The following is a 55824-nucleotide window of genomic DNA, read 5'->3' as shown; positions in this document are numbered from 1 at the left end:
TTCGACACGAACGCGGTGGGCATCGTGCGGGTCACGGAGGCCGCGCTGCCCCTGCTGCGCAGGTCCGCGAACCCCACAGTCGTCACCGTCTCCAGCAGCGCCGGATCGTTCTGGGCGGTGACCAACCCCGAGCGGCCGGAGTTCCATCTGCCGCTCGCGCTGTACGCGGCGTCGAAGGCGGCGGCCACCATGCTGACGGTGCAGTACGCCAAGTCGCAGCCGGGCATCAGGTTCAACGCCGTCGAGCCGGGCGCCACCGCCACCGACATGACCGCCGCCTTCGGCATCGGCCGGCCGGTCGAGGAGAGCGCCCGGGTCGTCGTGCGCCTGGCCACCCTCGACGGGACGGGCCCGACCGGCACCCTGCAGGACGAGGCGGGGCAGCTGCCCTGGTGAGAAGGGTCAGCCGGCGGCGGCGCGCACGGCGTCGGCGATCGGGGTGGGCCCGTTGACGAGTTCCAGGGTCGCGCCGGCGGTGCGTGGTTCGTCGAGCAGCGCGGTGAGGACGTGGGCGACGTCGGCGCGGGTGACCGCACCCGGTCCGGCGTGGCGGGTGAGGGTGACGAGCCCGGTGGGCGTGTCGTCGGTGAGCCGCCCGGGGCGCAGGACCGTCCAGTCCAGGTCGCGGGCGCGCAGGTCGTCCTCGGCGGCCCGTTTGGCCAGCAGGTACGCCGCCCACGTCTCGTCGGTGCCGGGGGACGGCGGGTCGTCCACGCCCATCGAGGAGACCAGCAGGTAGCGGCGGACACCGGCGCGGGTGGCGGCGTCGGCGAGCAGCGCGGCGGCGCCCCGGTCGACGGTGTCCTTGCGGGCGGCGCCGCTGCCGGGGCCGGCGCCGGCGGCGAAGATCACCGAGTCGGCGCCGTCGAGGTGCGCGGCGAGGTCGGTGACGTCGGCGTGTTCCAGGTCGCAGACGACAGGTGTGGCGCCGGCGGCGCGCAGCGCATCGGCCTGGGCGGGGTTGCGGATCAGGCCGACGGCGGTGTCGCCGCGCTCGGCGAGGTGGTGTTCCAGCAGCAGGGCGATCTTGCCGTGGCCTCCGGCGATGACGGTGCGCATGCGTCCCAACCTACCGGTGGTCGGGGTCGCCGGCTTGACCTTGACCTTTGGGTAACCCCCAGTCTGGGGCGTGCCGGTCGCCGTGACCGGCACGAGGAGGATGCCGACATGGGGTTGTTGACCATCGGAGCGTTCGCGCGGGCGGCGGGGCTGACCACCAAGGCGTTGCGCCTGTACGACCAGGTGGGGGTGCTGGCGCCGGCCGCGGTCGATCCGGAGTCCGGGTATCGGCTCTACGACCGGGAGCAGGTGCCGCTGGCCCGTCTGGTGGCGCGGTTGCGTCGCATCGGGATGCCGTTGGCGACGGTCCGCACCGTGTGCGCGCTGGAGCCCCCGGCGGCAGCGGAGGCGATCACCGCGTATTGGCGGCAGGTCACCGTCGACACCGCGGCCCGGGCGCGGGTCGCCGCCGTCCTCGTGGATCACCTGTCTCAAGGGGGTACCACCGTGTCTGGTTCGAATCACACCCTGGCCGTGAACTGCGCCGCCGGCTGCGACGTCGGGGCGGTACGCGACAGCAACGAGGACGCCGCGTACGCCGGTGAGCGGTTGCTCGCCGTCGCCGACGGTGTGCGGGGACCGGGTGGCGCGGCCGCCAGCGCCGCCGCCATCGACGTGTTGCGGGCGGTGGAGCTCAGCGACGTGCCGCCGGTCGACCTGTTGGCGATGCTGGCCGGTGCGGTGACCAACGCCGACGCCACCGTGCGCGCTCTGGCGACCGACGAGCAGCAGCCGGCCACCACGCTGACCGCGCTGCTGCGCAGCGGCTCGCAACTGGCGTTGGTGCACGTCGGTGACACCCGGGCGTACCTGCTGCGGGGCGGCGAGCTGTCCCTGCTCACCCAGGACCACACCTGGGTGCAGGCGCAGGTCGATCAGGGCCGTCTGGGCCGGGACGAGGCGGACGCGCATCCGCAGCGCGCGGTGCTGGTACGCGCTCTGGGCGTGGGCCCGCGCGTCGAGGCGGATCTCGCGCTTCGCACGGCCCTGCCCGGCGACCGGTACCTGCTGTGCTCCGACGGGTTGTCCGCTGTCGTCGACCGCGCCGCGCTGCGCGAGACGGTGGGCGCGGCGACGGACCCGGCGCGTACGGTGCGGGAGTTGATCGCTCTGGCGACGGCGGCGGGTGCGCCGGACAACGTCGCCTGCGTCGTCGCTGACGTCGTCGCGGTGTAGCAGGTGGTTGCCGCCGGGCGCGGTGAGGCAGCATGAAGGGGTGACGGAGAGCCTGGAGGCGTTGATCTCGCTGGTGGCCGGTGGGCGGGTGGTGGTGCTCAGCGGGGCGGGCCTGTCCACCGAGTCGGGTATCCCGGACTACCGGGGGCCCAGTGGGGTGGCCCGGCGGCACACCCCGATGACGTTCCAGGCGTTCACCCGTGATCCGGTGGCCCGGCGGCGGTACTGGGCGCGCAGCCACCTGGGGTGGCGGTTGATCGCGCGGGCGGCGCCGAACGCCGGGCACCGGGCGGTGGCGCGGCTGCAACAGGCCGGCCTGGTCGACGCGGTGATCACCCAGAACGTCGACGGTCTGCACGGGGCGGCCGGCAGCGCCCCGGTGGTGGAGCTGCACGGCCGCCTGGACGAGGTGACGTGCCTGGACTGCGGCAACCTGACCTCCCGGGAGGAGGTGGACCGGCGGCTGCGCGAGGCCAATCCGGACTTCGTGGCCCGCGTCGCCGCGGTCAACCCGGACGGTGATGTTGATCTCCCTGATGAGCAGGTGGCGGCGTTCCGGCCGGTGGACTGCGGGATCTGCGGCACCGGGATGCTCAAGCCCGACGTGGTGTTCTTCGGCGAGACGGTGCCGCCGCAGCGGGTGGCGCGGTGTTTCGCGCTGGTGGAGCAGGCCCGGGCGGTGCTGGTGCTCGGCTCGTCGTTGACGGTGATGTCGGGCCGGCGGTTCGTGATCAGGGCGGCGAAACACGACATTCCGGTGGCGATCGTCAACCAGGGGCCTACCCGGGGTGACGGGTACGCCACGGTGTGCGTCGACGCGCCGTTGGGGTCGCTACTGTCGGTGCTGGCCGAGCGGGTCACCGGCGGCGCGGCGCTGGCCAGCCCGGCCGGGGTGTGACCGCCGCCCGGGGGTAGGACATCTGCCGGAAACGGCGGCGCTGGTAGCGTTGACCATGCCGGTAGCACCCACGTGGGAGAGACCGCCCGACAGCACCCGGGGCGGCGCCGAAGGGGCAAATCCTCCCCGGAACCTCTCAGGCAAAAGGACCTCGTGGGCAGGCACTGTGGAGCGCCCCTGTGGGGTGTGACAGAGGGGGAGGCCGACACGTCGACCTCGCCCCGGGAGTGCCGCCAATGAGCGTTGAGCAGTTCGCCACCCGTCACATCGGTCCCGGACCGGACGACGAACGCCGCATGCTGGAGGTCGTCGGGCACGACTCGATCGACGAGCTGATGGACGCCGCGATCCCCGAGGTGATCCGCTGGCACGGCACCCTGGCCCTGCCGGAGGCGGCCACCGAGGCCGAGGCGATCGCCGAGCTGCGGGCCCTGGCGGCCCGTAACACCGTCGCCGTCTCCATGATCGGCCTGGGCTACCACGGCACGCACACCCCGGCGGTGATCCGCCGCAACGTGCTGGAGGACCCGGCCTGGTACACGGCGTACACGCCGTACCAGCCGGAGATCAGCCAGGGCCGCCTGGAGGCGCTGCTGAACTTCCAGACCATGGTCACCGACCTCACCGGCCTGGCCACCGCGAACGCCTCGATGCTCGACGAGGGCACCGCCGCGGCGGAGGCGATGACCCTCGCGCGGCGGGCGTCCAAGAGCAAGAGCCGGGTGTACGTCGTCGACGCCGACGCGTTGCCGCAGACCATCGCGGTCATCGCCAGTCGGGCCGAGCCGCTCGGCATCGACGTGCGGGTCGTCGATGTCGAGCGCGACGAGTTGCCGGCGGAGTTCTTCGGTCTGCACCTGCAGTACCCGGGCGCGTCCGGGGCGGTACGCGACCACGCGGGCCTGGTCGAGGCCGCCCACGCCGTCGGCGCCCTGGTGACCGTGGCGGCGGACCTGCTGGCGTTGACGCTGCTGCGCGCGCCGGGGGAGATCGGCGTGGACATCGCCGCCGGCACCACCCAGCGCTTCGGCGTACCCATGGGCTTCGGTGGGCCGCACGCCGGTTACCTGGCGGTGCGCGGCGGCCTGGAGCGGATGCTGCCCGGCCGTCTGGTCGGGGTGTCCCGCGACGCGGACGGCAACCCGGCCTACCGGTTGGCGTTGCAGACCCGTGAGCAGCACATCCGGCGGGAGAAGGCGACAAGCAACATCTGCACCGCGCAGGTGCTCCTCGCGGTGATGGCCGGCATGTACGCCGTCTACCACGGCCCGGACGGGCTGCGGGACATCGCGGCGCGTACCCATGCCATGGCGGCGCGGCTCGCGGCCGGGCTGCGCGCCGGTGGGGTGGACGTCGCGGACGTCGCGTTCTTCGACACCGTGACCGTGACCGTGCCGGGTCGGGCCGCCGAGGTGGTCGCGGCGGCCGCGCGGCGGGGCGTGAACCTGCGGCTGGTCGACGCGGACCGGGTGGGGATGTCCTGCGACGAGACGACCACCCTGGCGCACCTGCGCGAGGTGTGGGAGGCGTTCGGCGTGGACGCGTTCGACGGTGACGTCGACGCGGCCCTGCCGGTCGACCTGGCCCGGGCCTCGGACTTCCTCACCCACCCGGTGTTCCGCAGCCACCACTCCGAGACGGCGATGCTGCGGTACCTGCGGCGGCTGTCGGACTTCGACTACGCCCTGGACCGGGGCATGATCCCGCTCGGGTCGTGCACGATGAAGCTCAACGCGACCACGGAGATGGAGCCGGTCAGCTGGGCGGAGTTCGCGCACATCCACCCGTTCGCGCCGGAGGACCAGACCGTCGGGTACCGGGAGATGATCGGCCAGTTGGAGTCGTGGCTGGCCGAGGTGACCGGCTACGACGCGGTGAGCGTGCAGCCCAACGCGGGTTCGCAGGGTGAGCTGGCCGGGCTGCTGGCCATCCGCTCCTACCACGCGTCGCGGGGTGAGACGCACCGCGACGTGTGCCTGATCCCGTCGTCGGCGCACGGCACGAACGCGGCGTCGGCGGTGATGGCCGGCATGCGGGTCGTCGTTGTGGCCTGCGACGACGACGGCAACGTCGACCTCGTCGACCTCGACGCGAAGATCGACAAGCACCGGGACGCGCTCGCCGCGATCATGGTGACGTACCCGTCGACGCACGGCGTGTACGAGACGGGCATCGCGTCGCTGTGCGCGAAGGTCCACGACGCCGGCGGCCAGGTGTACGTCGACGGGGCCAACCTCAACGCCCTGGTCGGGTTCGCCAAGCCCGGCCGGTTCGGCGCGGACGTGTCGCACCTGAACCTGCACAAGACGTTCTGCATCCCGCACGGCGGCGGTGGCCCCGGTGTCGGGCCGGTGGCGGTGCGCGCGCACCTGGCGCCGTTCCTGCCCGGTGACCCGCTGGCCGCGCACGCCGACGCCACCCCGGCGATCTCGGCGGCGAAGTACGGGTCGGCGGGCATCCTGCCGATCCCGTGGGCGTACCTGCGGATGATGGGCGCCGAGGGCCTGACCCGGGCGACCGGTGTGGCGGTCCTCGCGGCGAACTACGTGGCGGCACGCCTGCGCGGGCACTACCCGGTGCTGTACGCCGGCAACAAGGGCCTGGTGGCGCACGAGTGCATCCTGGACCTGCGGCCGTTGACCAAGGCGACCGGCGTGAGCGTCGACGACGTGGCCAAGCGGCTCATCGACTACGGCTTCCACGCGCCGACGATGTCGTTCCCCGTCGCGGGGACGCTGATGGTGGAGCCGACCGAGAGCGAGGACCTGGCCGAGCTGGACCGGTTCTGCGACGCCATGATCGCCATCCGGGCGGAGATCGAGCAGGTGGGTTCCGGGCAGTGGCCGGCGGGGGACAACCCCCTGGCGAACGCGCCGCACACCGCGGCGATGGTCAGCGGTGACGAGTGGCCGCACCCGTACCCGCGGTCGGTGGGCGCGTACCCGGCCGGTGTGGACCGGGCGGGGAAGTACTGGCCTCCGGTGCGGCGCATCGACGGCGCGTACGGCGACCGGAACCTGGTCTGCTCGTGCCCGTCGCCCGAGGCGTTCGAGGACTGACAAGGGGCGGACGCGCCGGGGCGGGCGGAATCGGGCCGCCCCGGCAGCCGCTGCGACCTGGACGAGCCCTGTCGACGGCGGCTAGACGGTGACGCTCAGTGGTGGATCAAGCCACGAGGGCGTGGCGGGCGGGACCGCGGTGCGGGGCGATGCTGCTGCCGTCGGGGAGAAGCTCACCGGTGTCCTCGAAGACGATGACACCGTTGCAGAGAAGGCTCCAGCCCTGTTCAGGAAAGCAGGCGAGTACGCGGGCGGCTTCGCGGTCGGTCGCTGCGGCGGAGGGGCAGGTCGGTTGGTGCTGGCACATCGGGTTCTCCGGACTGTGGGGGCACTGTGTCATGGTTCACATGACCAGTGACGCACAGTACCAAGCGAAAGTGTCCAGCATCGAGCAGGTGTCGGGTTGGCGTACGGGAAATCCACTGAACGGATGAGGAAGGTCGGACCATACGGCGTGGAAACGCTCCCACAGGTGCTGGTCGATGTCCCCGCGGCACCGGCCGGTTGCCGCGACTCACTCGTCGAGTCGGCGCGCCTGCACTGGCACCGCGCCGACGGCGGTGACCCCGCCGCGCTCGCCGAGGAGTTCCTCGCCGCGCACGGCCTGGACCTGCACGACCTGGCCCGACCCGCGCCGCACGGCCCACGCGTCTGCGGCGCCGCCCTCTACCTCTCCGCCGCCGCCGGGGCGCACCTGACCGGCGCCCCCACCACGACTCCCGAACCCGCGCCGACCCTGCCCGACCTCGCCGTCGTCGTCTACCACCACGGACCCACCCGCCGCGCCCCGGCCGACGCGACCACACCCTGGTGGCTCGGCCCGTGGACCGAGAGCTGGACCCCCCGGCAGCACGCCGCCGCCGTCGACGCCGTACGCGCCGCCATCGGCCGTGGCGACGTCTACCAGACCAACCTCGTCGGGCACGCCGCCGCCCGCTACACCGGCGACCCGCTGCCCGCCCTGCGCCGCCTCGGCGCGCTGCCCGGCGCCCGCTACGGCGGCGTGCTCACCGGCGACGACTGGGCCATCGGCTGCGCCTCCCCGGAAACCCTCATCGAGGTCCGCGACGGCACCCTGACCACCCGACCCATCAAGGGCACCCGCCCCGCCACCGCCGCCGGCCGCACCGAACTGCTCGACAGCGCCAAGGAACGCGCCGAACACATCATGATCGTCGACCTGGAACGCAACGACCTGGCCCGCATCGCCCGCACCGGCACCGTCACCGTCGAGGACCTGTTCGCCGTACGCCGCTGGTGCGACCTGTGGCAGGCCGAATCGACGGTCCGCGCCACCGCCGCCGACGGCCTCGGCCTGGCCGACCTGCTGCGCGCCACCTGCCCCGGCGGCTCCGTGACCGGCGCCCCGAAACGCGCCGCGCTGCACCAGATCGCCGACCTCGAACCCGTCGGACGCGGCGCCAGCATGGGCGCCCTGGGCTGGATCGCCCCCGACCACGTCGACCTGGGCCTGACCATCCGCACCGCCGCCGCCGACGGCGAGAACCTGCACACCTGGGCCGGCGGCGGCATCACCTGGGACAGCGACGCGCACGCCGAGGTCGCCGAGGCCGCCGCCAAGACCGCCCCGATCCGCGCCACCCTGGCCGGACGCTGACCCCGACGCCCCCGGCGATACGCTGACCCCCATGACCATGCGGCCCATCCGGATCATCGGCGACCCCGTCCTGCGCACCGAATGCGAGCCGGTCACCACCTTCGACGCCGAGCTGCGCGCCCTGGTCACCGACCTGATGGACACCCTGCTCGGCGCGCCCGGCCGCGCCGGAGTCGCCGCACCACAGATCGGCGTCAGCGCCCAGGTGTTCGTCTACGACGCCGACGGGCACCGCGGCCACCTCATCAACCCCACCCTGGAGCTGTCCGACGAACTCCAGGACGACGAGGAGGGCTGCCTGTCCATCCCCGGGCTGTACTTCCCGACCGCCCGCGCCCTGCACGCCACCGCCCACGGCGTCGACCAGAACGGCGAACCGCTCACCATCAGCGGCAGCGGCTTCCTCGCCCGCGCCCTGCAACACGAAACCGACCACCTGCGCGGCACCCTCTACGTCGACACGCTGCGCGGCGACACCCGCCGCCGCGCCCTGCGCGAGATCCGCGCCGGCCGCTTCGACTCACCCAGCCGCCGCCGCTGACCCGCTACCGCGCCGTCAACGTCCACTCGTCGTAGTCGGCGACCCGGGTGAACCCCACCCGCTCGTACAGGCGCACCGCCGCCGCGTTGTCCGCCTTCACGTTCAACGCCACGTGCGTGACGCTCCCGCGCAGACGCGCGCACAACGCCGCCACCACCCCCGCGCCCAGCCCCCGACCCCGCCAGCGCGGGTGCGTCGTGACGTTGCCCAGAGCCGCCACCCGGTACGCCGGCGAGAACACGTGCACCCCGGCCACCGCGACCAGCTCACCGCCCTCGCGGACCCCCACGTACTGCCCGGTCTCCAGCATCCGCTCGTCGAACCAGTTACCGGGGTACGCGCGCGCGTACAACTCCCGTAGCCCCGGCAGATCCGCCGACCCGAGCGGCGCACCCGCCGGCGCCACCGCCGCCAGCCGGGCCGGATCGGTCAACGCCATCCGGTGGTGCCGGCCACCGGACTCCAACCCGAACGACCCACCCAGGACGCCGGACAGCCCGGGGGAGAGGTGCGCGTACAACCGGGCCGGCAGCACCGGCACCAGGTCGACCAGCAACGCCCCCAACGCCGCCGTGTCCGCCGGCGCCGCGAACGCCAGCAACGTCGGCGGATCCACCCCGTGGTACAGCAACGCGACCTGCTCACCCCGCCGAAACCACGACGTGTACGGCCAGAAGAAGTCATCCAGGTCACCCAGCTGGTAGGCGTGCAGCACCGGATCACGCCCCAGCAACCCCGCCAGGACCTCCCGGTCGTGCTCGGCACGCACCGCCATCAGCGGGCCACCCACTGGTCGTGGCCGAGCTTCGCCACCAACGCCACGACCACCACCAGCAGCACCACCCGCACGAACCCCGACCCGCGACGCAACGCCATCCGCGCCCCCAGCACCGCGCCGGCGATGTTGCACACCGCCATCCCCGCACCCAACAACCACCACACGTGCCCGGTCACCCCGAACACCACGAGCGCACCCAGATTCGTACCCGCGTTGACGACCTTCGCCATCGCCGAACCGTGCACGAAGTCCGCACCCACCAGCGCCGTGAACGCCAACACCAGGAACGTGCCCGTACCCGGACCGATCAGGCCGTCGTACAGGGCGATGCCCACCCCGGCCACCGCGATCACCACCGCCACCCGCACCGGAGTCCGCTTCGCCGGCACCCCCACCACCCCCAACCGGGGACGCGCCAGCACGAACACCGCCACCGCCACCAGGACCACAAGCACCACCGGCCGGTACGCCGACGCCGGCACCGCCCCGGCCAACGCCGCACCCACCCCCGCGCTGAACACCGCCAGACCCGCCGCCGGCCCCGCCACCCGCCAGTCGACCTTGGTCCTGCGGGCGTACGTCACCGCCGCCGTCGACGTCCCGAAGATCGCCGCCAACTTGTTCGTGCCCAACGCGGTGGCCACCGGCAAACCCGGCGCGGCCACCAGCAACGCCGGCAACAACAGCAGACCACCACCGCCGACCACGGCATCGACCCAACCCGCCATCGCGGCGGCGGCCAGCAGAGTACTCAGCGAAACGGCGTCCACGGGCGGCAATTCTCCCCACCCGAGCAGCCCGAACGGCCCGACAGTGGCCAGCCTCACCCCCTCAGCGACCCCGCGAACGCCGCAACCACACCCCCAACGCGCCGACCGCCACGAACACCAGCACGGAACACATCAACACCTTGACCACCCGGCAACCCTGCCACGGGGACGTAGGGTGCAGGGGTGCGCCTGGCCACCTTCAACCTGCTGCACGGACGATCCCTCACCGACGGGCTCGTCGACTCCGACCGAATCGCCGCCGCCATCGGCGCCCTCGACGCCGACGTGCTCGCCCTCCAGGAAGTCGACCGCGACCAGCACCGCAGCGGCAAACTCGACCTCACCACCATCGCCGCCGCCGCCCTCGACGCACCCCACCACCGCTTTGCCGCCGCAGTCGTCGGCACCCCCGGAGAACAGTTCCGCCCCCTGCGCCACGACGACGACGGCCACGGCGAACCCTGCTACGGCATCGGCCTGATCAGCCGCTACCCGGTCCGCAGCTGGCAGATCACCCGACTCAAACCGGCACCCGTACGCTCACCGGTCTACGTCCCCGGCCCCCGCGGCGGCCTGATCCTCCTGCACGACGAACCCCGCGTCGTCCTCGCCGCCGTCCTGGACACCCCCCACGGCCCCCTCACCGTCGCCGCGACCCACCTGTCGTTCGTCCCCGGCTGGAACGCCCGACAGCTACGCCAGACCATCCGCGCCCTCCGCGCGCTGCCCGCCCCCCGCGTCCTGCTCGGCGACCTCAACCTGCCCGCCGGCCCGGCCCGACTCATCTCCGGCTGGCACCCCCTGGGCCGCCGCCCCACCTACCCCGCCGGGCAACCCCGCGTCCAACTCGACCACGTCCTGGCCGACCGGCACGCCCTCACCCACTTGCCACCGGTGCGGGCCGTCACCGCGCCGCTGTCCACCATCTCCGACCACCGCCCCCTGCTGGTCGACCTCGGCTGACAGCCACCCCCACGCGCCAAGCCGCAAGATTCCCTCAAGATCATTGCATCGACGATCGCCGACGATCATGCTGGTCGACACGCGCCACGATCGACCCCGTCGGAGGCCACATGAGACGCCAGCGAACCACCCTGCTCGCCGTGTCCACACTCCTCACCATCACCCTCACCGCCGCACCAACCCCCGCCAGCGCCCAGAGCGCCCCGCAACCCCGCCAGGTCACCAACCTCACCGTCCACCAGGCCGACGGGTACGCCACCCTCGCCTGGACACCCGTCGACGACGCCACCGACTACCAGATCGAACGCACCGCAGTCGACACCGACGGCACCCCCACCGCCGCGCCGACCATCGTCGGCATCTGGCGACCCAACCGCCAGATCAACCAGCAGGCACCCACCTTCGCCGACTCCGGATTCAACCCCGGCGACACCTTCCAGTGGCGCGTCCGCGCCCGCACCGGCACCACCGAACAGCCCTACTCCGACCCCGTCACCGGCACCACCACCGCACCCTGGGGCAACCCCGACACCCCCGGCCAACAGCTGCGCACCCAGTGGGAGACCACCCACGCCGCGCAATACACCAGCGACACCGACGAGTACGCCTACACCGCCGCCATCGACGCCCTCAGCGACCGCGTCCGCGTCGTCGAACTCGGCCGCACCGTCCAGAACCGACCCATCAACATGCTGGTCATCGGCCACCCCACCCCGGCCACCACCCCCGAGGCAGTCGCCGCCACCGCACCCGTGGCCATCAACTGCAACGTGCACGGCAACGAACCCGGCGACCGCGAAGCCTGCCTCATCATGGCCCGCCAACTCGCCTTCAGCACCGACCCCCGCATCACCGACCTGCTCAGGCACACCACAGTCCTGATCGTCCCCACCATCAACGGAGACGGCCGCGCCAACAACACCCGCGGCAACTCCACCGGCCAGGACCTCAACCGCGACTACTCGCTCATCCGCCAACCCGAGACCGCCGCGTACATCACGATGGTCCGCGACTACCGACCCGTCGCCGGCTACGACGGCCACGAGTTCGGCAACTCCCGCGCCGGCGACCTACCCATGCTGCCCCCACGGCACCAGAACGTCGCCCAACCCATCTTCGACCAGTCCCAGGACATGATCGAAGGCCACATGTACGCCAAGGGCGCCGAAGCCGGCTGGTGGCCCTGCCCCTACGGCTGCGAAGGCGGCGGCAACGTCGGCCTCAGCGAGGAAACCATCCTGCGCAACACCCTCGGCCTCAAGAACGTCACCAACTCCCTGCTGGAACTACGCAGCTCCGGCGGCCAGACCCGACCCGACGAGGGCAACACCGCCAACAACCGGCGCCGCAAGACCTACTCCGCCCTCTGGACGTTCCAACAGTTCCTCGACTACCACCGCGCCGACCGCGCCGACATCCTCACCTCCCGCGCCGACGCCATCAAGATCCAGGCCGCCAACACCGGACGCCTCGTCTTCCGCGGCTCCCGCCCCATCCCCGCCCACCCCGCACCCCACCCCGGCGACAGCCCACCGCCCCTGGACGCAACCCCGGCCAACCTGATCCTCGACAACGCGCCCTGCGCCTACAAACTCACCGACGCCCAGTACAACGGCGCGCGCACCGACGGACCCGGCGGCGTCGGCACCACAGTCGCCCAGCGCATCGCCGCCCACGGCTGGAAGGTCATCACGACCACCGACGGCTACTACGTACCCCTCAACCAGCCCGAACGCGGCCTCATCCCGCTGCTGCTCGACCCGACCGGCGTGGAGAAGCTCACCGACGGCGAACGCGTCTACCCGACCCTCACCGGCCGACGCAACGGACCACTGACCGTCACCGGCTTCACCTGCGCCGCCAACGCCACCATCAACGGCCCGGTCACCGTCCGCGCCGGCGCGGCACTCGTCACGACCGGCACCACCATCAGCGGCCCGGTCACCGCCACCCGCGCCGCCGGCATCATGCTCGCCGACAGCACCGTCAACGGCCCCGTCCAGATCACCAACACCACCGACGCGGTCTCCATCATCGACGTCACCATCGCCGGCCCGGTCAGCCTGACCGGCAACACCACCGGCACCGACCTCCCCCTGCTGGCCGGCAGCACCATCCGCGGCCCCCTCACCTGCACCGGCAACAACCCCACCCCGACCAACCTCGGCGTCGCCAACACCGTGCACGGCCCCCGCACCACCCAGTGCGCGGCGCTCTGACCTCCTGACACCGCACCGGCGGCGCGGGCCACCCGCCCGCGCCGCCGGCCCACCCCCAACCCGTGGAGGCCGCCGTGCCGCAACCCGCCACCGCAGCGCGACACCCCCGACGACGGACCCTCACCCTCATCGCGTCGACACTGCTGCTCGCCGCCTGCACCGGCACCCCCCGCACGCCTGACGCGTCAGCCGCCACGCCCCAGGTCACCGGCCCCCTCTGCGCCGCCCTGCCCACCGGCACCGACCCCGGCAACCCGACCTTCCTCGCCAGCCAACCCGTCGAGGCGGCACTGCGCTGGATCCCCACCCTCACCACGTTCGAAGCCGCCCTGCGCACCAGCGGCGTCCTGGACGACCTGCCCGCCGGCACCGCCGTCACCGTCCTCGCACCCACCGACGACGCGTTCGCCGCCACGTTCTCCGAGGACAACTGGGACGACCTCATGACCCACCACACCGACCAGCTCCGCACCCTGCTCAAGGCACACCTCAGCACCGGAGCCCACCCCATCGACGACCTCAGCACCGCCGGGACGACCACCACCCTCGACGGCGCCACCATCACCGTCACCCGTACCGGAGCCACCACCCGCCTCGCCGACCGCGCCGACACCGTCTGCGCCGACTACCAGGCCACCAACGCCCGCATCCACCTCATCAACGCGGTCCTCGGCCCCCTACCCGCCACCGCCGACGGCACCGGCCACCGCGCACACTGACCCCCGCTCAGTCCCGGTCCGCCGCGACCAGAGCCGCCAACGCGCGGTTGGTCCGGTTGGCCCGCACCGCGTCGCGCTGCTGCCCGGCCGTCACCTCGATGTACGTCTGCGACGACGCCAACGACGCGTGCCCCAGCAACCGCATGATCTCGGCCGCGCTCGCCCCGTCCTCCGCCAACCGCGTGGCGAACGTGTGCCGCAACGCGTGCAACCGCGCCCCACGCGGCACCCGGTCACCGATGCCCGCCCGCCGATAACACGACTCCACCAGATACTGGAGCCCACCGCGTCGCAACGGCTCACCGTGCCGGTCCACCAGCAACGCCGAGTCCGGCCGCACCGACCGCGAACCGAAGCGGCGGGCCCGACTGTCCAGGTAGTCCACCAGCACGCGATCCAGGTCCGCCTCGATCGGCACCACCCGTGGCCGCCCACCCTTGCCGACCACCTCGATCCGCCGTTCACCCGACCGACCGGCCAGCGAGCTGACCCGCAACGCCAACAGCTCCGACAGGCGCAGTCCCGCGCACAGCGCCACCGCCAGCACCGCCACGTCCCGCTCCGGCCACGGGTCGCGCTGCCGGCCGTCGTCGCGGGCGACCGACGCCAGCAGCACCTCCGGGGTGTCCGCACCGCGCAGCGGTTTCGGCTGGGGGAGTAGCGCCCGGGGGCGTCCGACCGCCGGCATCGGATTGCCGGCCACCACCCCGTCCGCGACCAGGAACGTGAAGAAACTGTTCCAGGTGGACCACGCCCGGTGCACCGACGCGGGTGCCCGGGGCGCGGCGAACCGGGCGAAGGCCGCCCGCATCACGCGGGGGGAGAGGTCGGTGATCGACAGGGCGTCCAGGGGGAGGGGAGTGGTGGCATCCTCGGCGACCAGCGCCGCCACCGCGTACAGGTCCCGCCGGTAGGCCGCCAGGGTGTGGGGGGAGGGCTTGCGGGTGGCGCGGGCGGTCAGGAACTCCTCGATCAGCAGCCCGAGCGATTCGTCCTTTTTGTCATGCATAAGGGATATTATGCAGCATTTTCGCGTTCCCGGGAAGCGGGGGGAGAGGGGAGACCATGCTCGTGTCGCACTGATCGAGAGACACGTATCGTGCCGGGCATGAGACCGGTCGCCACCTGCCCGGACTGTGGCCGACGCGGCGACCCGACACGGTACGAGGATCCCGTCGAGCCCACCGACTGGGTGTGCCCGGTGGGGCACCGGTGGCGGACCGGCTGGGCACCGTACGCGTCGCCGGCCGCGGTGCCCGGACGCCAGGACACGGCTGAGACGTCGAACGGCGCGCCCCTGACGAGCGTCACCAGGGACGGGCGGCGCTGGCGGATCGGGACGGACGACGAGGTCACCTGGATCGCCGGCCGCACCACGCAGGGCCTCTCGGTCACTGCCGCCATCCCGCCGGTGTTCGAGGCGTACGCGACCTTCCACCCGCCGGACGGTGTGAGTGTCGGCGCCCACGAACGCGCCGTCGTCGACGAGCTGGCGGCGCGTACCCCGGGGCGGCACTGGTGGCTGGGCTACCTCGACACCGGGGCGCACGACATCGTCTTCCCGGACGCGGCGCGGGTGTCCCTGTACTGGGGGTGGTCCTACGTGCTGGTCGAGGCGGGACCCGAGCAGGCTCTCACCTGGCGTACCGGTCATCTGCGCGGCGACGGGGCGTTGCCGGATCTGTTCTTTCCGACGGATCGCTCCTGGTTGGTCTGCGCGCTGTGGGACGACACCTGGACCGACATCGGCGCCAGCGCGGACATGCTCGCGGTGCTGCGGCGCAATCCGTTGGTCGGTGCCCGCCTCGTCGGCCCGGACGAGGACGCGTGTCCGCCGGGGCTGACGCGCGACTGACCCCCCTTTCAGGGGACCCCAGAATACGTAACTTTACATAATGTACATTATCGAATCGGCTACGGAGGTGCGATCGACCCGTCGGGGACGGTCCTGTCACTTCTCAATCGGCCTGAGCCATTGTCAACAACTTGAGCCATCTCCTGAGTCTTCTCATTTACTTGAGCCGCGGCCGGCGCCCCTGTGCCGTCACCCGCCAGGTAATGGTTCCCTCCGAAGGGTAAGGTCGAGGCACTCATATGCGGTCGGTTCGTCGGAGGGCGTGGCTCCTCCTCCCCCGATACGAGGGCAAGAGCGCTGTCGAGTTGAGATCCCGAACAGTAACTGGGAGATCCGCCCGCACCCGTACCTGCTGGTCGTGGTCGAGCTCGCCGATCTGATGATGGCCCCCCACGCCGTGCATGGGGGTCACAGGACATCACTCCCTTCCCGAACTATGCGGCGAGGGCGAGCGCCGTTCGCTGGGTGACTCGCCATGCGAACAGCAGGCGGTCGCTCTTGCTGGAGTTGCATGACCCGCAGGCCCACGCGAGGTTGCCGATGCTGTGACGTCCGCCTAGCTTGAGCGGCACGATGTGGTCGATGCTTGTCGGCGCGGCGAGGCGGCAGTACGCGCAGAGGCCGCCTTGGCGCGCCAGGAGTCGCGCTAGGTCCCGCTCGGTAATGAGGTTTGCCTTCTCCCGGGCCAGGGCGCTGCGGCGGCGCATGTTGTGTCTGATGCCGTTCGGCCCGGCGGTCCAGCTCGCATCGGCGCACCCGGAGCTACAGAAGACTTTGTGCTTGCCGGCCGATCGGTTGACCGCCCCGCCGCACCACGGGCAAGCGGCTCCGTTCAGGCGCGGCGTCCACGGACGATGCCTGAACCCCAGCGGGTCGCCGTACTTCCGAAGGCGCTGGTAGTGGGAGCCGCAGTACCCGACCGCCAGGACAGGGTTGGGGCACTCGTCGATGAAGCACGTCTCGGCTCGTGGCTGCGGAGTCGGCCGAGCCAGCTCCCGCCAGTTCTTGCCCCACTTCCTGGCGAGCTGGTAGTGCCCATGGCAGAGTTGCTTGGCATAGTGCTCGCGCTCGCAGCCACCCTCGCCGCACGTCGGCTTCGGCTTCCGCGCCGTGCCCAGCGGGTCTCCGGTGCGCTTCCACTGCATGTAGTGCTTCCGGCACCAGCCGCGAGCGAGGAATCTGCCGTCACAGCCTTCGATCTCGCAGAACCTCACTCATGTCCTTCCGTGGAGGAGGTCATGATCATGCCAGCGGGTTCTGACAACCTCCACCGTCCGCGTCACTGGGCGATGCCCAGCGCCCGCTGGTAATCCGCGGTGGCTTTGGCGGAGGCGGACTCGGTCTCAGGCTCGTGGTGTTGCCGGTCCTCCAGGTCGGCGCCGTTGGCGCGGGCGTGGGTGGCGGTCTTGGCTGTTCCTCCGCTCGTCATAGTCCTACGCCCGTGAGGGCGTTGGAGGTTACTCGGTCGATGTCTTCCATATAGCCAGCCAGGGTGGGGGAACCGTCCTTCCACCCGCCGTGGCGGCCGATGCGGATCTGATCGTGGCCGGCCCGGCGGGTCTCCGTGGCGAAGCCTCGGCGCAGGGAGTGGCCGCTGAAGACCGACGCGGCGTCGATGTCGGCGGCGAGGGCGGTCCGCTGAACGATGATGGCCACGGCCTGGCCGCTGATGCGCCCATCTGCCGAGCCGCGGCCGTGCGGGGCGCGGCCGAGCTGGCCGTGCTTGTCGATCCGTCGGTAGAGGGCGCCGCTGGCGACGCCGCACTCTGCGAGGGCTGCTAGCCAGGCCCGGGTGGTCCGGACCGGGCAGGTCTGCTCGTTGGTGCCATACGGCACATGAACCTTGTGGCCGGTGGCGTCCTTGTCGGTCTTTGACCGGCGGATGGTCACCTCGAGGCCGTGCTCGTTGAAGTCCAGGTCCTCGATGTCAAGTGCGGCGATCTCGGATCGGCGCGCGCCGAGGGCGAACCCGAGAACGAGAATGGACCGGTCGCGAAGGCCGGCCAGCTTGTCCGGGTCCAAGGTATCCACCGTCAGGCGGAGGTTGGAGACGAGGAGGGGCCTGGCCTTGCGTACCTTCCGGCCCCCGTCCGCGCTGTCCCGCCGGTAGGTACGCAGCACAGCCCGGGCCCCGTCGGTGGCGACGGAGCGGTGGGCGACCGCGATGGCGGCCAAGGCACGGTCGATCGTGCTGGGCGCCTTGGCCTCCTCGGCGAGGTGGTTGATGTACTCGGTGGCGATCGCGTGCAGCTCCAGGAGGGCTGCGAACGCCGCGGCGTTGAGGGCGTCGTTGATCGAGCCCCGGTCGATCGGGATCAGATCTGTCGTGATCATCTTCTGCGCGCCGGCCCAGACGAGGAACCGGCGGAGGTCGCTTCGGTACGCGCGGAGGGTGGAGTCGGCCTTGGCGCGCGCCGGAGCCGGTCGAGCGCGGACTCACCAATCTCCACAACACCGCCCTCACCTGGTGACCACAGGCGCGGCCGCAAGCAACGCCTGCGCCCAGTTACGAGGCAGCCGTTCGATCGACGCCGCGACCGCCTGCCATAGCGGCAGTCCAATGATGCGTGGGCAGACACCCGGGGGCGAAAGATTCAGGTGTTGTCTGTCAGGATCGAGGGGTGCCAACCGGTATTGAGCTTTGGCTTGCCCAGCAGGTGGGAAGCGTTGCGGCGAAGCAGGTTCTCCAAGCCTTAACCAGGAGGTCTTTTCCCAGTCGGCTCGTCAGCCGACTGGGCCGGCATGAAATAGCCCCGAAGCTGACATTTTGGGAAAAGTGGAGGATTCGCAGGCTCGTACGAGAGCCGGAGGTGTGGCACCTCCTGCTGGCAGTTTCTCCAACTTCTATCGATGGACTTGCCCGTAGGATTGATGCTCAGGTTATCCGGTCGGCCGCAGCTACGGAGCTTCCTTCGTCTCGGGCGCTCTTGGTCGCACAAACAGTCCAAGACGAGATCATGGGCGCCCTAGACCTGAATGATGCGCAGGCTGGACTCAGCCATCAGGTACGGTCCGTTAATGACTCGGTGCTTTCGGTAGGGGCTGCCGTTGACGGCATCGGCAGCGACATCAAGCAGCTTCGGGATGTAGTAGGTAGCCAAGAAGGCGTCGACCCGGATGTACTTCTACGCGGTCCGCTCGAAGCGTTACAGGTTGCAAGCAAGCATGTTCAGGCACAGGAGCTTTCTGAGACGGACCCGGTGGGCGCCGCACGGCTCTTCGGCGCAGTCGCTGATCGGTTGGAAGCCGAGGGCTATGGCGGCCTTGGACGCCCCCTGAGGATGCAACAAGCTCGGCTTCTTACCCGCGGCCACGAGGCGGCGATGGCAGCGGCGGCTTGGATGCCGCTCGTCCTTCAGGACCTGTCCGAGGGATCCGCTTCAGTCTGCCGGGAGGCCACGGCGGCTTTTGAGCAGCTTGCGAGCGTGACTGATGCGCCAGCATGGTTGCCTGCGCGCGCTAGAGCCGTAGAGCTAGCGGAGCGCTGGTTCCGAGACCCAGGACTAACCTGCGCCGAGATGGTGTCGGCGGCTCGAGATGCAGTCGAGGGGGGAGATCCGGAAGCGCCAGCACTGCTGGTTCTTGTCGCCGAGGCCGCCTTGGCCGATGGCGAACTGTCGGCGGTGGCGAGCGCCAAGAGGTTGCTGCCGGCGGTGGTCGCTACCGCCAAGGAGGAAGTGTCGATCAGATTTGAACTCGCGCTCGCCGACGCAGAGCAGGATGAGGTTCGCTGGAAGAGCCTGCTTGATCGTGCGTCGCCAGGCATCGCGGGCATGAGCACCAGAGCAGCTGCCCTGGTGTACGCGAGGCGAGGGCGCTACCTACATTGGGCCAGCGAGCTTCAGGACGCCGAGGCGGCCTATCGGGCGGCTGTCGAACGGGCGTGCCGAGCGAAGCTATGGCAAGACGCGGCAGAGTGGATGCATGCCCGCGCTCGCATCCTGGTCCGGGCCTCAGCGATCGGGAATATTACGGAAGTCGCAGCCCGAGCTGCTGCAGTACGGGCAAGTGGCTCAGGTGGTCTTCTACAGCGCGGCTACGACCCACACACTCGGGCACTTGAGTACCTGCTCGCTAACAAACTGAATGCCGCCCTACCCGAACTCCGGCGGCACCTACGCGACAGCACTCGGCTAGCTCACCTCGACGACGAACTCGAAGCTCACCGCCAGCTGGGCTCGCTGTACGAGAAGACGGAGCGGGAACCGGCTGCAGCCGTGCATCACTACGTCCAAGCCGGGGAAGCTAAGGCGGCGGCTCACCTTGCCGCCCGCACGTCCTTCTACATCGATTGCTCTCTCCAGGCCGAGCACCCCCAGGCTCAGACGCAAGCGGCAGCCCTACAAGCAACCGCAAAGCAGGGCGACCTGGTGCCGGACGCGGACGTAGATGCCTGGACCACCCGGGCATTGCGCGCCGCAACTGGTCCTCGTGACGGCTTCATCGGCCCTCTGCCTTGGGTGCAGGGATTCGCCGTCCTCGCCGCCCTGGCTGAGCGGATTGGCGAGCCTCACCTGAAGGCAGTTCTCACTGCGATGGACCCAATGGTGCCGCGGGCACCGAATCGGTACACCTGGGTAGACAACTCAATCATCCGCATTGTCGCCGACTTGGCCCTTTATCACCCAGCGCGAAGGCAAGAGCTGGCCAAACGGATGGTGGACATCTTCGATGCCTCCGATCAGATGGCCAGAAGGCTCCTCGATGAGAGTGCGGCCGTGCAGGCCTGCCTCGAGCATCTTCGAGAACCGCTACGACAGCGAGCTGCTAACGGCAACCGTATGGCCGTGCAGCTATTAGCAATACACGGCGATACTGACCCGATGGTGGTGGCTGCTGCCGAAAGACAGGTCAAAGCGGCGATCGAACAACCACCAGCCTACGGCCCCGGATACATGGCGGGTCTCGCCGATGTAGCACTTCCCGCCCACGTCGCACGATGCCTACCGGTTGATCGACAATGTGACCTGGCTCGCGACTACATCCGACGTGCGCTAGACGGCCAGGACTCCGAAAACAACCGGAGGCAGGCCATGGAGGGCTGCGGGGTCCTTGCGCCCGAACTTCCGGACGCAGTCCGTCGCGAGCTGCTAGCGCTGGTTCTGCCCGTAGCACGAGGGCACTCCCCACGCAGCACCTTTGATCAACTCAACGACCGGTACAGCCATCCACTGGGCAGCTTCCGGATGATCTCCCCGGTCGGCTCACTTCGTCGCGCAGCAGTGATCGTGGCCGCGAGCCTGGCTGTGGACGAGGAGACCGCTGGACAGGTTTGGGAAGCCGCTCGACCACTTCTACGCGGCGGAGACACCGCAGACTCTTTCGCAGCATCGAAAGCTGCCTACACACTCGCAATGCGTGGTTTCCTCTTGCCCATCCCGTGGGCCGTTCTTGCTTCGTCTAGCGATACGCGGCAGCGCCAAGCTGCAGCTGCATTGCTGGCAGTCGAACCGGCAGTCGATGCCTCCGCCGCAACCGATCTTGCGAAAGACGATCAAGCGTCGGTGCGTCGCGAGGTCGCTATGGCACTCGATGGCCTGGCGGGCCGTGACGCCGAGCTCGCACGATCGCTAGCATCGATCCTGGCGCAAGATCCGCGGTTCAGCGTCCGGCAGTCGGTCCCGGGTCACTACATTTGTAGCACTGAGGTCATTCCCGGCCACAACGGCGAAGCCTGCGGACTCTGAGGGTTGCAGCAGCAATGTATGGCACGCTCCCACCGGACCGACGCTTGTCGCGGTGCTGTTCCCGTTTGAGACAATCTTCTCGGACCGACACATCGGATGGAACTGTAGCCTTCAGCCGACCGTGGTTGCCGCATGCCAGCTGACCAGCCGGAGGATCAGGGCACTGTGAGTGGTGAGCAGGTCTCCCGATGGGAGGCATCCAGGGCCGCCATGGCATCCGAGGCCGCCCGATTGAAGGTTGCCGGCCGATGGCGTAGGGGCCCTGCGACCCTGCTCGAGCTACTCGGTCTTCACCAGCGCGAGGTTCACTTGGTCGCTTGTCTGGGCTGGCTGCTCATGCCTGACGGCCACCACGGCCTCGGCGACCGTGTTGTCAAAGGTCTCGTCAATGTGCTTGGCGTTCCATACGCGCCCGGCGACCCTGTCCGTGTGAGTCTCGAGGAGTCACGACGCGACGGCCGCCGACTCACCCGAGCCGACCTTGTTCTCCGCGTCGGCGCAAGGTGCGTGTTGATCGAGGCAAAGGTCAACGCCGTCGAGCACAACAACCAATGCGACCGGCTCGCCGCCCTGTGGGCAAACGAGCAACCGACTCTGGTGTTTCTGACGCGCACCGGAGAAATGCCGGAGGAGCAAGCTCCGGCCACCTGCGACAGGTGGCACCCGCTCACCTGGACCCAGGTCGCCGACCTAGTCAGCAGCACCGATCCTGCGGGTGGCGCGCTGGACTTCCTGCACACCATCCGTGCTTTCCAGGCCGGCCGAGGGGACGAGGTTGTGACCCTAGACAACAAGACGGCGTTCTACCTGCGCCACAGGGCTGATATCGAGGAATGGGCAGCCTTGCGAGAGAGCGGCCTGATCGCCGTCGAGTCGGCGCTCAGGCACGCGCTGGACGAGATGGACGTTCCCAAAGGTGCGGTGTTCGGTTGGGAGGATTGGACTTGGCCGACGTTCTCACTGCGTCGCGCTCACTGGCGCAGCGGCGCGAGCGTCGTGGCGGTCGCGATCCAATGGTCGCCCTCAATGCTTTTATCTGGAAAATGGCCGTACGTCGGGGTTCGGGTGACCGGCGACCTGGACCCGCAGTTGGCGAGCTGGCTCCGCAGAGAATTGGCGGACCGGGCAGTGGAGCTGCAGTGGGGCGAGAAGGGCGAGATGCGGTGGCCTTTGTGGCGGAGGGTGCCCCCTCGTGGTGAAGGTGTTGACCTAGAAGAGTTGGCAGCGGACTGCCAAGCTGCCCTGATGACGGGGTGGCAGATCATGTCACCCGCGCTCGACCAACTCTTCAAGGAGGCAAGCCAGCCGTGAGCTGTCCTTGACCAGGGCCGGGGACGGCGCTACGGCTGAGCGGGAGGTTGGTCCTGCAGGTTAGCTCGGCGCTGGTGAACCGCCGAGAGGCGGCAACGGGGCGTCAGCCGTCGTGACGGCCGTGGTCGTTGGGAGCACATGCACGGTCGTACGGGTTTCCCGCGGCAACGGCAGCGCCTCGCCTTCGCGATCCCCAGAGGTCGGTGGTTTCCGTCCCTAGCTAGGAGGACCGAACCGCCCCAGGCAACCGAGGCCTGACTGGCCAGTGGCAGCCCCGCCCGTGGAGTTATCGACCGGTGAATGCGCAGGTACGCGGCGCACACGACCGACTCTAAAAGCCGTTGATGCTCGACCTGTATCGACGCTTTAGACCTCCATCCTCGGTGGAAATCACGCAGAGTAACAGTCGTCGGTCTCCTCGCCGTCGGCGATAGAGGCCAGCACCTTGAGTGTCAGACGACAGACCTGTACTTGGCCCAGGACAGTGAGGAGACTTGGTGCCCGCAGCTCTCACTATCTTGAGCCATCGCAGGTCAGGGGCGGCCTAGGTGGCTCAAGATGAATGAGAAGGGACACCTCGCACCCGCAGCGACACCGAGACGCGATCCGCTGACGTTCCCGGCGATCCAGAATTGACAGCGAGCGACGACGCCACGAACATCGTCACCTCCCGGTACGGCCGGGCGACGGGGCGGTCCGGGCGTGGGTCAGGAGGTGCGGGCTCTCCCCCTGGGTCAGACGCCGATCCTTGATGATCAACGTTTCCGGTGGCCCACCGTCAGAGGCGGGCCGCGGTCCGCAGGAGACCGGCGACGGCTCGGAGCCGGCTGCGTGGCGGCCAGGCCATGACTGTGGTGATGCGGGGGGCGTCGATGACCGGAACGGCGACGACGTCCGTACGCAGCTGTGACCGGCAGGACTCGGGAGCGATCACCGTGGTCCTGTTGAGTGCGATGAGTTGCAGGAGTTGCGAGTGGCTCTGGACCTCGGGCCCGGGGCCGTCGGCGTACGTTCCGTCGCGCCGGGGCCAGCGGGGCTGGGGCAGGTCGGTCAGCTCGGCGATCTCGGCTGCGGTCACGTGGGTGCGGGTGGTGAGCGGGTGCCCGGCCGGAAGGACGGCCACCTGCCCCTCGGTGGCCAGTTCCTCGGTGTCGAAGCCCGTCGTGTCGTCGATGGGTGGGTGCAGGATGGCGACGTCGGCGTGACCGTTGCGCAGCAGGCGAGTCTGCTCCCCCGGCCCGCACAGCAGGACGTCGACGTAGACGGAGTCTGGTTCGGCGGCGTATGCGTCCAGGAGTTTGGCGAGGAGTTCGGTGGAGGCGCCGGCCTTGATCGCCAGGGTGACGCGGGGCCCGCCGGTGGCGGCGAGGGCGGCCCTGCGGGCGCGGTGCTCGGCTGCTTCCAGTGCCTCCAGCGCGGCTCGTCCCTCGTGTAGGAGGACCACGCCGGCCTCGGTGAGCGTGACCGGTCGGCTGTCGCGGCGCAGCAGCGGGGTGCCCAGGCGGCGTTCGAGCTGCATGATCGTGCGGGACAGGGGCGGTTGGGCGATTCCCAGGCGTTGGGCCGCGCGGCCGAAGTGCATCTCCTCGGCGACGGCGACAAAGTACCGCAATTCCCTGCTGTCCACGCTTCCCAGCGTACGTCGGCTCGGTCTGTTGCATACCTTGCGGGTATCGGGCGTGACCTAGTTGGTCTTGGATTCGAGAAGCGGCGGCACGCACGATCGGACCATGACGGAGACGAAGATCGCCCTGGTCACCGGGGCGAACAAGGGCATCGGGTACGAGATCGCGGCGGGGTTGGGTTCGCTGGGCTGGAGTGTCGGAGTCGGCGCCCGCGACGAGGTGCGGCGCGAGGAGGCGGTGAGCCGGTTGCGTGCTGCCGGCGTCGACGCGTTCGGTGTGCCGTTGGACGTCACGGATGACGTGAGTGTCGCCGGGGCCGCGGAGCTGATCGCCGAGCGGTGCGGGCGTCTGGACGCGCTGGTCAACAACGCCGGGATCACCGGCGGTGGGCCGCAGCAGCCGAGCTCGGTGGACCTGTCGGTCGTCCGGGCTGTCGTGGAGACCAACGTGCTCGGGGTCATCCGCGTCACCAACGCCATGCTGCCGTTGCTGCGTCGCTCGGCCTCGCCGCGGATCGTGAACATGTCCAGCAGCGTCGGTTCCCTGGCGCGGCAGTCCGGTCTCGGGGGTGAGACCACCACCGGGCCGGTCGCGGTGGCCTATGCGCCCTCGAAGACGTTCCTGAACGCGGTGACCCTGCAGTACGTCCGGGAACTGGCGGACACGAACATCCTGATCAATGCCGCCTGTCCGGGTTTCGTCGCCACCGACCTGAACGGTTTCCGTGGCGTGCGTACGCCGGCGCAGGGGGCGGCGACAGCCATTCGTCTGGCGACCCTGCCCGACGGGGGGCCGACCGGTGGCTTCTTCGAGGACGCCGGGGTGGTGCCCTGGTGACAGCGCCCCCGTCCGCCGTCTGGCGCGCGGTGCCGGCGGCGAGGCACGCGTCGGCCAGCAGGACCGGCGCGTGGGGGCGTTGGTCGAGCCGTCCGCCGAGGGCCTCGGAAGCGGACGGAACGGGAGTGCGCGGTCGGTGTTGACTCTCTACAGTGGTGCGTTGCGCCCCCGGTGGGGGCCGGTCAGAACAACGGGGGAAGCACCATGATGGGTAAGTCCGTGCGTACCGTCCTGGCTTGTGTCGTGCTCGCGGGCCTGGTCGCGGGTTGCGACCCGGCGCCGAAGGACGACGCGGGCAGCGCCGATCCGTCGGCGGCCGTGGCGGCCAGTCCGACGGTGGATGTCGCGGCGAACAGCAAGCAGGTCTGTGAGACGACCCTGGCGGTGGTGAAGAAGCACTTCGTCGCGATGGCGGACGACGCGATCGCCGCGATCGACAAGCCGGTCAGCGCGAAGGAGCAGGGTGAGAAGGTGCGGGGCCACTACACGGCGCTCGCGCAGGACCTCCGTAAGGAGGCGCCGACGGCGGCGGACCCGAAGGTGCGTACGGCGTTGGAGGATCTCGCCACGGCGGTGGAGAAGCGCCTCACCGGTCCGAAGGCCACCGAGGTGGAAGCACCGGATCTGGACCCGACGCTCAAGGCGCTGGACAGCACCTGCGGCCGTTGACCCGCTCTCGGTGCGCCGGCCGGGCTCGGCCGGCGCACCGGGAACGGTTCAGATCCAGGGCACCTGGGGGGACGGGTAGAAGTCGACCTGTTGCAGGCGCCAGCGGGGTGCCTGCTCCCCCAGCCGGGTGCGGAAGGATTCCCAGTCGTGGCTGGCGGTGGTCGACCAGCCGAGCTCGGCGATCGCCGGTAGGCGGGGGAAGGCCATGTACTCGATGTCGTCGAGGGTTCGCAGGGTTTCGGACCACAGGGGCGCCTCGACGCCGAGGATGGCGTTCTCGCCGACGCCGGTGACGCGGGTGGCGGGGTCCCAGCCGTACGCGTCGGACACCTCGATGAGGCCGGCCCAGCGCAGGCCGAGGCGGGTGTTCGCGTCGTACTTCATGTCCAGGTAGGACTTGTTGGCCGGGGACATGACGACCTTGGTGCCGCGGGCGACGGCGTCGACGAGGTCGGCGTTGCTGGTGCCGGTGCCCCAGAACTGGGCGACGGCGTCGCCGGGGAGGTCGGCCTGTGTGATCTCGTTCCAGCCGTAGGCGCGTTTGCCGTACTTGCTGACCAGGGGCAGTACGCGGTTCATGAAGGTGCGGTAGTCCTCGTCGGTGGTGGCGTGGGCTTCGTCGCCGCCGATGTGCAGGTACGGGCCGGGTGTGATGGCGGCGAGTTCGCGGATGACGTCCTCGACGAAGCGGTAGGTGAGCTCGTCGTTGATGCACAGGGAGCTGTAGCCGACGGCGATGTCGGTGCGTGGGGGCGGTGCGACGCCGTCGCAGTTGAGTTCGGGGTAGGTCGACTGGGCGGCGTTCGTGTGTCCGGGCATGTCGATCTCGGGGACGATGGTGACGTGCCGGGCGGCGGCGTACGCGACGACGGCCTGGTAGTCGGCCTTGGTGAGGTATCCGGGGCCGACGCCGTCGACGCCGGTGCCGGGGCCGCCGCCGACGGTGGTGAGTCGGGGCCAGGAGTCGATCTGGATGCGCCAGCCCTGGTCGTCGGTCAGGTGCAGGTGCAGGTAGTTGATTTTGTACTGGCTGATGAGGTTCACGTACGCGGTGATCTCGTCGACGGTGTGGAAGTGCCGGGCGAGGTCGAGCATGGCGCCCCGGTAGGCGAAGCGCGGGTAGTCGATGATCCGTCCGCCGGGGATGGTCCAGGTGGCGTGTCGCCGGGTCGGCGCCTCGATGTCGGCGGGTAGGAGTTGGCGCAGTGTCTGGGTGCCGGCGAACAGTCCGGCGGGGGTGTTGGCGCGGATCGTGACGCGGTGGCGTGTGACGTCGAGTTGGTAGCCCTCCTGCCCGACGCGGTGGTCCGCTCCCCCGATGAGGAGGGCGATCTCGGGCAGTGGGGTGGAGCGGACGGGCAGCACGGGCAGGGGGTGGCCGGTGGCGGGGCGCAGGGTCTCGGCGAGTTGGTTGCCGACCTGGCGGGCGGCGGTGGAGCCGGGTGCGGTGCGGATGACGGTCAGTGGGGTGATCCGGAAGGCGGTGCGGGCGTCGGGGTGGGTTTCGACGGGCGCGGGGATCACGTCGGTGAGCTGGCGGGCCGGGGTGTGTGGTGCGGCGGCGGCGGGGGCCGCGGGCAGGGCGAGGGGCAGGGCGAGCGCGGCTACGGCCAGCAGCCGTGGGGTGGTGTGTCGGCGACGCACGGGGAACCTCCAGGGGTTCGTCGTGATCGGTGGTCATCGATCCGATTCGCACGCTACCCGGGGTGCGCCTGAACTGTGAACACTCCTAATCGTTAGGTGGTGGCGGTGACCTGGCTGTCGCCGTCCTCACCGGGACCGGCGAAGGGGAATTCGTGAGGTGGTCGCACGGTTCACCGACTGGAAGATCAGGGTTACATGATCGGATGGAAGTGCCATGCGCTCAGACGCGGTAGTGCTGTTCGGCGTCACGGGAGACCTCGTCTCGAAGAAGCTGTTCCCGGCGCTGTACGAGTTGAGCCGGCGCGGCCGCCTCGACGTCCCGGTGATCGGCGTGGCCCGCTCCCCCTGGGACGACCAGCAACTGGTCACCACCGCCCGCAAGTCGGTCACCGAGGCCAACGACGAGGTCGACGACGAGGCGTTCGACGCCCTGGCGGGCCACCTGTCGATGATCTCCGGCGACTACGCCGACCCGGACACGTACCAGCGGCTCGCCGAACGTCTGACGGACGCGCGGCGGCCGATCTTCTACCTGGCGATCCCGCCGGCGGTGTTCGGCGCCGTCGTCGAGGGCCTGGCGGCGGCCGGACTGGCCGACCGGGGCCGGGTCATCGTGGAGAAGCCGTTCGGGCGTGACCTGGCGTCCTCGCGCGAGCTGGACCGCACCCTGCGCGCCGCGTTCGACCCGCAGCGCGTGTTCCGCATCGACCACTACCTGGGCAAGGAGGCCGTCGAGGGCCTCTACGCCTTCCGGTTCGCCAACCGACTGTTCGAGCCGCTGTGGAACAGCGACCACATCGACAACATCCAGGTCACCCTCGCCGAGGGGTTCGGCACCCAGGGCCGCGCCGGCTTCTACGACACGGTGGGTGCCACCCGCGACGTGTTGCAGAACCACATCCTGCAGGTCGTCGCCCTCGTCGCGATGGACGCCCCGCGCGCCGACGACACCGACGCCTTCCGCGAGGCGGAGGTCGCGGTGCTGCGGCAGATCGAGCCGCTGTCACCGCGGAGCACCGTACGGGGGCAGTACGCGGGTTACCGCGACGAGCCGGGCGTCGCACCGGACTCGAACACCGAGACGTTCGTGGCGACCCGGTTGACCGTCGACTCCCCCCGCTGGGCGGGTGTGCCGTTCTACCTGCGTACCGGCAAGTCCCTGCCGGGGACGGCGACGGAGGTGGTGGTCGAGTTCAAGCAGCCCCAACGCCCGCTCATCCCCGCCGAGGGCGGTGCCGCCGCGCCCGCGAACCTGCTGCGGTTCCGGCTCGGACGCGGCGACGGCATCACCATGTCCATCCAGGCCAAGACCCCGGGTGCCGAGGTGACCAGCCGGCCGGTGGACCTGTCGGTCGACTTCGGCGCGGCGTTCGGTCGCCGTCAGGAGGCGTACGAGCGGCTCCTCGACGACGCGATGGACGGGCAGCACCTGCGGTTCGCGCGCGAGGAGACGATCGAACAGCAATGGCGCATCGTCGGGCCGATCCTGGACCTGGCGACCGACGTGCAGGCGTACGACAAGGGCACCTGGGGTCCGGCGGACGCGGACGCCCTCGCCGGCGGCTGGCACACCCCGGACCTGCGGTAGTGGCGCCGCTCACGGCGCCGGCGACACCGGCGCCGGGGCGCGCGACGCGGTGGCAGGCTGTGCCGAATGACGGCTGACGACACGGTCCGCGCGCTCGCCGAGCAGGTCGAGGCGGAGTTCATGTTCCGGTACGAGGCGGGAGCTCCGGCGGACGTGCGGGACGCGCTCGGCATCCACACCACCCGGATGGGCGGCGGGGTGGTGCTGTCCATGCGCGACGACCCGACCGGCTACTGGAGCAAGGCGCTCGGGTTCGGCGTCGACGAACCGGTCACCGGTGAGCTGATGGCCCGGGTGTGCGACGTGTACCGCGCCGAGGGCACGCCCTCGGCCGTCATCCAGATCGCCCCGCAGCGGCTGCCCGCGGACTGGGACGAGATCTGCGCCCGGGAGAACATCACCGGCGCGGGCGCCTGGGTGAAGCTGGCCGGGGAGGTCACCACGCTGACGCCGGGCCGCACCGATTTGCGGGTCGGTCCGGTCCCGGACGACCTGGTGCCCGAGTGGGCGTCGCTGGTGCTGCGCTGCTACGGGATGCCCGAGGAACACCTGGCGCCGATGCTCACCGCGAGCGTGCGAGACCCGGGATTCCGCCCGTTCGCCGCCTGGGACGGTACGCGGATGGTGGCCGCCGCCAACCTGTTCCTGCGTGGCCCGGCGGCCTCGCTCAACACCGGCGCGACGCTGCCCGCGTACCGGGGGCGGGGCGCGCAGTCGGGTCTGCTGGCCGCCCGGGTACGCGCCGCGGCGGAGGCCGGCTGCCGGTGGGTCGTCGGCGAGACGGGCCGACCCGAGCCGAGAACGTCCAACCCGTCCCTGGACAACATGCGCCGCCTGGGTCTCACCCCGCTGTACGAGCGACGCAACTGGATCTGGCGGGCGCGGGCGGCCAGCTAGGATTCGACCGCGCCAGGTCCACGACGTGGTGGTCTAATCTCGGTTGATGCCCCGCGTCCTGAAGCTCGTGAAGCGGAAGCTCAACGGCAATGAGGGCAGTTGGCTCACCTACCACCTCGGTGACGACGAGGTCGGCTCCTGGCTGTTCCATCCCGAACGCACCGTGTACACGGGTCGGTGGGCCGACGGCCGCGAGGCCACGTGCTTCTCCGGAGTCCCCGGGGAACCGGGCTGCCCAGCTCTCTACTTCGCACCACACCGGGGCGGGTGGGTCGCCACCTGGAAGCACGCACCCTCGACTGCGATCACCATCGACCTGTCGCGCCCTGTGACGCGACGCGGGGACGTGTGGAGCTTCGTCGATCTCGAACTGGACCTCTGGCACCTGCCGGACGACGCCACGCCTGGCGGCACCGATCCTCGCCCCAGGGTCAGCCGGCACGGCAGGACCGTCGGCTTCGCCGACGACGACGAACTCGACGATGCCGTCAGTCGCGAATGGATCACGCCAGCCGAGGCGGCCCGGACCCGCGACGAAGCGCGGTACGTCGCCGACCTGATCCTCGACGGGGTCCACCCGTTCACACAGGCCGCCTGGGAACGCTTCGACCAGGCAATCGCCCGACGGCTGCCCCCGCCGCCTGACTGACCGCTCAGCTCACCGTTTCGACCGTCCGGCGACGGTGAGGTTTGCCGGCACGGCGCGGTGTGGGCATGTGAGGGGGACGTTCCCCGCCCGCTTCGGAGAGGAAGCAGCGCATGCTTTCCGCACTCGACCGTCGGCACACCGTCGCGCCGCCCGGCTACAGCCGATGGCTGATCCCTCCGGCGGCGTTGGCCATCCACCTCTGCATCGGTCAGGTCTACGCGACGAGCGTCTACAAGAATTCGCTGATCGCGCACTTCGACACCAGTCAGACCGCCGTCGGGGTCATCTTCAGCATCGCGATCGTGATGCTGGGTCTGTCGGCCGCGGTCGCCGGGACCTGGGTGGAGGCGAACGGGCCGCGTAAGGCCATGTTCGTCTCGGCCTGCTTCTGGGCGGTGGGCTTTTTGGTGGGGTCGCTGGGTATCGCCACGAAGCAGTTGTGGCTGCTGTACCTGGGTTACGGGCTGCTCGGCGGCATCGGCCTGGGTATCGGCTACATTTCGCCCGTCTCGACGCTGATCAAGTGGTTCCCGGACCGGCCCGGTCTGGCCACCGGGCTGGCGATCATGGGTTTCGGTGGTGGGGCGATGGTGGCCTCTCCCCTGTCCCGGCAGCTGCTGTCGTTCTACGACCCGGCCTACGACCCGGCCAACGCGGGTTCCACGGCGTCGGGTAGCGCGCTGGTGTGGTTGTTCGTGACACTCGGCCTGGGCTACTTCGTGATCATGATGTTCGGGGTGGCGAACGTGCGGGTGCCGGCCGAGGGCTGGCGTCCGGCCGGGTTCGACCCGGCGACCGTCGCGGCCAAGCCCCTGGTCACCACGGCGAACGTCTCGGCGGCGAACGCGGTCAAGACCCGCTCGTTCTGGCTGCTGTGGGTGGTGCTGTTCTGCAACGTGACCGCAGGCATCGGCATCCTGGAGCAGGCCAGCCCGATGATCCAGGACTTCTTCCGGGACAACGGCACGTCTGCGGTGTCCGTGGCGGCGGCTGGCGGGTTCGTGGGCCTGCTGTCGCTGTTCAACATGGCCGGCCGGTTCGTGTGGTCGTCCACCTCGGACCTGATCGGACGCAAGCCGATCTACATGGTGTACCTGGGCGTCGGCATGGTTCTGTACGCGCTGCTGGCGCTGGTCGGGCAGACCGCGACGGCGCTGTTCGTGCTGCTGGCCTGCGTGATCCTGTCGTTCTACGGTGGCGGGTTCGCCACCGTGCCGGCGTACCTGCGGGACCTGTTCGGCACGTACCAGGTGGGTGCCATCCACGGTCGGCTGCTGACCGCCTGGTCGGCCGCGGGGATCGCGGGGCCGCTGATCGTCAACGGGTTCCTCGACGCGCAGGGTAAGCCGGGCACGTTGACGGCGGCGGCGTACCGGCCGGCGCTGTTCACCATGGTCGGCGTCCTGGCCGTGGGCTTCGTGGCGAACCTGCTGGTGCGCCCCGTGCCGCAGCGCTACCACGAACCATCGGAACAGCAGGACACGCACGAGGACGACGCGGCGGAGAGGAGTGGCACGCGATGAGCGACGACAGCCGACAGGGGCAGCAGGCCCGGTTGTGGATTTCCTGGTTGGTGGTGGCGGCGCTGCTGGGCTACGGGGTCGTGCAGACGCTGATCACGGCGGCGAAGCTGTTCACCCAGTGACGAGGTGAGCCGGGGCGCGCGGCGCCCCGGCTCACAGGCCGCCGGAGACGCGCAGCACCGTGCCGGTGGCGTACGAGGCGTCCGGGCTGAGCAGCCAGGCGATGGCGGCGGCGATCTCCTCGGGTTCGCCGGCGCGGCCCAGCGGGATCCGCCCGACCGCCGTGTCGGGGCGGTCGGGTACGCCGGAGTCGGCGTGGATGTCGGTGCGCACGATGCCGGGCGCGACGGCGTTGACCCGGATGCCCCGGGGGGCGAGTTCCTTGGACAGCCCGACGGTGAGCGTGTCGGTGGCGGCCTTCACGGCGGCGTAGTGCACGTACTCCCCCGGGCTGCCGAGGGTCGCGGCGGCCGACGAGACGTTGACGATGGCCCCGCCGTCGCCGAGCCGGCGGGCTGCCTGTTGGGCGCAGAGGACGTAGCCGACGAGGTTGACGTCGACGACGCGGCGCAGGTCCTCGACGCGCAGCTCGGTGAAGGGCCCGATCAGGCTGGTGACGCCGGCGTTGTTGACCAGGCCGGTGAGCGGGCCGAGCTCGGCGGCGGCGTCGAACAGGGCGGCGACCTGGTCCGGGTCGGTGGTGTCGGCGCGTACCGCGATGGCCTGCCGACCGGCGGCGCGCAGGTCGGCCAGGACGGCGTCGGCGGCGGCGTGGTCGCGGCGGTAGCACAGGGCGATGTGGTGACCGGCGTGGGCGAGGCGGCGGGCGGTGGCCGCGCCGATGCCCCGGCCCCCGCCGGTGATGACGGTGACGGGTGCCACGGTGCCTCCAGGGCTGTCGGGTGGGACGGGCCGACGCTACCGTGACCGGCGCGGACCAGTCGTCGAGAGGAGGGTCACATGCGGCGGGCGTTGGTGCTTGGCGGCGGTGGGGTGACCGGCGTGGCGTGGGAGCTGGGAGTGCTTGCGGGCCTGGCCGAGCGGGGTGTGCCGGTCACCGAGGCGGACCTGGTGGTGGGCACGTCGGCCGGCTCGGTGGTGGGCGCGCAGGTGCGCTCCGGGGTGCCGCTGGAGCAGTTGTACGAGGAGCAGTTGGCGCCGCCGACAGGTGAGGTGGCGGCGCGGCTGGGGTTCGTGGCGCTCGCGCGGCTGGTGTGGGCCGGTGGGCGTACCCGTGACGCGGCGCGGTCCAGGGCCCGCATCGGGGCGATGGCGGTGGCGGCGCGTACCCCGTCCGAGGCGTCCCGGCGGGCGGTGATCGAGGCCCGCCTGCCCAACCGGGAGTGGCCGGCGCGGCGGCTGCTGGTGACGGCTGTCGACGCGGCCACCGGCGAGTTCGTGGTGTTCGACGGCACGGACGGTGTGTCGCTGGTGGACGCGGTGGGGGCGAGCTGCGCGGTGCCCGGGGTGTGGCCGCCGGTGACGATCGGGTCGCGTCGGTTCGTCGACGGTGGGATGCGCTCGACGGTGAACGCGGACCTGGCGGCGGGCGCGGACGCGGTGCTGGTCCTGGCGCCCACGTCGGCGGCGTTCGGGCCGATGCCACGGCTGTCCGCCCAGGTGGGCGAGTTGCGCACGGCCGGTTCGCAGGTGGTGGTGGTGACGCCGGACGCGGCGGCGCGTACCGCGATCGGCCGTAACGTGCTGGACCCGGCCCGCCGGGCCGGCGCGGCGCGGGCCGGGCGGGCGCAGGCCGCGACGGTGGCGGACGAGGTGACGGCGCTCTGGGCGTGATCGCTTACGCTCACCGCGCGATCGGTCGGACAACGGAGGTGCGCGGTGGCGGGTGTGGGTGTCGGCGATGTCGTGGAGGATTTCGAACTGCCGGACGAGACGGGCACGCCGCGGCGGCTGTCCGAGTTCCTGGCGACCGGCCCGGTGGTGCTGTTCTTCTACCCGGGGGCGATGACCCGGGGCTGCACGGCGGAGAGCTGCCACTTTCGGGACCTGGCCGCCGAGTTCGCGGCGGTGGGCGCGTCGCGGGTGGGCATCAGCCGCGACCCGGTGGCGAAGCAGGCGGAGTTCTCGAAGCTGCACGGCTTCGACTATCCGCTGCTGTCGGACGCCGACGGGACCGTGGCGCAGGCGTTCGGCGTCAAGCGGCGACTGCCGTTGGGGCCGTTGAGCACCAAGCGGATGACGTTCGTCATCGGCGCGGACCGGCGGGTCATCGAGGTGATCCACAGTGAGGTCAGCATGAACGACCACGCGGACCGGGCGCTGCGGGCGCTGGGCGGCTGAGCCCCGTGCGGCGGCTGTCGCAGCGGGCTGGTATCAAGGCAGCAATCAAACAGGTGTACGGAAGAGGGTTGTGATGGATGCCGGCCAGGGTTTGTCCACGAGCGAGGTGCAGAGCATCCGGGATGCGTTGGCGGCCGGGCGTAAGCCCCGTGTGGTGTTCACCGCGTCGGCGGGGCAGATCGCCGGTCAGGTCGGCCAGGTCGTCGAGCTGACCGACCCGGAGGTGTCCGACGAGTTCGTGGTGGTGCGGTTCGGCCGCGACGAGTTGCCGTTCTCCCCCGCCGACCTGGCGGTGGCGCCCAAGGGCGCGGGCCGCCGGGTGGCCGAGCCGAAACCGGAGCCCGAGCCGGAGCCGCCGGCGGCGGCCGCGCCGGAGTTCGTGCTGGACACGCCGCGGGTGCCCGCGCAGCGACAGGAGGAGCCGAAGGTGGAGCAGACCGAGAAGCCGCCGGCCCGGCGGGCGGTCAAGGCCGCGAAGCCCAAGGGGCCCGCCGGCCTCACGGTGACCCTGGCGTACGCCGACGGCGAGTGGACCGTCGCGGCGCAGCAGGGCAGCAAGGCCCTGGCCAAGCCGTACGTGGTGAAGCCGGCCGAGGCGTTGAAGATGGTGGCGCTGGTCGACGTGCCGGGTGTGCAGGAAGCGGTGGAGCAGATCCTCGGCACCGAGCGGGCCGAGGCCGAGCAGCAGGCGGAGAAGTTGCGCGCCGAGTTGGCCGAGATCGAGGCGCGTCTGGCGGAGCTGCGCGAGGCCCGCTGAGGCGGGTCACCGTCGGTTGTGGTGCTCCAGCAGTCGGGTGAGCAGGCGGGTCAGCTCCGCTTGCTCGCTGGTGGACAGCGGGGTGAGCAGGTCGTCCTGGACCCGGCGGACGGTGTCGGTCATCCGCAGGGCCTCGTCGGCGCCGGCGTCGGTGAGGCTGATGACGTTGCGGCGGCGGTCGGCCGGGTCGGGGGCGCGTACGACGAGCCCCCGGCCGGCCAGGTCGTTGACGGCCGCCACGACGTCGCTGCGGTCGATGCCGCAGCGGCGGCCAAGGTCGGCCTGGCTGGCGGGGCCGTCCTCGGTCAGGGCGGCGAGCAGCCGGTAGTGGTAGCCGCGTAGGTCGTGCGCGGCGAAGCCCTCGCTGAGCAGGCGGGTGGCGTGGGCGGCGGTCTGGTTGAGCAGCCAGGTCGGGGTGGTGCTGAGCCCGGCGGGTGACTGCGGGGCCGCGTTGTCCATGCGGCGGAGCCTACCAGGATTCGTTGGCGCGACCCACGATCAGGTGTTACGTTGGCGACACCAACGTTGGCCTCGCCAACGTTTTGAAGGAGGCGTCATGTCCACTCTCAACGGCCAGGTCATCGGCCAGGCCCACTACGCCACCCGTGCGCTGCTCGAACGGGCCACCGGCCCCCTCGGCCTCAGCTTCGGCCAGGTCGTCGCCCTCAACGCCCTCGCTGCCGGACCCGTCGAGCGCGCACCGCTCGTACACCGGATCACCAGCACCCTCAAGGTCGACGAGCCGGCCGTGCGCGAGGTGGTCGACGCCCTCGTCCGCGCCGACCTCGTCCAGGTCGACGGCCCCGCGCCACACGTACGGCTCACCGACACCGGTCACGCCACCCAGGCCCGCGTCGCCGAGGCCGTCGCCGGCATCACCGCCCGGCTGTACGGGGACATCCCGCCCGCCGAGGCGGACGTCGCCGCCCGCGTCCTCACCCTCATCACCGAGCGGGCCAACGACGAACTGGCGGGCGTCGCCTGAGCCGACAGTGGCTCAGTTGAGTCGGTTCATGGAAGCCCGGATCCTCAGCCAGGACGGGTCGGTCTCAGAGGTTTCCGTTACCGCGTCCAGGTCGCCCGACTGCCAGGTCCGTGTCCCGTCGGTGAGGTCGAGCTGGTCCATGTCGACAACCGACGCCTCGGTGGTGCTGGCGAGGAATTCGGTCACCACGGCCCTGGGTGCCCCGTCGTGGCCGGCTGTGCCCGCCGGCAGCACCAGAAGCACCTCGTCGTTGCCGGCGATGACGAGCTCACCGGCGGCGGTGGCCGCCAACGCGGTCACCGCCGCCCCGGACAGCACCTCGTGCTCGATCACCCGACTCCCGTCGATGTCCCGCTCGATGACCACCCCGTCGGGTGTCCCGATCCACAGGACCCGCGGCGACGCACCGAACGCGACGTTGTGACGAGACCAGGCCTCCATCTCGTCCATCCACTCCTGGGGGTACGGGTACCCCGGGCTCGGCTCCCCCAGGGTCATGCCCACCACCCGCCGAAGCGAGGGAAACTCGAACACCTCCAGCGAGTTGTCGTACGCGTTGCCCCGTACCGCGAAGTGCCGCCCGTCCGAGCTGAAGATCGGCGCTTCGTAGCCGTCGCAGTCCAGGACCAACGCCCGGCGCAACGGCCGCAGCACCGGCCCCGTGTCCGCTGAGAAGAGCACCAGGGTGGCACCCTGATCGCTCTCGAGGGTGCAGACAAGGCCACCCGCCGGATGCGCCACCACCCCGGTGTCCCACCGAGGGCCGACAACTGTCGTTCCCGATGCGAGGTCGAGCGCGACGGACTGCTCCCAGCCGTCCTTGCCGGTGGCGGGCGACAACCAGAGCGTCCGACCGTCCGGACTGAACGCCACCTCTCGCTGGTACTCGGTACGCGTGGCAGCGGTGACCGGCGAGGTGTTCGAGGGTGTCCAGAGGACGACGCTCTCGGCGTCCGCCACCGCCAGCAGCGCCTCGCTGGGGTGCCAGGCGACCGACGGTGTCCGCTTCAACCGTTCGTAGCCGACGTCGTCGGCGTAGACGGTCGAGCCGACGCCGAGAGCGCCGCGCAGGCGTAGCTGTCCGTCCCCGTGCTCCCAGATCCGGATCGCCGGACGGTCGGCGTCCCACGCCGCCACCAACGGAAGGCGCGGATGGCACAGCAACCGCTGCACCGTCGCCGCAGAGTGGACACGAGCGAGGATCTGCACCGGCACACCCTATCGACGAGACGGACGGCCACTCGTTCCTGTCGGGCGCTCCCTTGCTGGGAACGGCCGCGCCCGACAGGCCCGTCAGAAGTAGTCGAGCAGCTGCGCCGGGCCGCCGACGCCGAGCAGGTCCAGGGCGTCCGGCTCCACCCCGGCGGTGTGCAGCAGGCCCGCCTGCGCGACCGACCGGGCTCGGGCGGCACCGGCGTACAGCAGCGCGAAGCCGCGTACGTCGAGCCGCAGGTCCGCCTCACCGCCGATCCGGGTCAGCTCGGCGGCCCCGTCGGCCACGGCCAGCCGCCAGGTGCCGGTGTTCCACTCGGCGATCGGGTCGGTGAGGCCGAAGTCGACAACACCCCGGGCGTGGTCCGGCCACCCGCGTGCGCCCACCGCCCGGGCCACGTCGACCGGACGGTGCATCCACAGGTTCCGCTCGTGCTCACGGGCCGACTCCAACGGCAGGACGGTGCTGACGGCGTCGCCGTCGAGCGGGCACAACCGCAGCGTCGGCGCGACGCTGGCCCAACTGCCGAGCACCCCGACGAGTTCCCGGGCCGCCTCGGCGGTCACGGCCAGCGCCTCGTCGACGGTGAGCACCGAGTCGGCCCCGTAACCCTGGCCCCGCTGCCAGGTGGCGTAACCGACCAGCTCGCCGTCGGCCTCGACGAGGGTGACCCCGTCACCGGGCAGATCTCCCTTGGCGTTGAAGTGGTCGAACAGCTCGCCCCGACGCGTGAGCATGCCGTTGCGGTGCCGGGTGACCCGCTCGTAGAGGTCGGCGACGGCGGCCAGGTCGGCCGGTGTGCCAGCCCGCACCGTCAGGTGCGGGGCGGGCCGGTGTCGAGGCAGCGCGGCGGTGGCCAGGTCGACGGTGCGCAGCACCCCGGCGGTCTCCCAGCCGAAGGCGCGGTAGGGGGCGGCGACGGTCGGATACAGGGCGCTGACCGCCGCACCGTGGTCGTGGGCGCCGGCCAGCAGGGCGGTGAGCATGGCGCGGGCCACGCCCCGGCCCCGGGCCTCGGGAGCGACCGCCACCCCGCCCACGTCGGCCGCCGGCACCGCCCGTCCGGACCACCACTGGTCGTGGTGCAGCTCGACGGCCTTACCGACGAGGCGGCCGGCGTCGTCGAACGCCCCGTAGCGGGTCATGCCGGGCACGTCGACGCTCGTGCTGGCGGGGCGTTCCTGGCCGCCGCCGAACGCGAACCGGCCCAACTCCCAGGCGGCGTCGAGGTCGTCGGTGGTGAGTTCACGTACGAGCATCGGCACACCCTAGCGGGGCGGATCTTCCGGGGCCGCCGAATTACGCCCCGGGTGGGGGGCCGGCGAACCGGCCCCCCACCCGGTCAGTGCTGCGGGATGTTGGCCACGCCGATGCGCTTGCGGAACACCCAGTACGTCCAGCCCTGGTAGGCCAGCACAACCGGCGTGAAGATCACCGCCACCCAGGTCATGATCTTCAGGGTGTACGGGGTGGAGGCCGCGTTGGTGGTGGTCAGCGTGCCGGCCGCGTCCAGGGTGGACGGCATGACGTTCGGGAACAGCGCCGCGAAGAGGGTCGCCACCGCCAGACCGATCGCCACGGCGGTACCGGTGAACGCCCAGCCCTCCCGGCGTACCCTCGCGGCGGCCAGGCCACCGAGCAGCGCGAGGGCCGCGCCGACGGCGAGCACGACGGCGGCCGCGCTGGAGCGGATGCTCAACGTCCAGGTCAGGAACCCGACCGCCAGCACGGCGGCGCCGACACCCAGGCGCACCGCGAGGGCGCCCGCGCGCTCCCGGATGTCGCCGGTGGTCTTCAGCGCGAGGAACACCGCGCCGTGGGTCAGGAACAGCGCGAGGGTGGTCGCGCCACCGAGCAGGGCGTACGGGTTGAGCAGGTCGACGAGGCCACCGACGTACTCGTGGTCGGCGTCCAGTGGCACGCCGCGCAGGATGTTGGCGAAGGCGACGCCCCACAGGATCGCCGGCAGCAGCGAGCCGACCACGATGGCGGTGTCCCAGCGGCGCTTCCAGGACGCCTCGGGGCGCTTGTGCCGGTACTCGAAGGCGACGCCCCGGGCGATCAGGGCCAGCAGGATCAGCAGCAGCGGCAGGTAGAAGCCGGAGAAGAGGGTGGCGTACCACTCGGGGAACGCGGCGAACATGGCGCCACCGGCGGTGATCAGCCACACCTCGTTGCCGTCCCACACCGGGCCGATGGTGTTGATCAGGACGCGACGCTCCCGGTCGTCGCGGCCGAGTATGGGCAGCAGCATGCCGACGCCGAAGTCGAAGCCCTCCAGGATGAAGTACCCGGTGAACAGCACGGCGACGAGGAGAAACCAGATGGTGGTCAGGTCCACGATGGGCTCCGGGATCAGTAGGCGAAGGCGAGCGGGCGCTCGGCGTCGTCGTGGGTGTCGTCGATGGGGTGCTCCTCGCTGACGTCCGGCACGCCGGCCTTGGCGTAGCGCAGCAGCAGCTTGACCTCGATCACGGCGAGCGTGGCGTAGATCAGCGTGAAGGCGGTGAACGAGGTGAGCACCTCGGTCAGCGAGACGCTGCGGGAGACGCCGTCACGGGTGAGCATCTCGCCGAAGACGATCCACGGCTGGCGGCCCATCTCGGTGAAGATCCAGCCGAAGGAGTTGGCCAGCAGCGGCAGCACCGGCATGGCCAGCCCGGCGCGCAGGAGCCACTTGCTGCTCGGGGTGCGGCCCTTGCGCTGGGTCCAGAGCACCACCAGGGCGATGGCGGCGGCGGCCAGCCCGAAGGCGATCATGAAGCGGAAGCTCCAGTAGGTGATCGGGATGATCGGGGTGTAGCTGCCGGCGCCGTACTGGGCCGTGTACTGGGCCTGGAGGTCGTTGATGCCGTGCACGGTGCCGTTCGGGTCGCCGGTGCCCAGGTACGACAGCAGGTACGGGATCTTCAGGGCGAACACCTCGCGGCTGCCGTCGAGGCTGCCGATGGTGAGCACGGAGAACGAGGCGGGGCTCTCGGTGGTGTAGAGGCCCTCGGCGGCGGCCATCTTCATCGGCTGCACCTGAGTCATGATCTTGCCTTGGATGTCGCCGGTGAACACGACCACGGCCGAGGAGATCAGGACCACCCAGGATCCGAACTTGGTGGCGAAGCGGTACGCGCCGGTGTCGGCGGAGTCGCGGTTGCGGATCACGTGGTACAGGCCGACCGCCACGACAAGCGAGCCGGCGACCAGGAAGGAGCCGGCCAGGGTGTGCGGGAAGGTGATCAGGGCGACCTTGTTGGTCATCACGGCCAGGAAGTCGGTCAGTTCGGCACGGCCGGTCTCGGGGTTGAACCGGTAGCCGACCGGGTTCTGCATGAACGAGTTCGCCGCGAGGATGAAGTACGCGGACAGGTTGGTGCCGATCGCGGCGGCCCAGATGCTCGCCAGGTGCGCCCGCTTGGGCAGCCGGTCCCAACCGAAGATCCACAGGCCGATGAAGGTGGATTCGAGGAAGAACGCGACGAGCGCCTCGATGGCCAGGGGCGCGCCGAAGATGTCGCCCACGAAGCGGGAGTAGTCGCTCCAGTTCATGCCGAACTGGAACTCCTGCACGATGCCGGTGACCACGCCCATGGCAAAGTTGATCAGGAACAGCTTGCCGTAGAACTTGGTGAGTTTCAGGTAGCGCTCGTTGCCCGTGCGGTGCCACATCGTCTGAAGGATGGCCACCAGCACGGACAGGCCGATGGTCAGCGGAACGAAGAGAAAGTGGTAGACGGTGGTGACACCGAACTGCCAACGGGCGACGTCCAACGCGTCCACCTGACAACCCCCAGCGATTCGTACTACGAGACGTAGTAAATACTACTGCTCGTCGTAGAGAATCGGGCAGGGCCGGGCGGCCCGAACCGACCCGGGACCAATGACCCTGATCACCCGGGCCGACCAGCACGACCCGCCCCCGCCACCCGGCCGCCGCGTGCGACGATGTCGCGCTGATGGACACCGCGTACGCCACCTGGCGGCCACCGCTGATCTGGCGGGCGGCCCTGCTGCTGACCCCGGCCCTGGTCGCCCCGCTCGCCCGCCTCGAGGTCACCGGCGACGTCCCCGCGCACCTGCGCCGTGGACCGCTCGTGCTGGCCGCCAACCACATCAGCCCGTTCGACCCGCTCGTGCTGGCCGCCGCCTGCCAGACCCGCGGGATCGCCCCGAGGATCATGGCGACCGCCGGCCTGTTCCGTGCCCCACTGCTCGGCGCCGCCATGCGCCGGGCCGGGCACATCCGCGTCGACCGTGGCACCAGTGCCGTCCACCAGGCCCTGGAGAACGCCGCGAGCGCCGTCGCGGCGGGATCGGTGATCCTCATCTACCCCGAGGGGCGCATCGGCCTGGACCCGGGCATGTGGCCCGAACGCGGCAAGACCGGCGCCGCCCGCCTCGCGCTGTCCTGCAACGCGCCGGTCATCCCGGTCGCCCAGTGGGGCGCGCACGAGGTGCTGCCCTACCGGGCGCCGAAGGGAATGCTGGGCGGCATCGCCCGCGCGCTGTGGCGCCGCCCGGTGATCCGGGTGCACTTCGGCGACCCCGTCGATCTGGGCGAGTCCACCGCCGCCAGCCCCGGCGCCGCCCGCCGGGCCACCGAACGGATCATCGACGCGCTCACCGACACCCTCGCCCCACTCCGCCCCGACGAACCCGACCTGCCCCGGCACGTCGACCCCGGTCGCCCGAGCGATCCCAGTCGCGCCCGCCGCCGAAACGGGGGATGATCATCCTTGTCGCCGTCGAGGGTTGACACGGTGGGCAATCTTTGCAAGATCATCTAATCTGTCCTGTGTGAGCAACGCGCAGATGGATGTCGAAGACCCGAAACGCACCGCCGCCCTCGTGGCGGCGGTAGGGGTGTTCGGGCGCTACGGATTCCAGAAGACCTCCATGGAGGCCGTCGCCAGAGCGGCCGGCATCTCCCGACCGGGCCTGTACCTGATGTTCCCCAACAAGGAGCAGCTGTACCGCGCCACCATGCAGGGCGTCCTGGAACGCGCCCAGCGGGCCATGGAGGTCCGCCTCGCCGACCGCTCGCTGAGCTTCGACGAGGGAATCGTGGCGGGGCTCGACGCGCTGATGGGCCCGTACATCGACACCCCGGTTGCCCGCGACCTCAACGAACTGCTGGAGAACAGCGAACCCCGGCTGGGCTCGATGTTCCACGACTACCAGGAGCGGGCCCGGGCGACGCTGAGCGCCCACATCGCCGCCCTCGCCCCACCCGGCCTGCTGCCCGCCGACCTGACCGCCCACGACGTGATGGACCTGCTCTTCTCCGCCGCCCTGACCTGGAAGTCGACAGCGGCCACCAGGGACGAGTTCCGCGACCGGATCCGGCGGAGCCTCCGGCTGATCCACCGCCCCGCCGGCTGACCCGCCCCGCCCCGCCGACGTCGCCGTCCGGCCGGCGAAGCGGCGCCGACCCGCCCGACCGAGCGGGCGACAGACGCCCGCCGGTCACCCACCGGCCACCGACCGCGGGCATACTGCCCTGCGTGCTGACCCGATCCGGCTACCTCGACGCGCCCGCACCGCTGGCGTTCGCGCACCGCGGCGGCGCGGCCGAGGGCGACGAGAACACCACCGAGGCGTTCGCCCGGGCCGTGGCGCTGGGCTACCGGTACGTCGAGACCGACGTGCACGCCACCGCCGACGGCGTGGCGGTGATCTTCCACGACCCGACGCTGCGGCGGGTCACCGGTGACCCGGGGCGCATCGCCGACATGACCTGGGCCGACCTCGCCTCGGTACGCGTCGGCGGCGCCGCCGTCGTACCCCGGCTCGACGAGGTCCTGGCCGCCTGGCCACAGGTTCGCTTCAACATCGACGTGAAGGCCGACGGCGCCGTGGCGCCGACCGTCGCCACCGTGACCCGGGCCGGCGCCGCCGACCGGGTGCTGCTCGCCTCGTTCAGCGACGCCCGACTGACCCGGATGCGGGCACTGACCCAGGGGCGGGTCGCCACCAGCCTCGGCATGCGCGGGGTGGCCCGGCTGCGGCTCGCCTCCCTGCACGGACGCCCGCTGCGACTGCCGGAGTCGGTGGTCGCCGCGCAGGTGCCACCGCGCTACGGACGGGTGCCGGTGGTGGACCGCCGGTTCCTCGACTACTGCCACCGTCTCGGGCTCCAGGTGCACGTCTGGACGATCGACGAACCCGCCCAGATGCACGACTTACTGGATCGTGGCGTGGATGGCATCATGACCGATCACGTCGGCGTGCTGCGCGACGTCTACCGCAGTCGCGGCCACTGGGCCGCCTGAGGACCGAAGGACCCCCGATGGCCGAGACCGTGACCCCCACGGCCAACGACGCCCCGCCCCCGGCGAGCACCCGCCGCGAGCGCAGCGGCTGGTACATCTACGACTGGGCCAACTCCGCCTTCCAGACCACGGTGATCACCGTGTTCCTGGGTCCGTTCCTGACCACCGTCGCCGAGCTGGCCGCCGGTTGCGAGCTGGGGGCGGACACGTGCGACGGCTCGGTGTACCCGTTGGGCATCAAGGTCGCCGCCGGGTCCTACTACCCGTACCTCATCTCGCTGTCGGTCTTCCTCACCGTGTTCGTCCTGCCGGTGATCGGGGCGATCGCCGACCGGTCGGCGCACAAGAAGCGGCTGCTCGGCGGCGCCGCGTTCACCGGCGCCGGCGCCACCATCGCGATGGCCTTCGTGACCGGCGACCGCTACCTGCTCGGCGGCGCGCTGTTCCTGGTCGCCAACATCTCCTTCGGCGCCGCCATCGTGGTGTACAACTCCTTCCTGCCGCAGCTCGGCGGCCCCGACGAACGCGACGGCATCTCCAGCCGCGGCTGGGCGCTGGGCTACCTCGGCGGCGGCGTGCTGCTGGCGCTCAACCTGGTCGCGGTCACCCTGCTCAGCGAGGACGACAACCCGCAGCGCACCCTGGACCTGGCCCGCTGGTCGATCGTGTCGGCCGGCGTGTGGTGGGCGGCGTTCACGCTGGTGCCGCTGCGCTGGCTGCGCGAACGCCCGAGCGCGGCGGCGCTTGTCGGTGGCGGGAACGTGCTCACCGACGGGTTCCGGCAGTTGGGCCGCACGCTGCGCGAGATCAAGGCGTACCCGTTGACGCTGTTCTTCCTGCTGGCGTTCCTGGTCTACAACGACGGCATCCAGACCGTCATCACCCTGGCCAGCCAGTACGGCACCGAGGAGCTGCGGCTGGAGCAGGGCACCCTGATCGTCACCATCCTGCTGGTGCAGTTCCTCGCCTTCGGCGGCGCGTTGAGCCTCGGCGCGCTGGCCCGGCGCATCGGCGCCTGGAAGACGGTGCTGCTCAGCCTGGTGCTCTGGACGGGTGTGATCGTCGGCGCGTTCCGGCTGCCCGCCGAGGCGCCGGTGCCGTTCATGATCCTCGGCGCGGCGATCGGGCTGGTCCTGGGTGGCAGCCAGGCGCTGAGCCGGTCGCTGTTCAGCCAGCTCATCCCCGCCGGCAAGGAGGGCGAGTACTACGGCTTCTACGAGATCAGCGACAAGGGCACCAGCTGGTTGGGGCCGCTCGCGTTCGGCCTGGTGTTCCAGCTCACCGCCTCGTACCGGGTGGGCCTGGTCTCCCTGCTGATCTTCTTCGTGGTCGGGTTCCTCCTCCTGCTCGCCGTGCCCATCCGCCGGGCCATCGTCGCGGCCGGCAACACGCCGCCCCGGGTGCTCTGAGCACGCCTCCCGCACCTGACAGATCAGTGGCTGTCGATCGGCTAGGCTGCCCGACCGTGACTGACGACGCCGCTGCCGCACCCACCTGCCTGGCCCACCCGTTCCCCGGCCAGCCGCACGCTCCGGCGGGGTGCGCGGCGGCGCGCGGGCTCGACGGACGCCCGGTGCACGCGGCGGCGTTGAAGTTCTTCTGGGGGCCGATGGACTGCGGCAAGTCCACGATGGCGTTGCAGATGAACTACAACCACGCCCGGCAGGGCCGCCGCGGTCTGGTCACCACCCGCATCGACAGGTCGCTGGGCCCGCAGGTCACCACCCGCATCGGCCTGGCCCACGAGGCCATCGAGGTCACCGACGACCTGGACCTGCGGGCCCTCGTGCGGGGCCGGTGGGCCGACGGGGTACGCGTCGACTACCTCATCTGCGACGAGGCCTGCTTCTACACCGTCGAGCACGTCGAGCAGATGGCCGAACTGGTGGACAGCTACGACGTGGACGTCTTCGCGTTCGGGCTCGCCACCGACTTCCGGTCCTGCCTGTTCCCCGCCGCGCAACGCCTGTTCGAGCTGGCCGACGAGGTGGCCCGCATCCAGGTCGAGGTGCTCTGCTGGTGCGGCCGCGAGGGGCTGCTCAACGCCCGCGTCGTCGACGGGCAGGTCGTCCGCGAGGGCGCGCAGGTCGTCATCGGCGACACCGTGGTCACGGCCGACGTGCGCTACCAGGTGCTCTGCCGCCGGCACTACCGCAGCGGCGACCTCGGCCCCCGCGACTGAGGCGCCCGCCGCGCCCGGGACCGGTCGGTCATGATGACGACGACGGTGACCGCCACCGCCGCCGCGGCGCACGCCGCGACGGGTGTCCCCGACGCCACGGCGACCGGTGTCAGCGCCAGCAGCACCACGACCGCCGCAAACCGGCTGGTCGGCGCCGTCCGCCACAGGACCGCCTTGTAGGCGCCGTGCCCGGCGAGGAACAGCGCCGGGCCGCCGAGCGTGAACAGCGCGGCGGCCGGCGTGGCGGGGGCACCGGGTTCGCGCAGGAGCTGCTCGTCGCCCGCCGAGGTGACGATGATGCCGGCGACCATCACCGGGTGCAGGTAGTTGAACGCCAGCCGGCCCAACGCCCCGGTACGCTCGCCCGCGCCGGCGACGACCTCCGCCGCCGCCGGGGCCGAGCGGGCGAAGTACACCCACCACAGCGCCACCGAGCCGGCGAACGCCAGCACGAACGCACCGACCATCGTCGGGTTCAGGTGCTGCGCGAGGGTGCTCCCGGTGACCAGGATCGACTCGCCCAGGGCGATGAGGATGAACGCCTGGCACCGCTCGGCCAGGTGCCCGCCCTCCACCATCCACCGCTCGGCGGGGCTGCGACCCCGACCCGGCACCGGGAACCCGGTCGACAGGCCGATCACCTCGACCACGATCGCCGCCGCCCACAGCGCCTCCTGGAAGCCTCCGCCGATCACCGCGCCGAGCACCACCAGCAGGGACGTCCCGGCGAACCACGGCAGCGTCTTCTGAAACCCGTCGACCAGCCACGGCTGGCCCTGCACCGCCCACAACGCGAACAGGGTGCGGCCCACCTGCAAGGTCACGTACACCAGCGCGAAGACCAGCCCGGCGCCGTCGAACGCCTCGGGGATCGTCGCCGACAGCAGCAGGCTGCCGAGCATCAGCGCGATCAACAACGCCCGTACCGGTCCCTGGTCGGGCCGCAGCCAGTTCGTCCCCCAGGCGGTGTAGATCCACACGAACCAGATCAGCGCCAGCACGAGCGCGGTACGCCCGGCGCCACGCCAGTCCGGATGCGCGATCAGGTAGTGCGCCAACTGGGTGGTGGTGAAGATGAAGACCAGGTCGAAGAAGAGCTCCATCGACGTGGTCGGCTCGACTCCCCGACGCTCCCGCAGCAGCCACGGCCGCTTCGGCTGGACGGCCGGCTCAGAAGGGATCACCGCACACCCGCCAGTCCCCGCCCTCGCGGACCACTGGCAGGCGGCGTTCCTCGGTGATGCCCCCGTCACGGGTCACCTTCACGGTCACCGTGCCGTGCGCCCGCCCGCTCTTGGTGGCCACCGACACGTCGGTGATCTCGTAGTCGGTGACCATCGGCGGCGTACGCACCCAACTGGTGAAGCCGATCGCGCTCCACCTGCTGCGCGCGTCCTTGCACAGCCTGTCGTACGCCCCGGTGGTGTCCCCGACGGTCACCTCGTTGAAGAAACCGTCGGCGGTCTCCCGGATCGGCCCGGCGGCCCCGCGGACCGTCTGCAGGTTCCAGGCGGCCAGACCGGCCACCCCGACGCAGCACAGCGCCACGCCGAACCCGGCGAACGCCAGCCCGGTGCGCATCGGACGGTTCCGCCGGGCCGGTCGGCTCCACGTCTGACCGGCACCCACGACTACCGACCGTAGAGAACGCCGTCGCGGTGAGGCAGGACAAGCGGGAAACTGGGTGCTCCCGAGGCCCTGTTCGCGGCGGCCACGGATCGTCTACCGTCGGCGCACACGCCCGAGCAGTGCCAGGGAGCCGATCGATGAACCGCTTCGTGCAGCCGGTACCACCCCCCGCCGACCCGTACGCCGACGACGCCCTGCTGCGGTCCTGGCTGGAGCGCCACCTCGGCCCGGCCGGGCACGCCGCCGCGAAGGGCCGACTGGCGGACCTGGCGGCCGACGTCACCGGGCCGCTGCGCGCGGCGCACGCCGACGCCGAGGCGCACCCGCCGACGCTGGTCCGCTACGACCCGTGGGGCGCCCGGGTCGACCGCATCGAGACGTCCGCCGGCTGGCAGGCGCAGCGGGCCGCCGCGGCCCGGCACGCCGTGGTCGCGCTTCCCTACCTGCCCGACGCGCGCGGCACCTGGGGCGCCGCCGCGCGGATCGTCCAGCACGCCCTGCTGCACCTGTACGGGCCGGAGTCGGCGACGTTCTCCTGCCCGGTGGCGATGGCCGACGGCGCGGCGGCGCTGCTCAGCCTGCCCGACGTCGACGCGTCGGTCCGCGACGCGTGGCTGCCCCGGCTGGTCTCCACCGACCCGGCGACCGCGATCACCAGCGGCCAGTGGATGACCGAGTCGCAGGGCGGCTCGGACCTGGGCCGCTCCAGCACCATCGGCCGGCCCGCCGCCGACGGGTCGTGGCGGTTGACCGGGCAGAAGTGGTTCTGCTCGGCGGCCGACGCGGCGATGGCCGTGGCGCTGGCCCGCCCCGAGGGCGCCGGGCGGGGCAGCCGGGTGCTCGCCCCCTTCCTGGTCCCCCGCTACGCGGCCGACTCGCCCCTGGCCGACGGGGCCGCCGCCGACGCGCCGGCGCCGGGCGTCACCGTGCACCGGCTCAAGGACAAGCTGGGCACCCGCGCGCTGCCCACCGCCGAGATCGGCCTGCACGACGCGTACGCCGTGCCGCTGGGCGACCCGGGCGTACCCGGGCTGGTCCGGGCGATGACCCTGGTGGTGGTGACCCGCGTGCACAACGCCGCCGCGGCGGCCGGCGGGATGCGACGCGGCCTGGCGTACGCCCGGGCGTACGCCGACGTGCGGCACGTCGCGGGCGGCGCGTTGGCGTCGTCGCCGCTGCACCGGGCCACCCTGGGCACTCTCGCCGTCGACGCGGCGGGCGCGTTCGCCCTCGCCGGGCACGCGTTCGCGCTGCTCGGGCGGGTCGAGGTCGGTGCCGACCCGGAGGCGGCCGCGGAGCTGCGCGTCGTGGCGCCGCTGGCCAAGCTCGCCACCGGGCGGCTCGCCGTCAGCTCGGCAAGCGAGTACGTGGAGAGCGTCGGCGGGGCCGGCTACGTGGAGGACACCGGCGTGCCCCGTCTGCTGCGCGACGCCCAGGTGCTGCCGATCTGGGAGGGCACCACAAACGTGCTGTCCCTGGACGTGCTGCGCGCGCTGACCCGCGAGGACGCGGCGACGCCCCTGCTGGGCCGGCTCGCCGCCGCCGTCGACCTGGCCCGGCCGCTCTCGCCGGCGCTGGCCGACACGCTGGCCACCACCGCCGCCCAGCTTCGCGACACCATCACCGCCGTGACGGCCGACCCGGGCGCCGACGCGGTGCTCGCCGGCGCCCGGGGCCTGGCGCTACGCCTGGCGTACGCGCTGACCGCCGCCCTGCTCGTCGAGCACGCCGCGTGGGGTGACGAGCAGGCGGAGCTGGCCGCCCGGCTGTGGGCGCGCCGCTGGCTGCGGCACGAGGAGATCGCCGAGGACGCCCACCACCACCTCGACCTGCTCTGCTGAGGATGTCGGGGCGGGAAACGCCGACGTACCTGACAGTGGATGACAGGTAGGGCGGGTGAGACTGCGACCATGACGACAACCGCCGACCTCGCGATGGTCAACCTGGACAGCTCCGACCCCGCCGCGCACGCCGCCTTCTACCACCGGGCGCTGGGCTGGGACATCACCCACAGCGAAGCCGAGTACGCCATGATCACCAGCGGTGACGTCTCGATCGGCTTCGGTCTGGTGGAGGGTTACCAGCCGCCGTCCTGGCCGGACCCGTCCGGTGGCAAGCGCTACCACCTGGACCTCTACGTCGACGACCTGGCCACGGCCGAGAAGGAGTTCGTCGCCGCCGGGGCGTCGAAGCCGGAGTTCCAGCCCGGCGGCGAACGGTGGGTCGTGCTCGTCGACCCGATCGGCCAGCCGTTCTGCATCTGCCCCCGTCCGCAGAGCTGACCGGGCGGGTCGACGGTCAGCGCAGCGGACCCCGGGCCACGGCGGCACGCATCGTCGCCGGGTCACCGACCGGGACGTACTCCAGCCACCAGGTGGCCCCGGCGGCGGCCACCTCGCGCAGGTGCGCCCGCTCGGCGCGTTCGTCCGACCCGCGCCGACGGCCGCCGATCGCCACGTCGAACGGCTGGCCGTCGGCGCGGGTCGGTGGCAGGGCGCGAACCAGGTCGTGGATCTCGTCGGGGGTGAAGTCGGACCACCCGTCGGTGTCGGTGAGCTTGTACGGCACGATGCCGTCGGCGCGGGCCGCGCGGCGTCGTACCGCGCCGGCCTGGGTGCTGCCGCCGACCCACACCGGGACCCGGGGCGACTGCGCCGGCGCCGGTCGCAGTGCCACGCCGTCAGCGCGGTAGTGCACGCCCCGGTGGTGGACCGGCTCGCCGCTGAGCAGGCCGGTCAGCAGGTCCAGGCCCTCGTCGAGCATGGCGGCCCGCACGGCCACCTCGGTCGGCTCGCCGAACGCGGTCAGGCCCCGGTCGCCCGGGTCGCCGACACCGACCGCCACGGTGGCCCGCCCGGCGCTGAGCTGGTCGAGGGTGAGCACCTCGCGGGCCAGCTTCGCCGGGCGGCGCCGGGGCAGCGCGGTGACCGTGGTGCCCAGGCGCACCCGTTCTGTGCGCGAGGCGATGACGGCCAGCACCAGCCACGGGTCGTAGGTGGACGGCTCGTCGCCGTGGTAGTGGATCAGATAGTCCTCCAGGAACACCCCGTCCCATCCGGCGCGCTCGGCCAGCTCACCCAACTCGACCAGGGTGGACACCTCGACGGCACCGCCACCACAGGGGATCTCCAGACCGTGTCTCATCGGCCGAACCTACGGCCCGGGTGCGACGGTCAGCCGCGTCGACGGGACCGGGCGGCCCACACCGCGTACGCCGGGTCGCGGTCGAGGTTGTGCCGGTCCCGGTCGTAGCGGCGGGTGGTGCGCGGGTCGGCGTGGCCCATCGCGTCCTGCACGTCCTCGAGGGGGACCCCCTCCGACCGGGCGGTGGTGGCGAACGCGTGCCGCAGGGAGTGCGGGGACAGCCTCGCCCAGGCCGGGATGCCGGCGGCGCGGGCGAGGCGGCGGACCATCCGGAACACCGAGTGCCGGTCCAGCCGGGAGCCGCTGGCGGTGACCAGCAGGGGTCCGGTCAGCTGCGCCACGGGCACGCCGGCGGCGGCGGCCCGCTGCGCCAGGTACGCGTCCACCGCGTACCCGGTGCCGGGGGTGAGGGCGCGGCGACGGTGCTTGCCGCCCTTGCCGACGAAGCGCACGCTGCGGTGCCCGCGTTCGTTGCCGAGGTCGGTCAGGTCCAGCGAGACCAGCTCACCGACCCGCAGGCCCAGGTCGGCCAGGAGCGCGATCGCCGCCCGGTTGCGCGCGGCGGTCGGGCCGGTGTCGGCGTCGGCGGCGCTGAGCAGGGCGTCGACCTCTTCGGGGGTCAGGCCGACGGTGGCCGAGTGGTCGCGGTCGACGCGGGGCCGGTCCGCGCCGGAGACCGGGTTGGCGGGCACCCCGCCGAGCTTGACCAGGAAGTCGTACCAGCTGGACAGCGCGGAGAGCCGCCGCGCCACGGTCGCCGGGGTCAGTGGCCGGCCGCTGTGGGCGGCGACCGTGGACTCCAGCGCCCGGGCGTACTCGTTGACGTGCAGGAAGGTTGCCCGCAACGGGTCGAGGTCCCGTTCGGCGCACCAGTGGAGCCAGCCGGTGACGTCGCGCCGGTAGGCGTCGCGGGTGTGCTCGGACAGCCGGCGGTTGCGCAGCCACGCCTCGGTGACGTCGACCGGCCCGTCGGGCAGGGCCGGCCGGGCGGTGGGTCGGGCGAGCGCCGGAGCGTCGGAGGACACCATGTGAAAAAGGTTCTCAGCATCGGGTGGGTTTGCGCCGCAGGCGCGCCGAGGGCCGCCGGGGCGCGGGCGTACGGGTGCGGCGGCTACCGTCGGGCGGTGCGTGCCAGCCGGTTGGTGTCCCTGCTGCTGCTCCTGCAGACCCGAGGGCGGATGACCGCCGCCGAGCTGGCCGAGGCCCTCGAGGTGTCGGTGCGGACGGTGTACCGCGACGTGGAGTCGCTGGGCGCGACCGGTGTGCCGGTGTACGCCGAGCGCGGTCCCGCCGGCGGCTACCAGCTGCTGGACGGCTACCGGACACGCCTGACCGGGCTCACGGCCGGCGAGGCCGAGGCGCTGTTCCTGTCCGGCGTACCCGGTCCAGCCGCCGAGCTGGGGCTGGGTTCGGTGCTGGCCACGGCGGAGCTGAAGTTGCGCGCGGCGCTGCCGTCGGATCTCGCCGACCGGGGTGCGCGGATCCGGCAGCGGTTCCACCTGGACGCGCCGACCTGGTTCCGGGAGCCGGAGCCGACCCCGCACCTGGCCGCGCTGGCGGACGCCGTGTGGCGGGACCGTCGGATCCACCTCCGGTACCGGAGGTGGAAGACGCCCCGGGAGGTGGCCCGGACCCTCGACCCGTTGGGTGTGGTGCTCAAGGCCGGCCGCTGGTATCTGGTCGCCGCCGCCGACGGGCAGGTCCGCACCTACCGGGTGGGGGCGATCCTGGAGCTGGTCGTGCTGGACGAGCCCGCGGACCGGCCGGACGGGTTCGACCTGGCGGACTGCTGGCGGGAGCACGCCGCGCGGTACGAGCGCGGCGTGTACCGGGCCGAGGCCCGGGTGCGGATGACCGTCGCGGCGTTGGCGCAGACGACGTACCTGTTGCCACCGGCGATGAGCCGCGCGGCGCACGAGAACGCCGGCTCCCCGGACGCGGACGGCTGGGTCACCACGACCCTGCCGATCGAGTCGGTCCGGCACGGCTGCGTCGAGGTGCTCAAGCTCGGCGCGCAGGTCGAGGTGCTCGCCCCGGCCGAGCTGCGCGACCGGGTCGCCGGGACCGCGCATGCGCTCGCCGCGCTCTATCCACGCGCCGACGGGGTACGCGCACCGCAGCCGGCGACCGGTGCCTCCGGTTAGAGGCACCGGCCGCCGTGGCCGTGCTGTGCTCAGGCGTTGATCTGCCGGCGTGCGTCGCCGTTGGCGGTGATGCTCACGCGGCGGGGCTTGGCGCGCTCGGCCACCGGGATGCGCAACGTCAGCACCCCGTGCTCGTAGCCCGCCTCGAGCTTGTCGGTGTCCAGGGTGTCGCCCAGGAACAGTTGCCGGGTGAAGGTGCCCATCGGGCGCTCGGCGGCGACCAGTTCGACGCCGTCGCCGGAGGGGCGGCGCCGCTCGGCGCGGACGGTGAGCACGTTGCGCTCGACGGTGCAGTCGATGGTGTCCGGGTCGACGCCGGGCAGGTCGAACGTGGCGTAGAAGTAGTCGCCGTCGCGGTAGGCATCCAGGTGCATCATCGCGGGACGAGCTGCCGTACCGAAGAACTGCTCGGCGAGCCGGTCGATCTCGCGGAACGGGTCGGTACGCATCAACATGGTCATGCCCTCCTCGGTTCTCCTGGCCGAAGGTGTCGAGTTGAGCCGGGGTGACTCAACTTCCTCTTCTTATTTAGCGCCTCGAAGGGGCGTCCGTCAACTGCTTCTCGTACCAGTGCTCGGCGTACGGGCCGTGCGAGTACGCCGGGATCTCGACGTACCCGTGCCGGACGTACAGGGCGCGGGCCTCGACGAGGTCGTGGCGGGTGTCGAGCCGGATCCGGGTCGCCCCGGCCGCCCGTGCCCGCTGCTCGACAGCGGCCAGCAGCGCGGCGCCCCCACCGGCGCCCCGGTGCGCGGGGCGGACGAACACCCGCGTCAACTCGGCCCAGCCGGAGTGCCAGCGCAGTCCGGCGCAGCCGGCCGGATCGCCCCCGTGGTGGGCGACCAGCAGCAGCCCGCCCGGCGGAGCCAGGTCGTCGCTCGGCATCTCGGCCAGCGCCGCGTCCACCTCGCCGGGACGGGCGGGGCGGCGGTGGTAGCGCACCACCATCTCCGTCATGTACTCGCGCAGCAGCCGGGCCGCGTCGGGATGGCCGGGTCGGACGGTCGCGGTCACCCAGGTGGGCCCAGTGGTGGTCACCTGATGATCATTCCGGCCCGGTCAACCCGTTTCAGCCGGGCGCGGTCACCCGCGGCGGCGGGGCAGCAGGGCGATCAGCGCGACCGCCACGGCGACGTGCGTCGCGCCGAGGGCGACCTTGGCGCCGCCGTCGGCCTCGACGCCCGCCAGGGGGAGGAAGGACAACGCCGTCACGACGACGGCGAGCGAGATCCAGAGCGGACGGGCGATCCGCGGGGCGAACCGTTCCAGCAGCGCCAGCGCCGCCCAGCCGAGCAGGGAGACGCCCAGGGCGACCACGACGATCGCACCCGCTCCGATGACCATGGCGGGCTGACCGGGACTCTCGACTGTGTAGTCGACGCCGGCGAGCGCGCCGATCGACCAGATGGCCAGGCAGGCCAGGACGGCCACGGCGACGCCCAGCGCGCGGCGGCGCAGCGGCGAGGTGGTGCGGGCGGCCGGGACGGTGGTAGCGCTCATGACGGCTCCTCGTTCAAGGGAAGGCGAACGAGTAAGACCGTAGCAGATAGTCTTGTGCGAGACTATCTGTTACCGGATCAACAGCCGGAGCGGGCGCCCGGCGCGTACGGGGAGGTGTGCGCGAGGGGTCCGTTCACCAGCGCCAGGAGGGCGCGCATGAACTGCTCTCGGTCCCGCTCGGGCAGGGTGGCCAGCAGGTCGTCCTGGATGCGCCGGACGACCTGCCGCGCCTGTCGCAGGACCTGCTCCCCCGCCGGTGTCACTGCGACCAGGCGGGCGCGGCGATCCGTCGGGGCCGGGCGGCGTTCGGCCAGCCCAGCCCGTTCCAGCTGGTCGAGCGTGACGACCATGGTGGTCTTGTCCACCCCGCACCGCTCCCCGATCTCCCGCTGGGTCAGCTCGCCGGTGGCGGCCTGCGCCAGCACGTAGTGCGCGCGCGGCGAGATGCCCAGCTCGGCCAGACCCGCCGCGTGTTCGGTCTGCAACGCGTGGCTCGCCCAGGAGAGCAGGAACAGCAGGTCGGGTGGGCCGTCGGCGGGCGTACACGAGGTCATGCACGGAGGCTAGCAACATGCTCCGCGACGAGACGGTTCGCGCGGCGGACGATCAGGGCCGCTGGTAGATGCCCTGTTCGCGGGTCAGCAACCGCTCGTCGATCAGGTAGCGGCGCAGCGTGACGTGGTCCGACCCGCCCGCCGCGCACCACGGCTTGAGCGCCTCGTCGACGGCGCGCTCGGGGTACGGGGTGCCCGCCTCGAACGACCGCTCGGCGATGTGCGCCAGCAGCACCCGCCGCCGGCCGCGTTGGGCGGGCAGACCCACGAGGGCGCCGGCGCGCAGGAACGTGCGCAGCACCGGGTCGCCGTCGGGGTCGGCGTCGCCGGCCGGGCGACGCTCGCGGGCGGCCTCCCGCAACGACGCCTCGTCGGGCGCGAGCGCGCCGTCCGCGCCGGTGACGAGACCCGCGTCGGTGAGCCGGCGGACCCCGGTGAGCACCACCCGCGCCGCCAGTCCGGTCCGCTGCGCGACCTGGGTTGCGCTTGTCGCGCCCAGCACGATCGCCGCGAAGATCCGCCGCCGCCCGTCGTCTGCCAGCGCCCCGGCCACAGCATCCGCAGTCACGCCGGTCACCCTCTCAAAGGGGTACGCGGGCCGCCAGGCGATTTCCCTCGCCGCTCAGCCGGTCGTCGGCGCGTCGGTGGGTTGCTCGGCGACGAGCAGCACCCGACGCAGCAGGTCGGACAGGCGGCGTCGTTCGGTCGGGGTGAGCGCGCCGAGCAGCCGGTGCTCCTCGTCGCCCTGGACCTCCATGGCCGCCTGCCAGGCCGCCCGCCCGGCGTCGGTGAGTGCCACGTCCACCCGCCGACGGTCGCTCGTGGACGGAGTCCGGCGCACGAACTCCCGCCGGAGCAGGGCGTCGACGCGTGCGGTGATCGAGGCGGGCGCCACCGCGAGGTCCGCCGCGAGTTCCGAGGGTGCCGCGCGGCCGCCCCGCCCGGCCAGCGCGTGCAGGGTGTCGTACTCGTGGGCGGGCAGGTCGAGGTCGGCCAGGACGCGTTCCTTGACCGCCCGCAGGTGCCGGGTCACGTGGATCATCCGGACGACCGCGCCCTCGATGTCC

Annotated in this window: 57 protein-coding genes and 1 riboswitch (2 of these 58 only partly in view); of the genes, 31 read left to right on the top strand and 26 right to left on the bottom strand. The window is 71.5% G+C overall.

Features of this window, described 5'->3' with window-relative positions; translation table 11 throughout:
• Positions 1–396 carry the 3' portion of an SDR family NAD(P)-dependent oxidoreductase gene (locus ABZS77_RS21965; protein WP_354825699.1) on the top strand. The gene continues 288 nt to the left of window position 1, outside the view, so 396 of the gene's 684 nt are visible here — the last part of the coding sequence; its start codon lies off the left edge, out of view; it ends in the stop codon at positions 394–396.
• A gap of 6 nt (positions 397–402) precedes the next feature.
• On the opposite strand, the gene ABZS77_RS21960 is transcribed toward ABZS77_RS21965, so the two are convergent.
• Complete coding sequence (locus tag ABZS77_RS21960) at positions 403–1059, bottom strand: SDR family oxidoreductase (protein WP_354825696.1); 657 nt, start codon at positions 1057–1059, stop codon at positions 403–405.
• A 108-nt stretch (positions 1060–1167) separates the two neighbouring features.
• On the opposite strand from ABZS77_RS21960, the gene ABZS77_RS21955 reads away from it, so the two are divergent.
• The 3 genes from ABZS77_RS21955 (at position 1168) to gcvP (ending at position 6192) form a co-directional block, all read left to right on the top strand.
• Positions 1168–2235, top strand: coding sequence for a MerR family transcriptional regulator (locus tag ABZS77_RS21955; protein WP_354825693.1), 1068 nt, complete (start codon positions 1168–1170; stop codon positions 2233–2235).
• 40 nt (positions 2236–2275) lie between these two features.
• Entirely contained in the window at positions 2276–3133 is an 858-nt protein-coding gene (locus tag ABZS77_RS21950; protein ID WP_354825690.1) for an NAD-dependent protein deacetylase, read from the top strand.
• A 63-nt stretch (positions 3134–3196) separates the two neighbouring features.
• A riboswitch (glycine riboswitch) is annotated at positions 3197–3295 on the top strand.
• 74 nt (positions 3296–3369) lie between these two features.
• On the top strand, positions 3370–6192 hold the full coding sequence (gcvP, locus tag ABZS77_RS21945) for an aminomethyl-transferring glycine dehydrogenase (protein WP_354825688.1): 2823 nt from the start codon (positions 3370–3372) through the stop codon (positions 6190–6192).
• A 106-nt stretch (positions 6193–6298) separates the two neighbouring features.
• On the opposite strand, the gene ABZS77_RS21940 is transcribed toward gcvP, so the two are convergent.
• Positions 6299–6499 (bottom strand): DUF5999 family protein, encoded by a 201-nt coding sequence (locus tag ABZS77_RS21940; RefSeq protein ID WP_139582101.1) that lies wholly within the window; start codon positions 6497–6499, stop codon positions 6299–6301.
• 96 nt (positions 6500–6595) lie between these two features.
• On the opposite strand from ABZS77_RS21940, the gene ABZS77_RS21935 reads away from it, so the two are divergent.
• Both ABZS77_RS21935 and def read left to right on the top strand, forming a co-directional pair.
• Positions 6596–7810, top strand: coding sequence for a chorismate-binding protein (locus ABZS77_RS21935; protein ID WP_354825684.1), 1215 nt, complete (start codon positions 6596–6598; stop codon positions 7808–7810).
• 31 nt (positions 7811–7841) lie between these two features.
• Positions 7842–8351 carry a peptide deformylase gene (def, locus tag ABZS77_RS21930; RefSeq protein WP_354825681.1) on the top strand — a complete coding sequence of 170 codons (510 nt, stop codon included), beginning with the start codon at positions 7842–7844 and terminating at the stop codon, positions 8349–8351.
• Between the two features lie 4 nt (positions 8352–8355).
• Here def and ABZS77_RS21925 read toward each other — a convergent pair whose 3' ends face one another.
• Positions 8356–9126: a GNAT family N-acetyltransferase gene (locus ABZS77_RS21925; protein WP_354825679.1), complete on the bottom strand. Its 771-nt coding sequence runs from the start codon at positions 9124–9126 to the stop codon at positions 8356–8358.
• Positions 9126–9899 (bottom strand): TSUP family transporter, encoded by a 774-nt coding sequence (locus tag ABZS77_RS21920; protein ID WP_354825676.1) that lies wholly within the window; start codon positions 9897–9899, stop codon positions 9126–9128. Before ABZS77_RS21920 ends, ABZS77_RS21925 begins: the two co-directional genes overlap by 1 nt.
• Before the next feature lie 183 nt (positions 9900–10082).
• Between ABZS77_RS21920 and ABZS77_RS21915 the strand changes: the two genes are divergently transcribed.
• From ABZS77_RS21915 to ABZS77_RS21905, 3 genes are all read left to right on the top strand, one after another.
• Entirely contained in the window at positions 10083–10862 is a 780-nt protein-coding gene (locus ABZS77_RS21915) for an endonuclease/exonuclease/phosphatase family protein (RefSeq protein WP_354825673.1), read from the top strand.
• A 110-nt stretch (positions 10863–10972) separates the two neighbouring features.
• Positions 10973–13081, top strand: coding sequence for a M14 family zinc carboxypeptidase (locus ABZS77_RS21910; RefSeq protein WP_354825670.1), 2109 nt, complete (start codon positions 10973–10975; stop codon positions 13079–13081).
• A 74-nt stretch (positions 13082–13155) separates the two neighbouring features.
• Positions 13156–13800, top strand: coding sequence for a fasciclin domain-containing protein (locus tag ABZS77_RS21905; RefSeq protein WP_354825667.1), 645 nt, complete (start codon positions 13156–13158; stop codon positions 13798–13800).
• A 7-nt stretch (positions 13801–13807) separates the two neighbouring features.
• Here the strand turns inward: ABZS77_RS21905 and ABZS77_RS21900 are convergent, their stop codons facing one another.
• Positions 13808–14809 carry a tyrosine-type recombinase/integrase gene (locus ABZS77_RS21900; protein ID WP_354825664.1) on the bottom strand — a complete coding sequence of 334 codons (1002 nt, stop codon included), beginning with the start codon at positions 14807–14809 and terminating at the stop codon, positions 13808–13810.
• A 99-nt stretch (positions 14810–14908) separates the two neighbouring features.
• On the opposite strand from ABZS77_RS21900, the gene ABZS77_RS21895 reads away from it, so the two are divergent.
• Complete coding sequence (locus ABZS77_RS21895) at positions 14909–15655, top strand: hypothetical protein (protein WP_354825661.1); 747 nt, start codon at positions 14909–14911, stop codon at positions 15653–15655.
• Positions 15656–16089: 434 nt separating this feature from the next.
• On the opposite strand, the gene ABZS77_RS21890 is transcribed toward ABZS77_RS21895, so the two are convergent.
• The 3 genes from ABZS77_RS21890 to ABZS77_RS21880 all read right to left on the bottom strand — a co-directional run bounded on the left by ABZS77_RS21890 (position 16090) and on the right by ABZS77_RS21880 (position 17989).
• Complete coding sequence (locus tag ABZS77_RS21890; protein ID WP_354825658.1) at positions 16090–16869, bottom strand: HNH endonuclease signature motif containing protein; 780 nt, start codon at positions 16867–16869, stop codon at positions 16090–16092.
• A gap of 65 nt (positions 16870–16934) precedes the next feature.
• Positions 16935–17084 carry a hypothetical protein gene (locus ABZS77_RS21885; RefSeq protein ID WP_354825655.1) on the bottom strand — a complete coding sequence of 50 codons (150 nt, stop codon included), beginning with the start codon at positions 17082–17084 and terminating at the stop codon, positions 16935–16937.
• Positions 17081–17989, bottom strand: coding sequence for a site-specific integrase (locus ABZS77_RS21880; protein WP_354825653.1), 909 nt, complete (start codon positions 17987–17989; stop codon positions 17081–17083). The genes ABZS77_RS21885 and ABZS77_RS21880 overlap by 4 nt, the downstream gene beginning before the upstream one ends.
• A 287-nt stretch (positions 17990–18276) precedes the next feature.
• Between ABZS77_RS21880 and ABZS77_RS21875 the strand changes: the two genes are divergently transcribed.
• Complete coding sequence (locus ABZS77_RS21875) at positions 18277–21342, top strand: hypothetical protein (protein ID WP_354825652.1); 3066 nt, start codon at positions 18277–18279, stop codon at positions 21340–21342.
• A gap of 132 nt (positions 21343–21474) precedes the next feature.
• Positions 21475–22653: a PD-(D/E)XK nuclease family protein gene (locus ABZS77_RS21870; RefSeq protein ID WP_354825651.1), complete on the top strand. Its 1179-nt coding sequence runs from the start codon at positions 21475–21477 to the stop codon at positions 22651–22653.
• A gap of 778 nt (positions 22654–23431) precedes the next feature.
• Here the strand turns inward: ABZS77_RS21870 and ABZS77_RS21865 are convergent.
• A complete protein-coding gene (locus tag ABZS77_RS21865) occupies positions 23432–24280 on the bottom strand; it encodes a LysR family transcriptional regulator (protein WP_354825649.1) in 849 nt (282 codons plus the stop codon).
• Between the two features lie 103 nt (positions 24281–24383).
• Here ABZS77_RS21865 and ABZS77_RS21860 point away from each other — a divergent pair, with 103 nt between their 5' ends.
• Positions 24384–25115, top strand: a complete 732-nt coding sequence (locus ABZS77_RS21860; protein WP_354825647.1) for an SDR family oxidoreductase — start codon at positions 24384–24386, stop codon at positions 25113–25115.
• Positions 25116–25319: 204 nt separating this feature from the next.
• Positions 25320–25784: a hypothetical protein gene (locus tag ABZS77_RS21855; protein WP_354825645.1), complete on the top strand. Its 465-nt coding sequence runs from the start codon at positions 25320–25322 to the stop codon at positions 25782–25784.
• 48 nt (positions 25785–25832) lie between these two features.
• Here the strand turns inward: ABZS77_RS21855 and ABZS77_RS21850 are convergent, their stop codons facing one another.
• Positions 25833–27428, bottom strand: a complete 1596-nt coding sequence (locus ABZS77_RS21850; protein WP_354825642.1) for a beta-N-acetylhexosaminidase — start codon at positions 27426–27428, stop codon at positions 25833–25835.
• Positions 27429–27642: 214 nt separating this feature from the next.
• Here ABZS77_RS21850 and zwf point away from each other — a divergent pair, with 214 nt between their 5' ends.
• The 5 genes from zwf (at position 27643) to ABZS77_RS21825 (ending at position 32207) form a co-directional block, all read left to right on the top strand.
• Positions 27643–29016 (top strand): glucose-6-phosphate dehydrogenase, encoded by a 1374-nt coding sequence (zwf, locus tag ABZS77_RS21845; RefSeq protein WP_354825639.1) that lies wholly within the window; start codon positions 27643–27645, stop codon positions 29014–29016.
• A 66-nt stretch (positions 29017–29082) separates the two neighbouring features.
• On the top strand, positions 29083–29913 hold the full coding sequence (locus tag ABZS77_RS21840) for a hypothetical protein (protein WP_354825637.1): 831 nt from the start codon (positions 29083–29085) through the stop codon (positions 29911–29913).
• 46 nt (positions 29914–29959) lie between these two features.
• Entirely contained in the window at positions 29960–30562 is a 603-nt protein-coding gene (locus tag ABZS77_RS21835) for a hypothetical protein (protein WP_354825634.1), read from the top strand.
• A gap of 110 nt (positions 30563–30672) precedes the next feature.
• Positions 30673–32085 carry an OFA family MFS transporter gene (locus tag ABZS77_RS21830; RefSeq protein ID WP_354825631.1) on the top strand — a complete coding sequence of 471 codons (1413 nt, stop codon included), beginning with the start codon at positions 30673–30675 and terminating at the stop codon, positions 32083–32085.
• Positions 32082–32207: a hypothetical protein gene (locus ABZS77_RS21825; protein ID WP_354825628.1), complete on the top strand. Its 126-nt coding sequence runs from the start codon at positions 32082–32084 to the stop codon at positions 32205–32207. The genes ABZS77_RS21830 and ABZS77_RS21825 overlap by 4 nt, the downstream gene beginning before the upstream one ends.
• A 31-nt stretch (positions 32208–32238) precedes the next feature.
• Here the strand turns inward: ABZS77_RS21825 and ABZS77_RS21820 are convergent, their stop codons facing one another.
• Positions 32239–32967, bottom strand: coding sequence for an SDR family oxidoreductase (locus tag ABZS77_RS21820; RefSeq protein ID WP_354825625.1), 729 nt, complete (start codon positions 32965–32967; stop codon positions 32239–32241).
• A 78-nt stretch (positions 32968–33045) separates the two neighbouring features.
• Between ABZS77_RS21820 and ABZS77_RS21815 the strand changes: the two genes are divergently transcribed.
• From ABZS77_RS21815 to ABZS77_RS21805, 3 genes are all read left to right on the top strand, one after another.
• Positions 33046–33879 (top strand): patatin-like phospholipase family protein, encoded by an 834-nt coding sequence (locus ABZS77_RS21815; protein WP_354825622.1) that lies wholly within the window; start codon positions 33046–33048, stop codon positions 33877–33879.
• A 45-nt stretch (positions 33880–33924) separates the two neighbouring features.
• Positions 33925–34386, top strand: coding sequence for a peroxiredoxin (locus ABZS77_RS21810; RefSeq protein WP_354825619.1), 462 nt, complete (start codon positions 33925–33927; stop codon positions 34384–34386).
• Positions 34387–34459: 73 nt separating this feature from the next.
• Positions 34460–35143: a hypothetical protein gene (locus tag ABZS77_RS21805; protein WP_354825617.1), complete on the top strand. Its 684-nt coding sequence runs from the start codon at positions 34460–34462 to the stop codon at positions 35141–35143.
• Between the two features lie 6 nt (positions 35144–35149).
• On the opposite strand, the gene ABZS77_RS21800 is transcribed toward ABZS77_RS21805, so the two are convergent.
• Complete coding sequence (locus ABZS77_RS21800) at positions 35150–35602, bottom strand: MarR family winged helix-turn-helix transcriptional regulator (protein WP_354825614.1); 453 nt, start codon at positions 35600–35602, stop codon at positions 35150–35152.
• A gap of 97 nt (positions 35603–35699) precedes the next feature.
• Between ABZS77_RS21800 and ABZS77_RS21795 the strand changes: the two genes are divergently transcribed.
• Positions 35700–36128 (top strand): MarR family winged helix-turn-helix transcriptional regulator, encoded by a 429-nt coding sequence (locus ABZS77_RS21795; RefSeq protein WP_354825611.1) that lies wholly within the window; start codon positions 35700–35702, stop codon positions 36126–36128.
• A 12-nt stretch (positions 36129–36140) separates the two neighbouring features.
• Here ABZS77_RS21795 and ABZS77_RS21790 read toward each other — a convergent pair whose 3' ends face one another.
• From ABZS77_RS21790 to ABZS77_RS21775, 4 genes are all read right to left on the bottom strand, one after another.
• A complete protein-coding gene (locus tag ABZS77_RS21790; protein WP_354825609.1) occupies positions 36141–37337 on the bottom strand; it encodes a hypothetical protein in 1197 nt (398 codons plus the stop codon).
• A gap of 84 nt (positions 37338–37421) precedes the next feature.
• Positions 37422–38600 carry a GNAT family N-acetyltransferase gene (locus ABZS77_RS21785; RefSeq protein ID WP_354825606.1) on the bottom strand — a complete coding sequence of 393 codons (1179 nt, stop codon included), beginning with the start codon at positions 38598–38600 and terminating at the stop codon, positions 37422–37424.
• Between the two features lie 83 nt (positions 38601–38683).
• Positions 38684–39682, bottom strand: coding sequence for a cytochrome d ubiquinol oxidase subunit II (gene cydB / locus ABZS77_RS21780; protein ID WP_354825603.1), 999 nt, complete (start codon positions 39680–39682; stop codon positions 38684–38686).
• A 14-nt stretch (positions 39683–39696) separates the two neighbouring features.
• Complete coding sequence (locus tag ABZS77_RS21775; protein ID WP_354825600.1) at positions 39697–41112, bottom strand: cytochrome ubiquinol oxidase subunit I; 1416 nt, start codon at positions 41110–41112, stop codon at positions 39697–39699.
• 176 nt (positions 41113–41288) lie between these two features.
• Between ABZS77_RS21775 and ABZS77_RS21770 the strand changes: the two genes are divergently transcribed.
• The 5 genes from ABZS77_RS21770 to ABZS77_RS21750 all read left to right on the top strand — a co-directional run bounded on the left by ABZS77_RS21770 (position 41289) and on the right by ABZS77_RS21750 (position 45786).
• Complete coding sequence (locus tag ABZS77_RS21770; protein WP_354825597.1) at positions 41289–42062, top strand: lysophospholipid acyltransferase family protein; 774 nt, start codon at positions 41289–41291, stop codon at positions 42060–42062.
• Positions 42063–42129: 67 nt separating this feature from the next.
• Positions 42130–42714 carry a TetR/AcrR family transcriptional regulator gene (locus ABZS77_RS21765; RefSeq protein WP_354825594.1) on the top strand — a complete coding sequence of 195 codons (585 nt, stop codon included), beginning with the start codon at positions 42130–42132 and terminating at the stop codon, positions 42712–42714.
• 122 nt (positions 42715–42836) lie between these two features.
• A complete protein-coding gene (locus tag ABZS77_RS21760; RefSeq protein WP_354825591.1) occupies positions 42837–43604 on the top strand; it encodes a glycerophosphodiester phosphodiesterase in 768 nt (255 codons plus the stop codon).
• Positions 43605–43621: 17 nt separating this feature from the next.
• Positions 43622–45013: an MFS transporter gene (locus ABZS77_RS21755; protein ID WP_354825589.1), complete on the top strand. Its 1392-nt coding sequence runs from the start codon at positions 43622–43624 to the stop codon at positions 45011–45013.
• A 164-nt stretch (positions 45014–45177) separates the two neighbouring features.
• Positions 45178–45786, top strand: coding sequence for a thymidine kinase (locus tag ABZS77_RS21750; protein WP_354825767.1), 609 nt, complete (start codon positions 45178–45180; stop codon positions 45784–45786).
• Here the strand turns inward: ABZS77_RS21750 and ABZS77_RS21745 are convergent.
• Together ABZS77_RS21745 and ABZS77_RS21740 are read right to left on the bottom strand one after the other, a co-directional pair.
• Positions 45753–46970, bottom strand: coding sequence for a low temperature requirement protein A (locus ABZS77_RS21745; protein WP_354825586.1), 1218 nt, complete (start codon positions 46968–46970; stop codon positions 45753–45755). The genes ABZS77_RS21750 and ABZS77_RS21745 overlap by 34 nt on opposite strands.
• Positions 46957–47367, bottom strand: coding sequence for a DUF4878 domain-containing protein (locus ABZS77_RS21740; protein WP_139587754.1), 411 nt, complete (start codon positions 47365–47367; stop codon positions 46957–46959). The genes ABZS77_RS21745 and ABZS77_RS21740 overlap by 14 nt, the downstream gene beginning before the upstream one ends.
• 185 nt (positions 47368–47552) lie before the next feature.
• On the opposite strand from ABZS77_RS21740, the gene ABZS77_RS21735 reads away from it, so the two are divergent.
• Together ABZS77_RS21735 and ABZS77_RS21730 are read left to right on the top strand one after the other, a co-directional pair.
• Positions 47553–49256: an acyl-CoA dehydrogenase family protein gene (locus ABZS77_RS21735; protein WP_354825583.1), complete on the top strand. Its 1704-nt coding sequence runs from the start codon at positions 47553–47555 to the stop codon at positions 49254–49256.
• Positions 49257–49325: 69 nt separating this feature from the next.
• Positions 49326–49697, top strand: a complete 372-nt coding sequence (locus tag ABZS77_RS21730; RefSeq protein WP_354825580.1) for a VOC family protein — start codon at positions 49326–49328, stop codon at positions 49695–49697.
• Between the two features lie 16 nt (positions 49698–49713).
• On the opposite strand, the gene ABZS77_RS21725 is transcribed toward ABZS77_RS21730, so the two are convergent.
• Entirely contained in the window at positions 49714–50559 is an 846-nt protein-coding gene (locus ABZS77_RS21725) for an LLM class flavin-dependent oxidoreductase (RefSeq protein ID WP_354825578.1), read from the bottom strand.
• A 29-nt stretch (positions 50560–50588) separates the two neighbouring features.
• Positions 50589–51587 (bottom strand): tyrosine-type recombinase/integrase, encoded by a 999-nt coding sequence (locus ABZS77_RS21720; protein WP_354825575.1) that lies wholly within the window; start codon positions 51585–51587, stop codon positions 50589–50591.
• A gap of 96 nt (positions 51588–51683) precedes the next feature.
• Between ABZS77_RS21720 and ABZS77_RS21715 the strand changes: the two genes are divergently transcribed.
• Positions 51684–52703 (top strand): YafY family protein, encoded by a 1020-nt coding sequence (locus ABZS77_RS21715; protein ID WP_354825572.1) that lies wholly within the window; start codon positions 51684–51686, stop codon positions 52701–52703.
• A 29-nt stretch (positions 52704–52732) separates the two neighbouring features.
• Here the strand turns inward: ABZS77_RS21715 and ABZS77_RS21710 are convergent, their stop codons facing one another.
• From ABZS77_RS21710 to ABZS77_RS21685, 6 genes are all read right to left on the bottom strand, one after another.
• Complete coding sequence (locus ABZS77_RS21710) at positions 52733–53158, bottom strand: Hsp20/alpha crystallin family protein (RefSeq protein WP_354825765.1); 426 nt, start codon at positions 53156–53158, stop codon at positions 52733–52735.
• A gap of 73 nt (positions 53159–53231) precedes the next feature.
• Positions 53232–53741, bottom strand: a complete 510-nt coding sequence (locus tag ABZS77_RS21705; protein ID WP_354825570.1) for a GNAT family N-acetyltransferase — start codon at positions 53739–53741, stop codon at positions 53232–53234.
• Between the two features lie 45 nt (positions 53742–53786).
• Positions 53787–54203: a DUF6069 family protein gene (locus ABZS77_RS21700; protein ID WP_354825567.1), complete on the bottom strand. Its 417-nt coding sequence runs from the start codon at positions 54201–54203 to the stop codon at positions 53787–53789.
• 77 nt (positions 54204–54280) lie between these two features.
• Positions 54281–54757, bottom strand: coding sequence for a MarR family transcriptional regulator (locus ABZS77_RS21695; protein ID WP_354825564.1), 477 nt, complete (start codon positions 54755–54757; stop codon positions 54281–54283).
• Positions 54758–54809: 52 nt separating this feature from the next.
• Positions 54810–55325: a DUF2087 domain-containing protein gene (locus tag ABZS77_RS21690; protein WP_354825561.1), complete on the bottom strand. Its 516-nt coding sequence runs from the start codon at positions 55323–55325 to the stop codon at positions 54810–54812.
• 54 nt (positions 55326–55379) lie between these two features.
• Positions 55380–55824, bottom strand: partial view of a MarR family transcriptional regulator gene (locus ABZS77_RS21685; RefSeq protein ID WP_354825559.1) — the 3' portion only. 71 nt of this gene lie beyond the right edge of the window; only the last 445 of its 516 coding nucleotides appear in the window; its start codon lies off the right edge, out of view; it ends in the stop codon at positions 55380–55382.

Source organism: Micromonospora sp. NPDC005298, assembly GCF_040607375.1.
Lineage (GTDB): Bacteria > Actinomycetota > Actinomycetes > Mycobacteriales > Micromonosporaceae > Micromonospora.
The sequence above is the reverse complement of the archived record's forward strand: the minus strand, read 5'-3'. Positions and strand labels throughout refer to the sequence as shown.

Bases quoted from the DNA above. Each gene is read 5' to 3' on its own strand.
- ABZS77_RS21710 (WP_354825765.1), bottom strand. From the start codon at position 53,158: ATGTTGATGCGTACCGACCCGTTCCGCGAGATCGACCGGCTCGCCGAG.
- ABZS77_RS21825 (WP_354825628.1), top strand. From the start codon at position 32,082: ATGAGCGACGACAGCCGACAGGGGCAGCAGGCCCGGTTGTGGATTTCC.
- ABZS77_RS21795 (WP_354825611.1), top strand. From the start codon at position 35,700: ATGTCCACTCTCAACGGCCAGGTCATCGGCCAGGCCCACTACGCCACC.
- ABZS77_RS21785 (WP_354825606.1), bottom strand. From the start codon at position 38,600: ATGCTCGTACGTGAACTCACCACCGACGACCTCGACGCCGCCTGGGAG.
- ABZS77_RS21725 (WP_354825578.1), bottom strand. From the start codon at position 50,559: ATGAGACACGGTCTGGAGATCCCCTGTGGTGGCGGTGCCGTCGAGGTG.
- ABZS77_RS21855 (WP_354825645.1), top strand. From the start codon at position 25,320: ATGATGGGTAAGTCCGTGCGTACCGTCCTGGCTTGTGTCGTGCTCGCG.
- ABZS77_RS21880 (WP_354825653.1), bottom strand. From the start codon at position 17,989: ATGATCACGACAGATCTGATCCCGATCGACCGGGGCTCGATCAACGAC.
- ABZS77_RS21940 (WP_139582101.1), bottom strand. From the start codon at position 6,499: ATGTGCCAGCACCAACCGACCTGCCCCTCCGCCGCAGCGACCGACCGC.
- ABZS77_RS21870 (WP_354825651.1), top strand. From the start codon at position 21,475: ATGCCAGCTGACCAGCCGGAGGATCAGGGCACTGTGAGTGGTGAGCAG.
- ABZS77_RS21720 (WP_354825575.1), bottom strand. From the start codon at position 51,587: ATGGTGTCCTCCGACGCTCCGGCGCTCGCCCGACCCACCGCCCGGCCG.
- ABZS77_RS21700 (WP_354825567.1), bottom strand. From the start codon at position 54,203: ATGAGCGCTACCACCGTCCCGGCCGCCCGCACCACCTCGCCGCTGCGC.
- ABZS77_RS21840 (WP_354825637.1), top strand. From the start codon at position 29,083: ATGACGGCTGACGACACGGTCCGCGCGCTCGCCGAGCAGGTCGAGGCG.
- ABZS77_RS21895 (WP_354825661.1), top strand. From the start codon at position 14,909: ATGAGACCGGTCGCCACCTGCCCGGACTGTGGCCGACGCGGCGACCCG.
- ABZS77_RS21885 (WP_354825655.1), bottom strand. From the start codon at position 17,084: ATGACGAGCGGAGGAACAGCCAAGACCGCCACCCACGCCCGCGCCAAC.
- ABZS77_RS21735 (WP_354825583.1), top strand. From the start codon at position 47,553: ATGAACCGCTTCGTGCAGCCGGTACCACCCCCCGCCGACCCGTACGCC.
- def (WP_354825681.1), top strand. From the start codon at position 7,842: ATGACCATGCGGCCCATCCGGATCATCGGCGACCCCGTCCTGCGCACC.
- ABZS77_RS21805 (WP_354825617.1), top strand. From the start codon at position 34,460: ATGGATGCCGGCCAGGGTTTGTCCACGAGCGAGGTGCAGAGCATCCGG.
- ABZS77_RS21955 (WP_354825693.1), top strand. From the start codon at position 1,168: ATGGGGTTGTTGACCATCGGAGCGTTCGCGCGGGCGGCGGGGCTGACC.
- zwf (WP_354825639.1), top strand. From the start codon at position 27,643: ATGCGCTCAGACGCGGTAGTGCTGTTCGGCGTCACGGGAGACCTCGTC.
- ABZS77_RS21815 (WP_354825622.1), top strand. From the start codon at position 33,046: ATGCGGCGGGCGTTGGTGCTTGGCGGCGGTGGGGTGACCGGCGTGGCG.
- ABZS77_RS21755 (WP_354825589.1), top strand. From the start codon at position 43,622: ATGGCCGAGACCGTGACCCCCACGGCCAACGACGCCCCGCCCCCGGCG.
- ABZS77_RS21730 (WP_354825580.1), top strand. From the start codon at position 49,326: ATGACGACAACCGCCGACCTCGCGATGGTCAACCTGGACAGCTCCGAC.
- gcvP (WP_354825688.1), top strand. From the start codon at position 3,370: ATGAGCGTTGAGCAGTTCGCCACCCGTCACATCGGTCCCGGACCGGAC.
- ABZS77_RS21925 (WP_354825679.1), bottom strand. From the start codon at position 9,126: ATGGCGGTGCGTGCCGAGCACGACCGGGAGGTCCTGGCGGGGTTGCTG.
- ABZS77_RS21800 (WP_354825614.1), bottom strand. From the start codon at position 35,602: ATGGACAACGCGGCCCCGCAGTCACCCGCCGGGCTCAGCACCACCCCG.
- ABZS77_RS21835 (WP_354825634.1), top strand. From the start codon at position 29,960: ATGCCCCGCGTCCTGAAGCTCGTGAAGCGGAAGCTCAACGGCAATGAG.
- ABZS77_RS21900 (WP_354825664.1), bottom strand. From the start codon at position 14,809: ATGCATGACAAAAAGGACGAATCGCTCGGGCTGCTGATCGAGGAGTTC.
- ABZS77_RS21695 (WP_354825564.1), bottom strand. From the start codon at position 54,757: ATGACCTCGTGTACGCCCGCCGACGGCCCACCCGACCTGCTGTTCCTG.
- ABZS77_RS21910 (WP_354825670.1), top strand. From the start codon at position 10,973: ATGAGACGCCAGCGAACCACCCTGCTCGCCGTGTCCACACTCCTCACC.
- ABZS77_RS21860 (WP_354825647.1), top strand. From the start codon at position 24,384: ATGACGGAGACGAAGATCGCCCTGGTCACCGGGGCGAACAAGGGCATC.
- ABZS77_RS21770 (WP_354825597.1), top strand. From the start codon at position 41,289: ATGGACACCGCGTACGCCACCTGGCGGCCACCGCTGATCTGGCGGGCG.
- ABZS77_RS21740 (WP_139587754.1), bottom strand. From the start codon at position 47,367: ATGCGCACCGGGCTGGCGTTCGCCGGGTTCGGCGTGGCGCTGTGCTGC.
- ABZS77_RS21960 (WP_354825696.1), bottom strand. From the start codon at position 1,059: ATGCGCACCGTCATCGCCGGAGGCCACGGCAAGATCGCCCTGCTGCTG.
- ABZS77_RS21830 (WP_354825631.1), top strand. From the start codon at position 30,673: ATGCTTTCCGCACTCGACCGTCGGCACACCGTCGCGCCGCCCGGCTAC.